This window comes from Pseudomonas sp. CCNWLW23 (genome assembly GCF_037095675.1).
Lineage (GTDB): Bacteria > Pseudomonadota > Gammaproteobacteria > Pseudomonadales > Pseudomonadaceae > Aquipseudomonas > Aquipseudomonas atacamensis.
The window spans coordinates 55,580-113,250 of sequence record NZ_JBAWKM010000021.1 but is presented as its reverse complement, the minus strand read 5'-3'; the positions used below and the strand labels follow the sequence as shown (position 1 = coordinate 113,250).

Below are 57,671 nucleotides of genomic sequence, written 5' to 3'. Positions count from 1 at the left end.
CCGTCAGTGCCTTTTTGTAGTCTTCCCGTTCTTCCTGGCTGACAGCGAACTCGTCTTCCTTTTCCGGCACCACCGGCACGAAGCGCACGCGGAAGTAACGCTCGCGATCGCGTTCACCCATGTACAGCAAGCGGGTGCCCTGCATGCCCTCGGCCGGGACGATCAGCCGCGCCGGGCTGGCCATCAGGCCGTTGCGCGAAGCGCCGTCGGCAGCGTTCTCAACCGGGATTTCCTTCGGCGTGCCGTCGGCGTCGTAGACAATCTCCAGAACGTTTACCTTGACGAACGCGGTGGCATCCCCGCTGTTGAACACCCGTTTCAGATAGGTGCTCTTGTCGCCATCCATATAGTCGTACACCGTACCGACATTGATCTGCGGCCCGGCCTGCGCCGTCAGGCAAAACACGCTGAGCACGCCCAGCAAAAAACCACGGTTCATCACTTCAACTCCATGAAAAAAGGAACAAGGCGCCGGCGTGCACGTTCATACGTCGGCTTCCCGGATAGCGCTGATATTGCTGGTGCGCGTGTCGCCCAAATGTGGACTTGGTCATCGGTTCAGCCCGCCTTCTGCGCGGTGACACCGACGTCGGCCACGGTGTCTGGCGTGCAGCGCAGATCGCCTATCATCAGGACGTTGTTTTCACTGCGGTACTGGTTGGCATCGAGGCGGAACTGACACAGCAAGCGATTATCGCGACGGATTTCGAGGGTCGGCGAACCGGCGTTCATCTCCATTGAAAAGAACCCGTCGACCTCGGTGACGCCACGGCTGGCATGGTTGATCACATGATGGCCCTTGAGCGGCTGCCCTGCTTCATCGATCAGGCGACCGAGCACTGTCAGGGTTTTCATCACACGGATCTTGCGGTACTCCACCCCGCCCTTGTTCAGGTGATAGCGAGTGCGCGCCGGCTCGATGGTCGCTGCGGGCACGTTATTGCCCTCGAAGTCGAAGCTCACGGAGCTGTTCTGATAGGCCGTTATCGGGATGAAATTGCGCCCCGGCTTCAAGGCAGCGCTGCTCCCGCTATAGTCGTCCGCGCGCAGGACGATGTCGTCGATGTCCGATTCGACATCGACAATCATTCCGGCGCCGCGCACTTCGCTGTGATTGGTCATGAGCATCTGCTCGCCACCGACCACCAGCGTGCTGTCGAGGTTGAGGCCGCCGGTGAAATTGCCGTTGTAGGACGAGCGTTGAATAAAGCCATCGCCGTTGACCGCATCGGTGCGGAAATTGGCCAGGCTCGACATGCCGAGGCCGTAGGTATCGGTGAGCGCCGTGACCGAGACGCTTTGCAGCACGTGATCCTTGAAATCCTTGCGCCAGCCGAGCGAGGCGTTGTTGTCACGTTTGCCATCACGGGCGGTGCGTGAGCCGATGCTGCCGGTGAGCTGTTGACCGGGCGCGCCGAGCGCCAGATTGATGCTCAGATCGATCCCGCGATTGCGCGCATCGCCGCTGCTGAAACTGCCCGGGCGATCAAAGACCGACAGGCGCCAACTGGCATCACTGCCCAGCAGCACAGTGCGCTGGGTCCAGCCCAGATCCAGGCCTATGCCTTCGACATTGCCTTCGCTGTGCGACACCCGGGCATTGACCGAACTCTTGCTGCTCACCCGATGATTGAGCGCCAGCGATGAATTGCTGGTCTGGCCGACGAACACGTTACGCGGACGAACGCGTGTGCCGTCGGGCAGCGTTTCGTAGGTGTTGGTGGTGTCGAGCCAGCTGCGGTTGTGGCTGATCACCAGACTGCCCGCGCCGTAGTTGTAAAGGCTTTGCAGATCCAGACCGGTGCCGTAATCCTCGGTCTTGTAGACATTGGCATACAGGCTGAGGTGGTTGGCCAGCGTCCAGTCGATGGATGTGCCGTACTGCAGCTTTTCGCGAATCTGCCGCGCCGAGGCGCCGAGAATCACCCGCGGATGCAACAGATAGTTGAGCGATGCACCGGCGGTCGGGCTGCCACTGCTTTGCTTGTCCCAATTACTCAACAGTTTGCTTTCTTCGCCGGCAAATAGGTTGTAGCGCCAGCGCTCATCGAGGTTGCGCCAGTTGCTCGGCTTGTAGACCAGTTCCTGAGTGGTGGAGGTGATCTGGCCGTCCTCGATCAGGCGAACCTCCACTTCGTAAATGCCACCCGGCAGCGGCCGCGTATCGAGCGACTGCAGACCGGCGGGCACCGATTGCGTGTTGATCAGCAAACCATTGCGCCAGATTTCCACCGCCCCCTGACGATTGGCGGTCACGTAGATCGGATACACGCTCGGCATCGGCGTGTTGATCGCCAGGCTGTCGGAGCTGCCATACATGAGGCCTACAGCGGTGTCGGGGCTGGTGCCGAACGTGCGCGGCTGACGCATCAGCCCTTCGGAATTGGGGGTGAAATAGCCCAGGCGAAAGAAACTGCCTTGCAGTTCGCGCTGGGTGTGCAGTTCATGCACGGCGTGATACAGCTTGGTATCAGGACCGCCGAGCCGGGCCATTTGCAGGTTGAGGGTCTGGCTCCAGTTGCCCAGACTGGAACTGGCTTCCAGGCCGAAGCGCCCACCCAGATCCTGATCCTGGCCGCCATTGAGATTGAGTTGATTGCGCACCATCAGGCCACGACTGCCGCCGTCGGGTTGCTCGTAATAACGCTTGGCCTGAACATCGCGCTCGGCATTTTCAGTGAGGATCGAAACCAGCGAACTTTGCAGGTTGTAGTGCACCGCCAGAAACTGATCGGGACACGAACCGCGGCACGCGCCCAGAGGCACACCGGGTTTGAGGTAGCTCGCCCACTTTTCCCGCTCGGCCGGGCCAAAGCGGTTTTCGCTGGTATCGGTGAATTCGAGAAGCGTGATGCGGTCATCTCGCGACAGCACCACCATGGCTTCGCCCAGCGGCTGCTGATCGACTTCGACCCGCACCGCCAGCGGTACATCGAAAAAATGCTCCTCGAAATCCGCCGGCAAGCCTTTGGCCTGCGCCAGCAAACTGCGTGGCGTGGTACCGGTGGCGTCGGAAGCCATGACTGCGCTGGCACAGAACAACAGCGCAAGCGCAGCCGCGATGGGTGTCATCGGGAACATGAACTCGTACTCTGATTTTCAGACAATGAAAGTCCGTCGGGGCAAACACGGATGTTTGCCCCGCCGGTCAAACCCACGGTGAAGGTGGGCGTCTAGCAGGCGATCATGCGATCAGCGCGAACCGACCGGAGGTACCGCATCGAAAACCATTGCAATAGTTCCGGTGTAATCACCCGGCGCGTATGTGGAGCTGGCACGCGGAGCGATTTTCAGCAATGCGCGGTAGCTACTGTCGGATTCATCTTCACCCACAACCATTTGTGGCACTTGGGTAAGAATCTTGCCGTTGAATTCAACGTCCAGGGCAATCTGATCGACACCCGATTGCAGCATAGGGATGCCATTGAGGCTGGCGTGAACGGAGCCGTCAGTGTTACGTACGTCGAAGTAACCTTTGACCTCGGTCATCTTGCCAGTGGCAGGGTTGTAGCTCATGTCCTGGTCCTTGTTGACCAGATCAGGGTCGACCGGCACCACAAAGAAGCTGGTGGTTGGCACTGTGGCGACAAGACTGATGGAGTGCGACGCCTCGCCCGCAGCGAAGGCAGTGGAGGACATTGCCAGAAGAGCCAGTGGAGCAGCGATTGCGAATTTCTTGAACATCGTTCAGTACCTGTTTGCTTTATATAAGGGGGTGTCATTGAAAGTTCATAACCTTTTGCTCGTCGACCGCTGAAGCAACTTGAACTTTCAATGCCGGGCATCATCGACTGTTGCCTCTGGAATGTAAGCAGGCAACTTCCGACAAACTCGTAGTTAAACAACCCCACACCCCGCCAGAAAAAAGAACAAAAAACAGATACTTGCAACATTCGCTGTAAGTTGCGCCCTACACACAGTTACAGGCAAAAAACCATACAGCAACTTAACCGCTTTAACGCGGCAACTTGCGAGAAATTAGAATATATACTCAAGCACAACTAGAGCGATAACTTTAACTTTAAGGTCACCCCTTTTTATTTTTTGATCGGGAAGAGTTTTGTGGCTTTTTTCACGCCGACCGCTCGTCCGTCGAGCGGCGCCAGAGGCTAAAAACGTCTTGCACAGCGCTTAAGATATATCTTAAGTTGTATCTAAATACGACGAGAGAGAAGCGAAATGAGAGACCATCATTCCCCCCACCGCGAGCATGGCGATGGCCGCGACGGCTTCGAGAAGCGCCCCGGTCGCGAACGCGGCGGCCGCGGCCCGCGAGTCTTTGCCCCCGGCGACTTGAAATTGCTGTTGCTGGCGCTGATCGCCGAGCAGCCCTGCCACGGTTACGACCTGATCCGCCAGATCGAAGGCATGTTCGACGGCGCCTACAGCCCCAGCCCCGGGGTGATCTACCCGACCCTGACCTTTCTGGAAGAAAGCGACCTGATCGCCGGTGATGCCGAGGCCGGCAAAAAGCGTTACAGCGTCACCGACGCCGGTCGTTTGTCTTTAAGTGAACAAGCGGTGGCGCTCGACGGCGTCCGCATGCGCATCGACGTCAGCAAGCGCTCGCTGCGCGGCCATGATCGCCCGCCGGAAATCCACGAAGCGGTGCACAACCTGCGTCATGCCCTGCAACTGCACCACGGGCGCTGGAGCGCCGAGGAAATCCTGCGCGTGCGCGACCTGCTCAACGACACCGCCAAAGCCATCGTCGACGGCCCTGCCGTTCAACCTGCCACGGAGAAAGCCGAATGACTGCAGTCGATACTCAAACCATTCACCGCGTGATGCACGAAATCAAACGGCGCAAGCTTGAAGTGCTGCGCGTCACCGACCTGACCCCGCGCATGCGCCGCATCACCCTCGGCGGGCCGGAACTGGCCGGGTTCATCAGCCTGGGCACGGACGATCACGTCAAACTGCTGTTCCCGCAGAACGCCGAACAGGCCGCCGCGCTGGAAACCCTGCAACTCGGCGCCGGCAAGGACAACGGGCCGATGCCCGAGATGCGCGACTACACGCCGCGTCGTTACGATCTGGAAAAAATGGAGCTGGACATCGATTTCGTCCTGCACGGCGACGGCCCTGCCTCGACCTGGGCCGAGCAGGCGCAACCGGGGCAGTTCCTGCATATCGGCGGGCCACGCGGTTCGATGATCGTGCCGGACATCTTTGACAGCTACCTGCTGATCGGCGACGAAACCGCCCTCCCCGCCATCGCCCGCCGCCTCGAAGGTCTGGCGGCAAATCGCCGGGCACTCGTGGTGATCGAAGTGGAAAACGGTGCCGAGCAGCAAGTGCTGGAAAGCGCGGCGCAGTTCAATGTGATCTGGGTGCTGCGTGAAGGTGGCAAGGACAACCTGCTGGCTACCGTCAAGCAATTACAGGTGCCCAAGGGCAATCTGTACGCGTGGGTGGCGACCGAGACCAAGGTCTCACGGCAGATCCGCCGGGTGCTGATCGATGAGCATGGGCTCGATGAACAGTTCATCAAGGCTGTCGGCTACTGGCGCGCGGAAGGCTCTGACGAGGAGTGATTTTCCTCTGACCACAATTCCCCTGTGGGAACGAGCTTGCTCGCGAAAGCGGTGTGTCAGTCAACATCCATGCAAACTGATACACCGCATTCGCGAGCAAGCTCGCTCCCACACTGGATATCAACTTCGTGCGGACAATCTGCGGTCGAGACCGATAATCAGCAGACCCACCAACACAAACCCCACCAATATCCCCCCGGCATTCGCCAGCACCTGTGGATATCCCAACACCGCCACATCAATGAACGGATACGCATAGGCGCCAAGCAGATGCCCGCGCAGCAAGGCGTAGATGAAATACACCAGCGGATAGATCAGCCACAGCGGCAAGTGCCACAAGCGCAACGTGCCTTTGGGGACGCAGCACCACCAATAGCCAAGAAACAGCAATGGCATGACGTCGTGGAGCAACTCATCGGCAACAAACTGCCAGCCTTCGGGGTGCCACAAGTGCCGCAGCAGGATGCTGTAGGCCAGACCGACGACGGCGATGCTCACCGCGATCCCGCTGCTGACCCACGGTTGCAGAAACCAGCGCCGCGCGGCGGATTCGCGCTCGGCGACCGCGCAGGTCAGCACCGTCGCCACCAGGGTGTTGGTCAATATGGTGAAGTAGCTGAAGAAACTCACCAGCCCGCCCAGCAGGCTGGCGCCGATGCTCAATCGTGCGAAGAAGATCAGGTACAGCTGAATCGTCAATCCGGCCCAGCCCAGCACGGCCAGGCCGGTGATCAGGCGTCGGCGCCTCGCGCTGTCCATCTTAGAGCGGTCGCTTGGTGCGCATCAGCTTCACGTACAGGCGCTCGACCTTTTCCCGCGCCCACGGGGTTTTACGCAGGAAGGTCAGGCTCGATTTGATGCTCGGATCGCTTTTGAAGCAACGGATATCGATACGCTCGGCCAGACCCGACCACTCGTAGTGAGTCACCAGTGCGTTGAGGATCTGTTCGAGGGTCACGCCGTGCAGCGGATCGGGGGATTGTTCGTTCATGCCGGGCCTTTGGGCGAAGTGATATGCAGAAGCCGCGCACCTTAGCCGAGGGGCAGAGCGGGTGGAAGGCCTGTCTTCAAATGTAGGCCAACCCGGGAAGATCGCAGGCTGTGGCCCGACTCACAATGCGCCCGTTTGCCGCACTGTTACCGAATCCGAAACGCTGCATGTCTGCAAAAGCGCTTTCTCAATTTGTTACAGATCATTATCCTGCCGCCCTTCCGCTGAAACGCTTCACTGCCTGCGACAATCTGAAGCGCTCGGCCTGCACTCGAAAAACATCAAAAAAAGACTTCTTCATGCCTGACTTTTCCTTCTCCCGAGACAGCGCTATCTCTGTCCTGCGCACCCTTGGCGGCTGCACCGCCCTTGGCTTGGCGACCTGTGCCCACGCGGCGCCGGCCTTCGACAGTGAATCACCGTACATGCTCGGTGACTGGAACGGCACGCGCACAGAACTTGCGGAAAAAGGCTACGACTTCAAACTCGATTACACCGGCGAAATGGGCAGCAACCTGCACGGCGGTTACGACCACGACCGCACTGCCCGCTACAGCGACCAGTTCGGCCTCGGCACCCATCTGGATCTGCAGAAGATCCTCGGTTGGAACGACGCCGAATTTCAACTGACCATCACCAAACGCAGCGGCAACAACATCAGCAACGACCGCATCAACGATCCACGCGTTGGCGGCTTCACTTCCGCCCAGGAAGTCTGGGGCCGTGGCCAGACCACGCGCCTGACGCAGATGTGGTACCAGCAGAAATTCTTCGATCAGAAACTCGACATCAAGGTCGGCCGCTTCGGCGAAGGCGAAGACTTCAACAGCTTCCCTTGTGACTTCCAGAACCTCGCTTTCTGCGGCTCGCAGGTCGGCAACTGGGTCGGCGGCATCTGGTACAACTGGCCGGTCAGCCAGTGGGCGCTGCGGGTCAAATATCACCTGACGCCCGAGCTGTATGCGCAGATCGGCGCCTACGAGCAGAACCCGTCGAACCTCGATCGCGGCAACGGTTTCAAACTCAGCGGCAGCGGCACCCAGGGCGCGATCCTGCCGGTCGAACTGGTGTGGACGCCGAAGCTCAACGGCCTGCCGGGCGAATACCGCGCCGGTTACTACTACAGCAATGCCAAGGCTTCTGACGTATATAAAGACCGCAATGACCAACCGGCAGCGCTGAGCGGCGAAGCCTACCGCAGCGCGTCGAGCAAGCACGGCGTATGGCTGGGCGTGCAGCAGCAGGTCACCAGCATCGCCAGCGACCACTCGCGCGGTTTGAGCCTGTTCGCCAACGCGACGATGCATGACAAGAAAACCAACGCCATCGACAACTACGTGCAGGCCGGCCTGACCTACAAAGGTCCGTTCGATGCCCGCGCCAAGGACGACATCGGTTTTGCCCTCGCTCGTGTGCACGTCAACCCGGCCTATCGCAAGAACGCCGAAATGACTAACCGCGCCAATGCTGTCTACGACTACGACAATCCGGCGTTCCTGCCACCGCAGGACACCGAATACAGCGCCGAGCTGTATTACGGCGTGCACGTGACCAACTGGCTGACCGTACGCCCGAACCTGCAATACATCCGCCACCCCGGTGGCGTGAACGACGTCGACGACGCCCTGATCGGCGGGATCAAGATCCAGTCGTCGTTCTAAAGATCACCGCTACCCCCTGTGGGAGCGAGCCTGCTCGCGAAGGCGGCCTGTCAGTCGCTGCAGCGTTGCCTGATACACCGCTTTCGCGAGCAGGCTCGCTCCCACAGGAATGCATTTCGTTAGCCGAACAAGTTTTTATCTGAACCATGCCTGCGCCAAATCGTCATCTAAAGTGACTACAGCGCGGGACTACATAAACGTCACGGAGAATCACACTATGAGCACCGAAAGTGCTTCGAGTCGGGGCCGTCTGCTACCGGGCCTGCTCGGCATCCTGCTTCTACTGATGGGCCTGGCCATGCTGGCCGGGGGAGTCAAGCTGAGCATGCTCGGCGGCTCGCTTTACTATCTGCTGGCCGGTATCGGCATCGCCCTGAGCGGCATTCTGCTGCTGATGCGCCGCCGCGCGGCGCTGGGCCTGTACGCCATCGTGCTGTTTGCCAGCACGGTGTGGGCATTGTGGGAAGTCGGTCTGGACTGGTGGCAACTGGTGCCGCGTCTGGCGCTGTGGTTTGTCCTCGGCTTCGTGATGCTGCTGCCATGGTTCCGTCGTCCGCTGCTGCTCAACGGCCCGGCGAAAATCGGCACTGGCGGCCTGACCGTCGCTGTGATCCTGGCCGGCGTTACCGCTCTGGCCAGCCTCTTCACCCACCCGGGCGAAACCTTCGGCGAACTGGGCCGCGACAGCGCGGACATGACCAGCACCGCACCGGCCATGCCGGATGGCGACTGGCAAGCGTACGGTCGCACCGAGTTCGGTGACCGCTACTCGCCGCTCAAGCAGATCACCCCGGAAAACGTCGGTAAGTTGCAGGAAGCCTGGCGCATCCAGACCGGCGACCTGCCAACTGCCGATGACCCGGTCGAGCTGACCAACGAAAACACCCCGCTCAAAGCCAACGGCATGGTCTACGCCTGCACCGCGCACAGCAAAGTGCTGGCGCTGGACCCGGACACCGGCAAGGAAATCTGGCGCTTCGATCCACAGATCAAGAGCCCGGTCGGCTTCAAGGGCTTCGCCCACATGACTTGCCGTGGCGTTTCGTATTACGACGAAGCCGCCTATGCCAAGTCTGAAAACGCCGGTTCCGCTGTCATCTCCGAAGCCGGCCAGGCCGTTGCTCAGGCCTGCCCGCGTCGTCTGTACCTGCCAACCGCTGATGCCCGCCTGATTGCGTTGAACGCCGACACCGGCAAGATCTGCGAAGGCTTCGGCACCAACGGCGTGGTCGACCTGACCCAAGGCATCGGCCCGTTCACCGCTGGTGGCTATTACTCCACCTCGCCAGCGGCGATTACCCGTGATCTGGTGATCATGGGCGGTCACGTTACCGACAACGAATCGACCAATGAGCCATCGGGCGTGATCCGCGCCTTCGACGTGCGCGACGGTCACCTGGTGTGGAACTGGGACAGCGACAAGCCGGACGCCACTGAGCCTCTGGCCCCGGGCGAAACCTACAGCCGCAACTCGGCGAACATGTGGTCGCTGGCCAGCGTCGATGAAAAACTCGGCATGGTCTACCTGCCACTGGGCAACCAGACCCCGGACCAATGGGGCGGCAACCGCACCCCGGGCGCCGAGAAATTCAGCGCCGGCCTCGTTGCCCTGGACCTGGCCACCGGTAAAGTGCGCTGGAACTACCAGTTCACCCACCATGACCTGTGGGATATGGACGTCGGCAGCCAGCCTACCCTGCTCGACATGAAAACCGCCGACGGCGTGAAACCTGCGCTGATCGCCCCGACCAAACAGGGCAGCCTGTACGTCCTCGACCGTCGTGACGGCACGCCGATCATTCCGATCAAGGAAATCCCGGTACCGCAAGGCGCTGTCAAAGGCGACCACACCGCACCGACCCAGGCCCGTTCGGACCTCAACCTGCTGGCCCCGGAACTGACCGAAAAAGCCATGTGGGGCGCCAGCCCGTTCGACCAGATGCTGTGCCGTATCCAATTCAAGGAACTGCGTTACGAAGGCCAATACACCCCGCCATCGGAACAGGGCAGCCTGATCTATCCGGGTAACGTCGGCGTGTTCAACTGGGGCGGCGTCTCGGTCGATCCGGTTCGCCAGCTGCTGTTCACCAGCCCGAACTACATGGCCTTCGTCTCGAAAATGGTCCCACGCGAGCAAGTCGAAGCCGGCAGCAAGCGCGAGAGCGAAACCTCGGGCGTGCAGCCGAACACCGGCGCGCCATACGCGGTGATCATGCACCCGTTCATGTCGCCACTGGGCGTACCGTGCCAGGCCCCGGCCTGGGGCTACGTCGCCGGTATCGACCTGACCACCGGCAAAGTCGTGTGGAAACGCAAGAACGGCACCAGCCGCGACAGCTCGCCAATCCCGATCGGCTTCACCCTCGGCGTACCGAGCATGGGCGGCTCGATGGTTACCGCCGGCGGCGTCGGCTTCCTCAGCGGCACCCTCGACCAGTACCTGCGCGCCTATGACGTGAATACCGGTAAAGAGCTGTGGAAATCGCGCCTGCCAGCAGGCGGCCAAGCGACTCCGATGACCTACACCGGCAAGGACGGCAAGCAATACGTGCTGCTCGTTGTTGGCGGTCACGGCTCGCTGGGCACCAAGATGGGTGACTACATCATTGCGTACAAGCTGCCGGAATAAGCGTTAGCTGGCGGTAATGAAAAGGCGATGTTCCGTGAGGGACATCGCCTTTTTTTGTGAGCGCAACCTGGCAGGCAATGAATAAACCTGTGGAAGCGGTTGTGAACAGGTTCGTCCTGCAGGCGCTGATCAATGCGCCGGAGTTTTCCGACAGGCGGGTCGGTAGCGTTCGGAAAATGCGCTGTGCCTGAATAACTATCGCGAACAAGAATAAAAAACTGTCAGGTATTACAGTTCACAGCGTTCACGCTTTTACCCAGACTTGCCTCTTCATTATTCGGATCATACAGAGGCAGCTCTCATGGCAAACCCAAACGTACCCAACGCCGTCTTCGCGTTCGGCTCTATTGAAACTGATGTCAAAGGCACCATCAGCGGTAATTATCTGGACTTGACCAGCTACAGCACTTCAAGCACATCCATTTCCATCAACGCATTAGGGGGATACGACTTTTCTTTTCGCCACAACGACGGCTTGTCGGGCGCGCGAATCATCTCCATCTCGCTTCGCTACCCGCAGGATCCTTCCCCTTTGCGCTATTCAGAAACGATTGTCATAGATCGAGCCGATCCTCGTCCCTATGAATTTGAAACGACAACTTCTTCAATTATCGCGGTAACCCAAATCAGTAACTTGGTGTACCGATACGACCTCAAAGATTACAAATTTTCCGGCAAAGCACAGCACACGAATGACACGCGGGAACTCACCTGCAATGGATTCTTTGTGGTTCAGGGACTGACGTGGCCGATCTGACAACGCTGGTTGTGGGGACCTTCTGTATGAGCCTTTATTCGAAACTGCGTATCGCCCTGCCGGCTGCCATGTTCGCACTCAGTGCCTGGATCCCTGCGCAGGCTGACAATAACGCAGAGCAGGCAAAAGACTGTAGTGCAGCGCTCAATGAATTGAAATCCATGAACATCACGCCTGGCGCATCCAATTGTCAGACAGGCCAAACGCTACAGTGGCGCGTCGAGGCAACTGCCGAGCAATTTGAGCAGGTCATGGATGTTTGCGAAAAATCCAGACTGGCTGCCTTGTATCGATACAACGAGTCAAGGATCGTCAGTTGCCAATACACCTCAGGCACGAGGAACACTCCGAGCGGAGCGTATTGATAGAGGACTGACGTCTGCCACGGGTTGCAATACATCGAGGCTGCAGGATATCTACTACATACGCAGGTCAAAGCTCCCGAGAATGTCTATGTCGCCGGCGACTGGATCATTAACAACCGCATGGAAAGACATCTTGTAATGATCAGCTTGCGTATCAAAATCAATAGTGAAATTACCGTCCCGGGTATGAGCTTTCTCGAATCCGAATCCTGATCGGGCTATATACGACATCAATACAAACGTTGGTCAGAACCTACATTCACTCCAGGAACCTAGTCAAATTCAGGCCGCCTTCGCGAGCAGGCTCGCTCCCACACAAAATCAAAATCAAAAGATCGCAGCCTTCGGCAGCTCCACAATGAGCGCAAGATCGAGTACTGCCCATGCTCTTGATCCATGCGTACCGGCAGGTAAGCGGGGCAGAACTTTCGGAAAGAATTCGGCGGCTGACTACATAAGGCGCTACCACTGATTTTCATTCGCCACGACGGCGAAGGTATTCCGCGAAAAGAGGAACGGTGAAATCAAGGTAACCATGGTCGGTGCTGTAGATCATACCTTTGGAAATGATATTGGCCCGGGCCGGGCCTAACGATGATTGATCACGCTCCATCACCTTGGCGATACCTGCCATAGGATAGGGCCCATCACCAAGGGCGGCCATCGCCATCACAAACTGGATCTCGGCTTTGGTAAGCCGGTCATAACGAACCTTGAAGAAGCCGGCATCGAGTCCGGCGATAGTCTCTGGATAAGCGCGTTCGACATCAGCGAGCGTGATCATGGGGCCGGCAGCAACATCCCATGAAGTGGAACCCCATTCCTGCAGAAAAAACGGATAGCCCCTCGTTCGCGCGACAATCGCTTGGAGGGCAGCGTCTTCGATCGTCTGCTCCTCCTCCTCGACGGGTTTTCGAACAGCAAGTTTTGCTGCTTCTTCGTCCAGCGCGCCTACAGGCGGGTAGAGGAAAAGTCGCTCTGCATAGGACTTCGCCTCACCAGCCAATTTGGCAACCTGTGGTAGTCCTGCCCCAACCAAAACCACAGGCAACCCGCGCTGGGCCATTCGATGCATCGCAACGATAAGTGCCGACAGATCGCCTTCCGAGAGGTACTGAACCTCGTCGATGAGCAGCACCCATCCCTTGCCAGCGGCTTTAGCGCCCTCGCCAATCACACCGAACAGGTCTGGAAGATCATGTTGCAAATCGCCGCTATCAGCGAGCCCAGGTTCTTCACCCTCAACGCCTACCTCAACGCCACCGATGTCGATTTTAAATATCGAGGCAAAATTGCGCAGGGCGCTCATACCCCGGCTGGCAATTTGCTTTGCTCCTTCGAATCCGGAAAGTGAACGCATTACGCGTCGCAGTTCAGGGTAAAGAAGAGTGGGAAGTGTATTTTTCTCCGGAGCTTCGAGCTGGGAAACGAGCATCCCCTCTTGTCTGGCGATATTGCCGATCTCATTCAGGAGTACCGTCTTGCCGACTCCACGAAGGCCAAGGAGCATCAGCGACCGTGCAGGTTTGCCCCTCACTGCTCGGCCGCAGGAAATCCGAGCCATTCCGAGAACAGCATCTCGGCCAGCAAGCTCAGGTGGGGGAAAACCAGCCCCGGGGGCGAACGGATTACGATAGGGATCCATCACAACACATTTAATAGTTAAAGCTAACCAACACTAGCGTTTTTCGCTATTTATGCACAGACATTGTTAGATTCCAATAGGCACCCGTGCCGACCTGAAGGATCTCGCCACCGCCCAAAGCCCGCCAAAGTTAACAAGGTCAAAAACTTTGCAAACCTGAACACAAACGCAGAAACACACCCGCCCCATTGAAACCACCCCACCCCTGCCCCATCTAAGACCCCATACCCCATTGCGCAGGTGCCCCATGACCGACCAGCAAGATCGCCCGGACAATCACGACGATTACGAAACCGACCACATCGAACACACCTCCTCCGGCACCGGCCTGGCACTGCCCGGGCAAAACCTGCCGGACAAGGTCTACATCATCCCGATCCACAACCGTCCGTTCTTCCCGGCTCAGGTCCTGCCGGTCATCGTCAATGAAGAGCCGTGGGCCGAAACCCTCGAACTGGTCAGCAAATCCGAACACCACTCCCTGGCCCTGTTCTTCATGGACACGCCCCAGGAAGACCCGCGCCATTTCGACACCGGCGCTCTCCCCGAATACGGCACGCTGGTCAAGGTTCACCACGCCAGCCGCGAAAACGGCAAACTGCAATTCGTCGCCCAGGGCCTGAGCCGCGTGCGCATCAAGACCTGGCTCAAACACCATCGCCCGCCGTACCTGGTCGAAGTCGAATACCCGCACCAGCCCACCGAGCCGACCGACGAGGTCAAGGCCTACGGCATGGCGCTGATCAATGCGATCAAGGAGCTGCTGCCGCTCAACCCGCTGTACAGCGAAGAGCTGAAGAACTACCTCAACCGCTTCAGCCCCAACGATCCGTCGCCGCTGACCGACTTCGCCGCCGCCCTGACCTCGGCGACCGGTCCCGAGCTGCAAGAAGTGCTCGACTGCGTGCCGATGCTCAAGCGCATGGAGAAAGTCCTGCCGATGCTGCGCAAGGAAGTCGAAGTAGCGCGTCTGCAAAAAGAGATTTCCGCTGAAGTTAACCGCAAGATCGGCGAGCATCAGCGTGAGTTTTTCCTCAAGGAACAGCTCAAGGTCATCCAGCAGGAACTCGGCCTGACCAAGGACGACCGCAGCGCCGACCTCGAACAGTTCCAGCAGCGTCTCGAAGGCAAAACCCTGCCGGCGCAGGTGCAGAAACGCCTCGAAGAAGAAACCCACAAACTGTCGATCCTCGAAACCGGCTCGCCGGAGTACGCGGTCACGCGCAATTATCTGGACTGGGCAACATCGGTGCCGTGGGGCGTGTACGGCGAGGACAAACTCGACCTCAAGCACGCGCGCAAAATCCTCGACAAGCATCACGCCGGTCTGGACGACATCAAGGATCGCATCCTCGAATTCCTCGCCGTTGGTGCCTATAAAGGCGAAATCAGCGGCTCGATCGTGTTGCTGGTCGGCCCGCCAGGCGTGGGTAAGACCAGCGTTGGCAAATCCATCGCCGAATCCCTCGGCCGGCCGTTCTACCGCTTCAGCGTCGGCGGCATGCGCGACGAAGCCGAGATCAAGGGCCACCGCCGCACCTACATCGGCGCGCAGCCGGGCAAACTGGTGCAGGCGTTGAAAGACGTCGAAGTGATGAACCCGGTGATCATGCTCGACGAGATCGACAAGATGGGCCAGAGCTACCAGGGCGACCCGGCCTCGGCGCTGCTGGAAACTCTCGATCCTGAGCAGAACGTCGAATTCCTCGACCACTACCTCGACCTGCGCATGGATCTGTCGAAGGTGCTGTTCGTCTGCACCGCCAACACCCTCGACTCGATCCCCGGCCCGTTGCTGGACCGGATGGAAGTGATTCGCCTGTCCGGCTACATCACCGAAGAAAAAGTTGCCATTGCCAAGCGTCACCTGTGGCCGAAACTGCTGGAAAAGGCCGGCGTATCAAAAGGCAGCCTGAGCATCAGCGACACAGCGCTCAAAGCCTTGATCGACGGCTATGCCCGTGAAGCCGGCGTGCGGCAGCTGGAAAAGCAGATGGGCAAACTGGTGCGCAAAGCGGTGATGAAGCTGATCGACGATCCGAAAGCGGTGATCAAACTCGGCCCGAAAGACCTCGAAGCCTCGCTGGGCCATCCTGTATTCCGCAATGAGCAAGTGCTGTCCGGCACCGGCGTGATTACCGGCCTGGCCTGGACCAGCATGGGCGGCGCGACCTTGCCGATCGAGGCCACGAGAATTCATACACTCAACCGCGGCTTCAAGCTCACTGGGCAACTGGGCGATGTGATGAAGGAATCGGCAGAGATCGCCTACAGCTACGTCAGCTCGCACCTCAAACAGTTTGGCGGTGATGCGAAGTTCTTCGACGAAGCCTTCGTCCACCTGCACGTGCCCGAAGGCGCAACGCCGAAGGACGGCCCGAGCGCCGGCGTAACCATGGCCAGCGCCCTGCTCTCCCTCGCGCGTAATCAGCCACCGAAAAAAGGCGTGGCGATGACCGGCGAACTGACCCTGACCGGGCATGTACTGCCAATCGGCGGCGTGCGCGAGAAAGTGATCGCAGCGCGGCGGCAGAAGATTTTCGAATTGATTCTGCCGGAGCCGAACCGGGGTAACTTTGAGGAATTGCCGGATTACCTGAAGGAAGGGATTACCGTGCACTTTGCCAAGCGGTTTGCGGATGTGGCGAAAGTGTTGTTCTAACGCGAGTTTAAGTGCTGCGGGGCGTACCGCAGCGCTTATATGAATCTGCTGTTAAAACCAGTCAGATCCAAGCATAGGAATCTAAAGTACTGTCAACTCTGACAGTACTTTTTTTCATGCGCACTACCCACACTGATTGTTCTATTTGTCGTCTACTCGTGAGTACCTGATGAACAATCACAACGCGCCTCATACCCGCTACATGCATAACCTTTGCGGACGCTTCGAAGCTTCATTCACCAGACCCGGCGATCCAGGCGAAGCACGCTATCCCTATCACTCGCAGACAGTGCACAACCGAATGGCCAGATCCCTTGAGTATCTGAACTTTGATAGCAACTCGGGCACGCAGCCATTACCCACGACAACCAGCGACCATCGAAGCATAGGCATTACGCTTAAATCAGAGATCGCATCGGGCACCTACGTATTTCCGCGGGACGCTTCAGTGGTCCAGGTAACCTATGGAGAATTTCAAAACTCCGACACCAATTTCAACTTCGTGGTTCACAAGGCGACCAAGGCTGAACTTGAGTTGAGCATTACTGAAGACGGGCGCCGTTACTCTGGTGAGCTCCGATTCGAAGTGCTGATCAACGGAGAAATCCTTGAAATCACGTCGCGCTTTGACGTTCTAGTGACCTTCAACAGCAGTCCGACAGTTTCAAGCAGCATGCAGCCTAAAAGAACTCCAGCAAGCACGAGATTGCAAAACCTGACCGGAGAATTCAACGCGACGTTTCCTGTTTCTGCGGAACCGGGCGAAACGTCATTTGCACGAGCTCCATTTCACTCTTCGGGCCTAAACTACACTGATGCATTTTTTCTGGAAGACATTAACTTCAACACCCAAAGCGGAACAGTTTACCAGGACACTTATATAACCAGTGATGCGCGCTCATTTTCAGTTCACTTGAAGAAAGAAATCACTTCTGGAACCTATCACTATCCAAGTGTGGGGAGCCCATTTACGCTGTTGCGATATAGCGAAATGCGCTACGTGGGCGATGGATATATAAATTGGAGCCTGGACATACTTGAAGCAACGCTTGAACTGGAAGTTACCGATGAACGTCGCTACCACGCGAAGACCTTGTTGGTAAAAGCCAAAACACCCAACGGGTTGATTTTGAACATCAACGCAGATTTCGATATTTACCTGGCCAAGGATTGACTGAGGCAACCCATATCTTCATCAGCAGAGACAGGCGATACCGTGCGTTTCGTTAAGAAGCTTGCGGACGTGAAGGTTCTCTTCTGATGATCATTGCTATACCGCCTTCGCGAGCAGGCTCGCTCCCACACGGTGATGCGGTGAATACAAAAAACTGTCGACACCGCTTATCCCTGTGGGAGCGAGCCTGCTCGCGAAGGCGTCAGCTCTTGCAACACCACTCTCCCTGACTGTCACACTTTGTCTCATCTTCAGTTATGCTCGCCGCTCGTCGTAACTGCCGGAGCTGCTGACCTTATGTCCCCCACTCGCCTGTTTCTCCCCCTCGCCCTTTCCTTGCTGGCGGCCTGCGCCACGCAACCGAAACACAACGTGACTGTGGAAAAACAAAGCGAATGCCCCGTGCGGCTCAACGTCGGGCAAAACCTGATCATCAGCCTGCCAAGCAACCCGACCACCGGCTACCGCTGGGCGATTCAGGATTCGGCTGGCGGCGTGTTGCGCGCGCTCAGCCCGGAGGTTTACAGCAATCCGGAAGATGCCGGCGTGGTGGGCGCAGCGGGGGTTTCGACCTGGCGCTTCCAGGCCTTCGCGGCCGGCACCGGGCGCTTGCGCCTGACCTCGCAACAACCGTGGGCTCCGGAAGTGCTGCCGGTGGAAACCTTTGACTGCGCCATTTCGGTGAACTGACTGCGGGAAACCGCGCTGGCCTCTTCGCGAGCAGCCTCGCTCCCACAGGACACCGCGATCCCCTGTGGGAGCGAGCCTGCTCGCGAAAGCCATATCCCTGACGGCGAGAAATTACACCCCTCTCGGTGCTTTATCAGACAACCCAAGCATCCCCGCGCCACTTTGGCTAAAATGCCGGCCTTTTCCACCGACACCGCCGGACGCCGCCGTGAGCAAAGAACCCGATCGCCTATTCGCCCAGCCTTTGGCCCAGGTGCCTGACTTCGCCTTCAATGAAGACGTGGTGCGGGTGTTCCCGGACATGATCAAGCGCTCGGTGCCGGGTTACCCGACCATCGTCGAAAACCTCGGCGTGCTCGCGGCGCAGTTCGCCCAGCCGAACAGCGTGCTCTACGACCTCGGCTCGTCGCTCGGCGCAGTCACGCAAGCCCTGCGCCGTCATGTGCGCACCGACGGTTGCCGGGTGATCGCTGTGGATAACTCGGCGGCGATGGTCGAGCGTTGCCGGGAATACCTCAACGGTCAGGATTCGATGTTTCAGGAATTGCTGCCAGTCGAGGTGATCGAGGGCGATATCCTCGCGCTGGAGTTTCAACCGGCCTCGGTGGTGGCGCTGAACTTCACCCTGCAATTCATCGCCCCGGACCAGCGCACCGCGTTGCTCTCGCGCATTCGCCAATCGTTGTTGCCCGGCGGCGCGCTGATTCTCTCGGAGAAGCTGCGCTTCAACGATGCCGAAGAGCACGCGCTGCTCACCGATCTGCACGTGGCGTTCAAACGCGCCAACGGCTACAGCGAACTGGAAATCGCCCAGAAGCGCAGCGCCATCGAAAACGTCATGAAGCCCGACAGCCTCGAAGAACACCGCGAACGCCTGCTGGCCGCCGGGTTCTCGAAAGTCGTGCCGTGGTTCCAGTGTCTTAACTTTGCCTCGTTGATTGCCTTGCCATGATTGATCTGTCTCCCCTCGCCCGCCGTCTGGCCGGTACTCCGCTGGCCGAATGGGCCAACACCCTGCAAGCGCAACTCGACAAGAAAATGGAGAAAGGCCACGGCGATCTGGAGCGCTGGCAAAGTGCGCTGGACGCCTTGCCGAAGATCCAGCCAAGCGAAATCGACCTGCTCAACGGCCTGAAACTCGACACCGATTGCGACGACGACACCCGCGCACAGATGCGCACCGCGCTGATGGGCCTCTCGCCATGGCGCAAAGGGCCGTTCGATCTGTTCGGTGTGCATGTCGACACCGAATGGCGCTCGGACTGGAAGTGGTCGCGGGTCTCCCCACACCTCGACCTGAAGGGCAAACGCATTCTCGATGTCGGCTGCGGCAACGGCTACTACATGTGGCGCATGCTCGGCGCCGGTGCCGACAGCGTGATCGGGGTCGACCCGAACTGGCTGTTCTTCTGCCAGTTCCAGGCCGTGCAACGTTACCTGTCCGAGCCGAATGCCTGGCACCTGCCGTTCCCGTTCGAAGACCTGCCGCCGAATCTGGAAGGCTTTGACACGGTTTTTTCCATGGGCGTCTTCTATCACCGTCGCTCGCCAATCGAGCATTTGCTGGCGCTGAAGGATTGCCTGGTCAAGGGTGGGGAACTGGTGCTGGAAACCCTGGTGGTCGAAGGCGACAAGCACCAAGTGCTGGTGCCGGAAGATCGCTACGCGCAGATGCGCAACGTGTGGTTTTTGCCGTCGGTGCCGGCGCTGGAATTGTGGCTGCGCAGAGCCGGGTTCAGCGATATTCGTTGTGTGGATGTCAGTACCACGACGGTGGAGGAACAGCGCGGGACGGAGTGGATGAAGTATCAGTCGCTGAGTGATTTTCTGGATCCTGAGGATCACAGCAAAACCGTTGAAGGGCTGCCGGCGCCGATGCGGGCGGTTATCGTCGCCAGGAAGTAAGCGTATTTTCCCATGACCGCGGTGGGCCTACCCCCTCACCAGCCCTCTCCCCAGGGAGAGGGAGCTGATTATTGAGCTTTTCAAAACTTGCGTCCGACTCGGTATTTCAGGTCGGCGGATTTGGTCCATCCAACTCGGTCGGTCCCCTCTCCCTCTGGGAGAGGGTTAGGGTGAGGGGCTTTTGGTGCGTCTGGCGCGGAAAAACTCGGTCAGCACCGCACCACATTCTTCAGCCAGCACCCCGCCCTCATACAACACCCGGTGATTCAAAAAGCCCTGGGTAAAAAACTGTCCCTGACTCTGCACAATCCCGGCCTTGGGTTCCAGCGCGCCATACACCACCCGCGCCACTCGCGAATGCACGATCAGCCCGGCGCACATGCTGCACGGTTCCAGCGTCACATACAGCGTGCTGCCCGGCAGGCGATAGTTATCCACCGCCTGCGCGGCGGCGCGGATCGCGACCATTTCCGCATGGGCACTCGGGTCGCTGGTGCTGATTGGGCAATTGAAGCCGCGACCGATGATCGCGCCATCCTGCACCAGCACCGCGCCCACCGGCACCTCACCGAGGGCGGCGCCCTGTGCGGCGAGGGTCAGGGCTTCGCGCATGAAGTCGCGGTCGCGGCTGCGGTCGATGATCGCCGCCGGGCGGATCTGGCGCATCATTTCACCTCGATCGCGGCCATCAGGCCGGTTTCCATGTGGTCGATGACATGGCAGTGGAACATCCATACCCCCGGGTTATCTGCCACCAGCGCCACTTGCGCACGCTCGTTCTTGCCCAGCAGATAGGTGTCGGTGAAATACGGAATGACTTTGTGCCGGTTCGACGCGATCACCTTGAAGCTCATGCCGTGCAGGTGGATCGGGTGCTGGTACTGGGTCATGTTCTTCAATTCGAAAATATAGCTCTGACCCAGTTTCAGGCTGGCAATCGGTCGGTCAGCACAGGTCTTGTCGGTGATGTCCCAGGCCTTGCCGTTGATCTGCCACAGGCTCGGCGGTTTGCCGTTTTCGGTGTTCACCGAGACCGAGCCGACCCATTCGAAATTGAAGTTGAGTTTCTCCGCATTGGCCAGATCCGGCTCGGCCACCGGGTTGGCCGGCAGGGCTTTCGGCCAGTCCGTCGGCGCGTCGGTGTTGGCGACTGAACGTAGCGTGCCCAGACGCACCGGGCCGTTACGCAGCGACAACTCTTCACCCGCCGCCGGCGCCTTGATCGCCAGGCAAATGCGCATGCCGGGGCCGAGCCAGTATTCCTTGCCCAACGGGCGGGGCTCGACCGGGTTGCCATCGAGTGCGTAGATCTTCGCTTCGACACCGGGGATGTTGATGCGATAGGTCAGGGTGTTGTCGAGGTTAAGCAGACGCACCCGGGTGATCTGCCCGGCCGGCAGATCAATCACCGGCAACGGCACACCATTGATCGTCGACAGGCGCCCGGCGGTACCGCCACGGGCCGCTTCGCGGGGGATGCTGAACTCGACGAACTGGCCTTGCTCGTCAATGTGCCAGTTCTTCAGGCTCAGGGTTTTCTCATACTTGAACCCGGTCGGCTCGCGTTCTTCGATGATCAGCGGCCCGACCAGCCCGCGCCCCAGTTCCTCGCTGCTGCTGACATGCGGGTGATACCAGTAGCTGCCGGCGTCCGGCACGCGGAATTTGTAGTCGAAGTATTCGCCCGGCAATACCGGCAGTTGCGACACATAAGGCACGCCGTCCATTTCCAGCGGCAGGCGGATGCCGTGCCAGTGGATGGTGGTCGCCACCGGCAGGTGATTGATGAAACGCACCCGCAGCCATTCACCCTGGCGTACACGCAACTCGGTGCCCGGCGCCGACGGGCCGAACGCCCAGGCTTCGGTCTTGTGCCCCGGCACCAGCTCGACGTCGAGCGGCGCGGCGATCAGTTCATAGTCGTGGCCGGCCTCGGCGTCGGCCATCTTGCCCAGCCAGTAACGCGACGCGCCTCCCGCGCCCACGCCAACGACAACAAGACCGGCCAGGCCACCGAGGATTTGGCGACGGGTAAAGGACATGAACTCAACTACCTCACGTATCAGCGACGGACCCCGAGGGATCCGCAAAAAGGCGAATACGATACACCCGCAGTTGAGAAACAGTAAGGGCGACCTGCGGCCGCACGTCTTGTCGGCCTTATGCGCGCAGCCCGGTAATCAGGTGCAGCACACCGCCCTCAAGGCACATGATGCCCGACACGCCGGCGATATTCAGGGCCTGACGGTCGACACGGGCCTCGTCATGCAACGTCACGCGCACCCGGGTCAGCGCCAGCGGTTGCTGCGACTTGAGGTTATCCACACCGCCCAGCGCCGCAACAATCTCGGCGCTCAGGCCGGCAATCGGTTCGGCGACGGCTTTCACCTCATCCGGTACCAGATCCGGCGTCAGTGCTTTCCAGAATGCCTGCTGCAATTTGTAGAACATGTTCAATTCTCCATAGCCGGCGAGGCATCGACTTTCGCCCCATGAAACTGCTGCAAGGCTTCTCGGACATCAGTGGCGCTTTCCAGGTTCGATACCTGTTCGGCGATGATTCGACAGTCGGCCAGGTTCACTTCGCGCACCGCCGACTTGATCGCCGGAATCAACGGCACGCTCACCGACAGCTCATCCACACCCAGCCCCAGCAGCAACGGCACCGCAAGGCGTTCAGACGCCATCGCACCGCAGACGCCGACCCATTTGCCGTGGGCATGCGCAGCCTTCACCGTCATCGCGATCAGGCGCAGCACCGAAGGGTGAAAGCTGTCCGCCTGACTGGCCAGACGCGGATGATCGCGGTCCATGGCCAGGGTGTATTGAGTGAGGTCGTTGGTGCCGATGGAGAAAAAGTCCACGTGCGGCGCCAGCACATCGGCCATCAGCGCAGCGGCAGGCACTTCGATCATGATTCCCAGCTTTGGCAGATGCGCCAGGCCCAGCACGCGCGCTTCTTGCTCGAGAATCTGCCGCGCCAGACGCAGTTCGGCCAAATTCGTGACCATCGGCAACATGATGTGCAAACGCGTCAGCTCACAGCAGGCGAGGATTGCGCGGAACTGCTCACGCAACAGTTGCGGTCGCTCAAGGCACAGGCGAATGCCGCGCAAACCAAGGAAGGGATTGGTTTCGCTGTCCATCGGCACGTAGGCCAGCGGTTTGTCGCCACCGACATCGAGGGTGCGCACCACCAGATTGTGTGCCGGCCCGATGGTGCGCGCGATGGCGCTATAAGTGGCCACCTGTTCGTCATGGCTCGGCGCTTGCTGGCGGCCGAGGTAGAGAAACTCCGAACGCAGCAGCCCCACACCATTGGCGCCCAGCTCCATGGCCTGGGCGGTTTCTTCCTGCGAGGCAACGTTGGCGGTGACTTCGATGTGCTGACCGTCACGGGTACAAGCCGCCTCGCTGGCCTGCGCCAGTTCCTGCTGATGACGCTGGCGCTGACGCTCATGCCGCGTGCGCAATTGATCGATGGACTCGGCGTCCGGGTGCAACTGCAATTCGCCTTTGTCGGCATCGAGCAGCACCCGCGTGCCGTTGCCGAGCCCGAGCATTTGCAATGGCATACCGCAGATCGCTGGCAAGCCACAGGCCCGCGCGAGGATCGCAACATGGCTGGTGGCGCCACCGCCGACGGTGGCAAACCCGAGCACTTTGCGCGTATCGAGCCCGGCGGTCTGGGACGGGGTCAGCTGATCGGCGATCAGAATGGTGTCGTCCGGCAACTCCAGCGCTTGCTCCTGAACACCAAGGATCAGCTTCAGCACGCGCTGGCCGACATCATCCAGATCCGCCGCGCGCTCAGCCAGCAAGGCATTGCCCAGCGAGCGAAACATCGCCGCCGTTGCGTCGGTGCTGGTCTTCCAGGCAAACGCCGCGCTGTTGCCCGCGTCGATCAGCGCCCTGGCCTGATCCAGCAGGCTCGGATCGGCCAGCAGTTCCTGATGCGCCTTGAAAATCTCCGCCTGCGCCTGGCCGCTGGCGGTGTCGCGCAGATGTTGCAGGGCCATGTCGGCTTCGATCAGGGCTTGGCTCAACGCCTCCAGTTCGATTGGCGGCTCGGCGCCGAACTCGTTGACCATGAGCGACGCTTCGACGATCTGCATGACTTGTCCCAACGCCGAACCGGGCGAGGCGCAGACACCGCGCAGGATGTTCGGCATTTCTGCTGCATCGGCTTCGACCGGCGCGGGCGCTGTGACCGCTTCGCCGCAGCCTTCGCTCAGCAAGCGTGTCAGCGCATCGACGGCGGCTACGGCATCTTCACCTTCGGCGCTGACCTGCACGCTGTCGCCATGGGCCGTCTGCAACGCCATGATTGCCACCAGGGATTTGCCGTTGGCTTGCGCTTGCAACTTGTGCAGATGAATAGTCGCTGAAAATGCTTTGGCCGCTTGGGCAAATACTGCCGCCGGCCGCGCGTGCAGGCCATTGGGATTGGGCAGGTTGATCGGCTGCGAGAACACCGCGTCGCCCGGCACCGGCGCTGGGTGTTCGCCGACGGCTGCCCCGACGACGACGTCCAGCACTGGCTGGCCCACCTCGACCAACCCGGTTGAGCCAACGAGTGAAGCGAACGGCTCGCCGCTCACCACCAGCATCAAGGTCAACAAACTGCGCGCGTGCAGGGCAATGTAGTCAGCATCGAAGTCGATCAGCGCCTGCCCTGCTTCGACCCGCTGCCCCGCTTCAACGCGGCGGGTGAATCCTTCGCCGGCGAGATTCACCGTGTCCAGGCCGATGTGCATCAACACCTGCACACCCGCATCACTGGTGACGGTGAGCGCGTGCCCGCTGGTTTGCACATCGCTGACCACACCGGCCAACGGTGCGCAGAGCGTTGACGAAGTCGGGTCGATGCACAAACCGTCGCCGATGATCCGCCCGGCAAACACCGGGTCGGGCACCTGGTCCAGCGCCATCAGCACGCCGGATAAAGGAGCCAGCAGCTGCAATTGTTGGGGTGTGGCCATGACATCACCTGAGCTTGTATTGATTGAATGAGCGGTCGCAGCCGCTTTGCTTATTTCCACCAGTATTCAACCTGCAAGCCGACATTGGCGCCGTGCCGTGCGTTGCCGAAGGCGCCCGTGTCGGACAGCGCCGAACCTTTGGCCAACAGGTTGGCGGCACGCTTGGCTGCCTGGTTCCAGCTGGCATAGGTGTAATACAGACGTACTTCGGGCCGCGCCCAGAATTCCGGGCCTTTCGGTGACCAGGTCGGCGCGAAGGTGAACTTGCTCAGCTTGCGCGTGCCGTCCGCCGCCTCGACCTGATCGTGCCCCAGTTCGGTCACCAGTTTGAACTGCTCGCTCAGTGCATAGGCCGGGCGCACACCGAGGGACAGCCAGTTCTGGTCGGCGCCGCCCTGACGAATATCATTCTGATACACCGCCTGGAATTGTCCGCCAAAACGCGGCGTCAGTTGCCAGTCGAAGAACTCGACGATGCGATAGCTCTTGTTGCGGTCATCGAGCCTGACGTTACCGGTATAGCCCAATCCAGTGCCCGGCCCTTCGCCGTATTGCAGCGCCAGTTTGTTCTTGCCACCGAAAAAGTCTTGCTGCACATGCTGGGTGGTGATCGCCCAGCCACGGTGGGCATCGCGGCTGTCGGGCTTGTCGATGTAACTCAGGCCGAACTCCAGTTCACCGCCCGGGTTACTGTTGAAACCGCCGACGTTGAAGTCATGGCGGTTGATGTAATCCTTTTGGTAAAGGTTGTCCTTGCGCGAAAAGGCGTAGCTGTATTTCAGGCCGCCGAGCAACACGTCTTCAATGCCTGCCCCGGTGGCGCTCTGGTTCCAGTAATAGAAATCGGAAATATGGATGTCGTTACGTTTGTAGTAACGCCGCCCTGCCCACAGCGAGCCGCCGTTGAGCGCGGGCATCGCCGACCATTGCGCGTAAGCCTGAGGCAAACGAATCGAGCCGTTGTCTTCCTTGAACGTCAGGCTGCGGTCGTAGCGGTTATACAGCGAGGCCATGCCGTCGACGCTCAGCACCGAGCCGTCGTCGAGGGTGTACAGATCCTGGCGCAGCTCGAGCTCACCGTACTGCTCGCACTCGTTACCGAGGCGATATTTGGTCTGCGCGCCGGGCAACTGGAAACACGACTGGCTGCTGCTGTTGACCGATGTACCAACCCCGCTGCGCAGATAGCCGCCGAACTCCAGCGCATGTGATGACGTAGGCATCGCCAGACAAATCCCCGCGATTGCCAGACTGTAATTTATGGTTGCTCTCATATATGCCACCCGTTGTTTTTATTGTGTGGTTGCAGGAATTCAGCGCGCACAAATCCCCCGCGCAGCGTTCTGCGTGTTTTTTTCAAAGGTTGTTATTCAGTTAAAAAATCAGGGGTCGGTCAGGTGCAGCACGAAGGATTCGTAAGGTCGCAACTGCAGCAAACTCGTGCGCTGCGGGCAGTCCGGGTAATTGCTGATCAACAAGCGCTGCTCCTGGGCTTCGTCGATCAGTGCCGGTAGCTCGACCTCACAGGCGGTGCCATAGAAATTGTTCACCACTAACAAGCGCTCTCCCTTCCCCTCGCGCAGGTACGCCCAGACCTGTGGATGCTCCGGCAACAACTGCCGATAGATGCCATCGGAGATCAACGCTTCAGTGCGGCGCAAGTTGATCAGGCGCCGATAGTGATGCAGCACCGATTCCGGGTCGTGCAGTTGATGCGCGACATTGATCTGTGCAGCATTGGCCGGCACACCGATCCATGGTTCGCTGCGCGTGAAGCCGGCGTTGTGCCCGGCGTGCCAGTGCATCGGCGTGCGCCCGTTGTCGCGGGACTTCTGCATGATCGCCGCCATGTTGTCGAGGTCGCTGGTGCCGGCTTCACGCTTGAGGCGAAAGATATTCAGGGTTTCGACGTCACGGTATTGCTCGATGCTCTCGAACCCCGGATTGGTCATTCCCAATTCTTCGCCCTGATAAACGAAGGGCGTGCCCTGCAGAAAGTGCAGCGCGGTAGCAAGCATCTTCGCCGACAGCTCGCGGTATTCGCCGTCATTGCCGAACCGCGAGACCACGCGTGGCTGATCGTGGTTACACCAGAACAGCGCATTCCAGCCGCCACCCGCCTGCATGCCGGTCTGCCAGTTGGAGAGAATCTGCTTGAGCTGGAGGAAGTCGAAATCGGCGCGGACCCACTTCTGCAAGTTCGGGTAATCGACCTTCAAGTGATGAAAGTTGAAGGTCATCGACAATTCTTTCGACTGCGGATTGGAGTAGCGGATGCAGTGTTCGAGGCGGGTCGAAGACATCTCGCCGACGTTGATCAGCTCATGCCCTTCGAAGACCTCACGGTGCATTTCCTGCAAGTACGTATGCACGTTCGGCCCATCGGTGTAGAAGCGCCGACCATCGCTGTCGTCCTCGGGGAAGTCCGCCGGTTTCGAGATCAGATTGATCACGTCCAGACGAAAGCCACCGACACCCTTGTCGCGCCAGAAGCGCATCATTTTGAATACTTCGTCGCGGACCTTGGGGTTGTCCCAATTGAGGTCGGCCTGAGTGTGGTCGAACAGGTGCAGGTAATACTGGCCGGTCTGCGCTTCGTATTCCCAGGCCGAACCGCCGAACTTGGATTCCCAGTTGTTCGGCTGGTCGCGCCAGATGTAGAAGTCACGGTAAGGATTGTCGAGGCTGCTGCGGGCCTGCTGGAACCAGACGTGCTCGATCGAGGTGTGGTTGACCACGATGTCGAGCATCAGCTTGATCCCGCGTTTGCCCGCTTCGGCGATCAGCAGTTCACAGTCGGCCATGCTGCCGTAACTCGGATCGACCGCGTAGTAGTCGCTGATGTCGTAGCCGTTATCGCGCTGCGGCGAGCGCAGGAACGGCGTGATCCACAGGTAATCGACCCCCAGCCATTGCAGATAATCGAGCTTGGCGACGATGCCGAGCAGATCGCCAGTGGCGTTGCCGGCATGGCTGTGAAAGCTCTTCGGGTAGATCTGGTAGATCACCGAACGTTGCCAGTCTTGCATGGCGGATTTCCTCTTGAATTTTGGAGCCGTGTAGTAGCTGCCGAAGGCGGCGATCTTTTGATTTTGAAAGGCAAGATCAAAAGATCGCAGCCTCCGGCAGCTCCTACAGTTTGATTTCAGGCAACCCGGTAACCCGGACGGACGATCTTCATGCTCAGCACGCAGGTCAGGGCAAACGGCACGAGCATGGCGATCAGCATCCCGATGACGAACATCGGGATGAACTGCGGAACGATCGAGATGAAGCCGGGCAGGCCACCGACGCCGATGGCCGAGGCCTGGATCTTGTTCAGCGAGAGGAACATGCAGCCCAGCGCCGAACCGGCCAGCGCGGCGTAAAACGGAAACTTGTAGCGCAGGTTGACGCCGAACATCGCCGGCTCGGTGATGCCGAAATACGCAGAAATCGCCGAGGTCGAGGCCATGCTCTTGTCCCGCGCATTGCGCGTCATCCAGAACACCGCCAGGGCCGCACTGCCCTGCGCCAGATTGGACATGACAATCATCGGCCAGATGAAGGTGCCGCCCTGGCTCGAAATCAATTGCAGGTCCACGGCGAGGAACATGTGGTGCATGCCGGTGATCACCAGCGGCGCATACAACAGGCCGAAAATCAGACCGCCCACCAGCGGCGCCAGATCGAACAGCATCACCAGCCCTTCGGTGATGTAGATGCCGATATGCCGGGTCACCGGGCCGATGATCGCCAACGCCAGCACGCCAGTGACAACGATGGTGGTGATCGGCACCACCAGCAACTGCACCGCGTTGGGCACGCGTGCGCGCAACCATTTTTCGATCACGCTCATTACGTACGCCGCCAGCAGGATCGGCAGGATCTGCCCTTGGTAACCGACCTTTTCCACCTGGAACAGGCCGAGGATGTCGAAGTACGGCAGTTGCTGCCCGTCCAGCCCGGCCACGGCCTTGCCGTAATTCCAGGCGTTGAGCAGATCCGGGTGCACCAGCATCAGACCGAGGACGATGCCGAGGATTTCGCTGCCGCCGAAACGCTTGGCTGCCGACCAGCCCACCAGCGCCGGAAGGAACACGAACGAGGTGTTGGCCATCAGATTGATCAGGCTCCACAACCCGTCGAGGTTGGGATAGGCATCGAGCAGGGTCTGGCCCTCGATGAACATGCCCTTGGCGCCGAGCAGGTTGTTGATGCCCATCAACAGGCCGGCAATGATCAGCGCCGGCAGGATCGGCATGAACACATCGGAAAACACCCGCACCAGCCGCTGCATGGCGTTGATCTTCTCGGCGCTTTTCTGTTTAACGTCGGCGATGGTCGACGCCGCAAGGCCTGTCTGCTGGCGCAGTTCGGCATAAACCTTTTCAACATCACCCGGGCCGATGACCACTTGATACAACCCGCCGGTGAAGAACGAACCCTTGACCAGATCGACGCCATTGAGCGCGGCCACATTCACCAGCGCGGGGTTCTTCAGCGCCAGGCGCAAACGCGTGACGCAATGCGCCGCCTGCTCGATGTTGTCACGGCCACCGAGGCTTTCCAGCAGCTCCTTGGCGATGTTCGGATAGTCATGGCTCATGCTTGTTCTTCCGTCGTGGATTGTTGTTATTGGCAGCACGCCGAAACGAAAAATACTCGTCTGTACGAGTTAATGCAACAACTCGTCTGTACGAGTTTGCATCCGTGGATGAACGTCAGAAAAACGCGGATTCTTCCTACTCTGACCTAAGATGTTTTCCTTCGTCCGCATGGACAAACCCCTACCCTGCCCTTAAGGTTCGGGGTTTTGAGCACCGTCGGCACAGAGTCCAGCCATGAGCAAATACAACCAGATCTACAGCGATTTGCTTGCCAGTATCACCACCCAGCGCCTGGAGCGCGGCGCCCGGCTGCCTTCCGAAACCGAACTGATGGACACCTATCAGGCCAGCCGTGGCACGGTGCGCAAGGCCATCGACCAGTTGCAGGAGCGCGGTTTCGCTCAGAAGATTCACGGCAAAGGCGCGTTCGTGCTGTCGACCAACCCGATCGAATTCCAGCTCGGCGGCATCGTCAGCTTCCAGGAGACCCACCCGCGACTGGGCAACGACGTCAGCACCGAAGTGGTCGAGATGTGTCAGGTGCCGCTTGAAGGTGCATTGCTTGAACATATCAATGCCGAACCCGGCAGCCCGATCACCCGGATCAAACGGGTGCGGCGCATCGACGGCAAACGCGTCATCCTCGACATCAACCACTTCGTCAGCGAGGTGATTCCCGACCTGTCCGCTGACATTGCCGAACATTCGATCTACGCCCATATCGAACAGACCCTGCAACTGCAGATCGCCTACGCCCAGCGCACCATCGAAGCCGTACCGTCCAGCAAGGACGACCAACAACACCTGGACCTCGACGGCCAGAGCCATGTCATCGTGGTCAGCAACCAGACCTTCCTGCAGGACGGCCGCCAGTTCGAGTACACCGAATCGCGGCATACGCTGGACAAGTTCTATTTTTCGGATGTGGCGCGGCGCTGAGGCGATATCTTTCGATACGCAACACGCAATAGCCGAGTAACACCCTCCCCTTGAGCACATCGGTCATCTTCCGCCTTTGTGTCTCAAGGATGAACACCCGCATGACCGCTCCCGAACGTCGTCTGCTGCCAAACGCAGCGGACAAAACCGCCCTCAAAGCCATCGCCACGACCATTGTGCAGAACTGCCCAAGTCTGCTCGATGCGGCCCGGCAAGTTGCGATCGAACTGCTGACCGACAAAGGGCTATCCGGCCTCGATCCCGACCAGGTTTATTTCCATCGATTCAAAACGGCGCAAAGCAGCGCGCTGACCTTTACCGGTTGGGAACACTTGCTGGAAAAGCCTTATGAAACGCTCACCCTCACGCAGTTGGTGATCCATCGCTTTCGTGCGACCGATCAAGACAACGCAGATTTGCTGGGCCTTTACTGTGGCTTCTACTCGGATGGCCCGGACGCGGAGAATTTCAATCAGGACAACGAAGTGCGACTGCTTGGCAGCGATGTGCTGAAGGCATTCTGGGCCGTTGATTTCAGCACGCGTTACAGCGATCAATTGGCCAAATTCTGGCAAACCTCGTCGGAAGATTTCCGCGCCATGGCCAAGTGCAGTTTCCTCAGTCAGGCGGTGCAGGCGCTGCAACAGGGGGACGTTGACGGCAATGATTTTCAACGCATCGTCAGCTCGCTGATCGGCCCCGTTACCTGGCCGGTAACCCTGCAAATGCTCCGATCGACGTACCCGGTCGGCGCGCAGGTGCGCACGCTGGATCTGGACGGTCACGTCGCCACCAACGTGCTGCGTCTGGTCGAAGACAGTGGCCGGCAGACCCTTTACCTGCCGGGACAAGCCCAGGCCTTTCGGCTGATGGACACTGCGGCGGATCTGCACTGGTGGTTGCTCGAACAGATGAATTCAGAGCAGAAACGCCCTTTGTTTCTCAAGCACTTCTCGCTGGCTGACAGCAATCACATCACTGAGAACCTCACTGATCTGATGAACCGTTTGGTGAGCACCTGGGGCCACAGCGATCACCGGATGATCAACCGCAGCAACATTGCGATCAGCGGTGACGCCTTCACGTGGTTAAGCGATTCGACTCGCGCGGGCATGGCTGCCGAGGCCCATCTGGTGCTCACGTCCAACAGTGACCTGCGCAAGAAACTCTGGACCGGGTATCTGAGCGCCGGGCTGAAAGTGTTCGGCCCGATGGCGGCCGTGGGCTGGCCGGTGGCTTTGCCCTTGATCGGCGCCGGCGTCGCGAACATGGGGCTGAACATCGATCAGGCGATCAACGGCATTACGGCGACCGAACGTAGAGCCGGGGTGATCGGTGCGGTGCTCAGCGCGATCGAAACCGTATTCAATGTGCCGTTCCTGATCGGCACCGGCGCGCAACTGGAAGTTCGACCACAGGTCGAGTATGCCGAGGCTGAAGAGATGCGCGGTCTGGTCGAACTTGCCTCGGCTGACACGCGATTATTGCCCCCTGTGTATCCGCCACCCGTCACAGCCGCTGAAGAAGCAAGCAGCGAGTTGGCAAACGAGATACCCAGCGGGGCGACATTCGTCGACGTCACTGAGCCCTTGAATACGCCTGCTACACGGCAAGGTTCGACATTTCCACAAGTACCTGCCAGCTATCGATGCAACGAGTTACTGGCGCAACATTCCGTAGAGGCGACGCCGGGGAAATACGAAGGCATTTACCGCCTCGACAACGAGCCCGGTCATGCCATCGAAATGGATGGCGATGCCTATTACGTGCGCTACTTCGCCGACTCGCAGGACAGCGGCAACTGGGCAATCATCGATCCCGAGCGCCCCAACCAGTTCGCTTATTCGTTGCCGGTCCGCCTGGGAAGCGCTGGCAAGTGGGAGCGCATGCCTGCGCTGCGGCTGCGCGGAGGCGGCCAATGCGTGGGCAAGGCGTGTGCGCCGGAGACAGATTTGAGCCCTTCTGAGGCAACACCATCGGTGGATCTGCCACGCGTCGAACCGCTTCCAGGCGTTCCGTGCCCGCTGCGCCTGGTTACGGCGCTCAAAGATATTTCAGAGATGGAAAAACCCGGAATGAGGAGATGGGCAATGAACTTGCCCAACGCTTCTGCCGAGTCAACAAGCGCTGGACGCCGTTATTTACTGGCTACCGATCGTTACCAGGCGCATTTCAGCGAACAACGAACAGCACTGCTGAACAACGCCGGAGAATTCTTTCGAGAGCTGAAATGGACAAATCTGCCGGGACGGCCGCTCATTCCGCAAATCGATCCCTTGATGCAAACCGAAGAGCTGATAGAGCTGATGTTTGCCAATACCGATGGACTGGCGGTCGGAGAAACCCTCGATCGCATCGCCAGCATGCGCTTCATGATCGAGAACATGCCAACGTTCGCGCGGCATATCAGAACGCTCTACGTGCGTGGATTGCTGAGTGATTTCGCCCAAGAGGACCTCAACCATTTCTACCTCTCTGGAGACATGTCAGAGGACCTCACTACCTATTTGTCCAGCCTGGGTACCGACCCTGAGAACCGGTTCAACATGCTCGAATTGATCACGTCTGCCCAAGCCAATGGCGTCCGCGTCCATGGACTGGACGCGGCACAAACCTGCACGCTGAAAGTCCCACTCACTTCGATCGAAGAGCAGATGATCAAGACCCGCCTGGCAACGCAGATCATGGAGCGTGACAAGCTCCTCAACAGACCCGGCAAGTGGGTGGCTCTGGTCGATGCCACGAACGCCAATACCTTCAGGGACCTGCCAGGCATAAGCGAACTCAGGGGCGGTATCGGTTTGCGCATCGAAGAAGTCTGGCCCGACGAGGCAGCCGACGTCAGGATTGACCCGGGCGTGGAAGTCGCTCGCGGTCCGTTTCACAACGGGGCGACGACAAGCAACGCCTTCGACCCTCTGTTCGCTGACCTGCGATTGCAGGTCAAGGCCCCCGTGCCGCCATGGAATGACGCTACGCTGGAAAAGCTTCTGCATCGCAATGGCATGTTCGTGATACGAAAAACAGAACCCGGCACATACACACTCGTGCGGCGCAACAGCGCCAGCAACATCGTGCAAACAAGGGTGCATTGCACCGCAGATGGCCGGTTTTATATCTGGGACCAGTCGATGCGCCGCATCACCGGCATGATATTCCGCGACATCGCCGCAGTAGCCGAGCGCCTGATTGAGCTCGGTATGACCCTGCAAAGTCGTTTACCCGCCTGACCTGTTTGCAGGGGCCTGAAACGAAAAAACCCTTGGCTTCACGCCAAGGGTTTTTCGTTATTCGAACCGCAGCGGGATCACTCCCACTCAATCGTCGCCGGCGGCTTGCTCGACACGTCGTAAGTAACGCGGGAGATGCCTTCGATTTCGTTGATGATGCGGCCGGAAACGGTTTCCAGCAGTTCGTAAGGCAGGTGCGCCCAACGTGCGGTCATGAAGTCGATGGTTTCCACGGCACGCAGGGCCACGACCCAGGCGTAACGGCGGCCATCACCGACCACGCCGACCGATTTGACTGGCTGGAATACTACGAACGCCTGGCTGACCTTGTGGTACCAGTCGGCCTTGCGCAGTTCTTCGATGAAGATGTGGTCGGCGCGACGCAGCAGGTCGGCGTATTCCTTTTTCACTTCACCGAGGATGCGCACGCCCAGGCCCGGACCCGGGAACGGGTGACGGTAGACCATGTCGTACGGCAGGCCGAGTTCCAGGCCCAGACGACGGACTTCGTCCTTGAACAGTTCGCGCAGGGGCTCGACCAGTTTCAGGTTCATCTCTTCCGGCAGGCCGCCCACGTTGTGGTGCGACTTGATCACGTGGGCCTTGCCGCTTTTCGCGCCAGCCGACTCGATCACGTCCGGGTAGATGGTGCCCTGAGCGAGGTACTTGATGTTGTCCAGCTTGCAGGATTCGGCATCGAACACGTCAATGAAAGTGCGGCCGATGATCTTGCGCTTCTTCTCCGGGTCGGCTTCGCCGGCCAGGTTGTTGAGGAACTGCTCCTCAGCGTTGGCGCGGATTACCTTGACGCCCATGTTCTCGGCGAACATGGCCATCACTTGCTCGCCTTCGTGCAGACGCAGCAGGCCGTTGTCGACGAAAACGCAGGTCAGCTGATCGCCGATGGCCTTGTGCAGCAGCGCGGCAACCACCGAGGAGTCAACGCCACCGGACAGACCCAGCAGCACGTTGTCGGTGCCGACCTGGGCGCGGATGTTGGCGATGGCGTCTTCAGCGATCTTCGACGGCGTCCACAGGGCTTCACAGCCGCAGATGTCGAGCACGAAGCGCGACAGGATGCGACCGCCCTGTTTGGTGTGGGTCACTTCCGGGTGGAACTGCACGCCGTAGTAAGCGCGGTCGTCGTTGAACATACCGGCGATCGGGCAGCTCGGGGTGCTGGCGAGGATGTGGAAGTCTTCCGGCATCTTCGTGACTTTGTCACCGTGGCTCATCCACACGTCGAGGCCGAACAGGCCGTCGGCGTCGATGTGGTCTTCGATGCCGTCGAGCAGGCGGCTCTTGCCGACCACGTCAACGCGGGCGTAACCGAACTCACGCAGTTCGGAACCTTCAACCTTGCCGCCCAGTTGCTCGGCCATGGTCTGCATGCCGTAGCAGATGCCGAATACCGGAACGCCCAGGTCGAACACCGCCTGCGGGCAGCGCGGGCTGTTGGCTTCGTGCACGGACTCGGGGCCGCCGGCGAGGATGACGCCTTTAGGAGCGAATTCGCGGATCGCATCTTCGTCCATGTCGAACGGGTGCAGTTCGCAGTACACGCCGATCTCGCGCACGCGGCGGGCAATCAGCTGGGTGTATTGCGAACCGAAGTCGAGGATCAGGATGCGGTGAGCGTGAATGTCGAGGGCCATGACTCATTCTCATGTAGTGAATCAGAAACAACTCGGGGCTGAATGAACAGCCCCGGTGATTTAACGTTTTGCTGGAAGCCTCAACCTACGCGGTAGTTCGGCGCTTCCTTGGTGATCTGCACGTCGTGAACGTGGGACTCGGCCATGCCGGCACCGGTGATCCGCACGAACTCGGGCTTGGTGCGCATTTCTTCGATGTTGGCGCTGCCGGTGTAACCCATCGAGGAACGCAGGCCGCCCATCAACTGGTGAATGATCGCGCTCAGGGTGCCTTTGTACGGCACGCGGCCTTCGATGCCTTCCGGTACCAACTTCTCGGCACCGGCCGAGGAATCCTGGAAGTAACGGTCGGACGAGCCTTGAGCCTGGGACATGGCGCCCAGCGAACCCATGCCGCGATAAGCCTTGTACGAACGACCCTGGAACAGTTCGATCTCGCCCGGGGCCTCTTCGGTACCGGCGAACATCGAGCCCATCATCACGCAGGACGCACCGGCCACGATGGCCTTGGACAGGTCACCGGAGAAACGGATACCACCGTCGGCGATCAACGGCACGCCGGTGCCTTCAAGGGCGGCGGCGACGTTGGCGATGGCGCTGATTTGCGGCACGCCGACACCGGCGACGATACGGGTGGTGCAGATCGAGCCAGGGCCGATACCGACCTTGACTGCGTCGGCCCCCGCTTCGGCCAAGGCCTTGGCGGCAGCGCCGGTGGCGATGTTGCCGCCGATCACCTGCACTTCAGGGAAGTTCTCTTTGACCCAGCGTACGCGGTCGATCACGCCTTTGGAGTGACCGTGTGCGGTGTCGACCACCACCACGTCCACGCCGGCATTGACCAGTGCGGTCACGCGATCGCCGGTGTCTTTACCGGTGCCGACCGCGGCGCCAACGCGCAGACGACCTTGATCGTCCTTGCTGGCCAGCGGATAGGCTTTTGCTTTTTCGATGTCGTTGACGGTCATCATGCCTTTGAGGGCGAATTTGTCGTCGACGATCAGCACGCGCTCGATGCGGTGCTTGTGCAGCAGTTCACGGACGTCGTTCTTGTCGGCACCTTCCTTGACCGTGACCAGACGCTCTTTAGGCGTCATCACTTCGCGGACAGTGGCTTCCAGACGGTTTTCGAAACGTACGTCGCGGGAGGTGACGATGCCGACCAGGTCGCCATCGTGCAGGACCGGAACGCCGGAAATGTTGTGCAGACGGGTCAGTTCGAACAGATCACGCACCGTGGCATCGGCCTCGATGGTGATGGGATCCTTGACCACACCGGCTTCGAACTTCTTGACCTTGCGCACTTCGGCAGCTTGCTGCTCGATGGTCATGTTCTTGTGGATAATGCCGATGCCACCTTCCTGAGCCATGGCGATTGCCAGACGGGCTTCAGTAACGGTGTCCATGGCGGCAGAAACCAGAGGAATATTCAGTTCGATGCCACGGGTAAGACGGGTCTTGAGACTGACTTCGTTGGGAAGCACCTCGGAATAACCGGGCACTAGGAGAATGTCGTCGAATGTCAGAGCTTCTTGGCTGATACGCAGCATCGCGGGGGCTCCCGAGCGGGAAAATGGAAGCGCGCCATTATAGTCAGACACCCCCTGCTGTTCAATGTAAAACTCAGCCTAATTGATAGATGGAAAAGCCCGGCCCTACAGCTCCACCTTGACCCAAGAGACAGGTTGATCGAGCCAATCGGCGAACTCGTCGATAAAGCTCTGCTTGAACCCCGCCTCCAGCCAATTATTGAAAATGAAACCGAGGTTGGAAAACGCGCACTCCTGCAAAAACAGGAAGCCGTTGATGTCGTCCTCATGCCCGCATTCGGGGCAGGTGAAATTGTCGGTGCGACCTGGAAACCAGTCTTCAAGACTTTCGAACAGCGCCTCACCCACTTCGCGGCGGCACTCGGCGCAACCAGCCTCCTCGAGAAAACCTTTGGCCGGGGTGTAGATGCAGCGCTTGGTGACGATCTCCAGGCCGTTGATCGGTTCGCCGAACGGCAGCGCTTCGGGGTACAGCACCACAGCGCGAGCACCGTCGGCGATGGCGTGGGCCATGCGGTTGCCGGTGCGGCCGCAGGTCGTCAGCTGTTCTTCGATGATGTTCTTGCGCACCAGCCAGCGCACGATCGCCCGCGCCCGGGGCTCGTGCACCGGCAGGGTGGAGATTTTCGGGACGATGATGCTTTGCGAGTTCATGGGAAATCCTGCGGTGTGACTTCTGACGCCTTCGCGAGCAAGCTCGCTCCCACAGAGATTGCATGCCAATGTGGGAGCGAGCTTGCTCGCGAAGAGGCCCTGAAGGCCGGCAGCTTAATCCCTGACGAAATCCGGTCAAGTGCTGAAATAGCGCACGATCAACGCGATGCCGCTGGCCAGCACCAGCCACGTCACCAGCCGCACAAACGCCTCGCGCGACAACCTCATGGTCAGCCGCCGGCCGATCCACAAGCCCAGCGCCATCGCCGGCAACAGACACAGCGCCAGCATCAACAAGGGTAGTTCGGCATACACACCGGCGATGACAAACAGACTCAAGCGCACCACGGTGCTGCAACTGATCAAGGCACTTTGCGTGGCCCGCGCCGCGTCCTTGGGCAGGCGGCTGTTCAGATAGATCGCGTAAAGAAAGCCGCCACTGCCAAACAACGCGCCGAACAACCCGCCCACTGTGCCCATCGGCACCGCCCACGCTGCCGACAACTGTGCCGGCCGCGCTTTCACCCACAGGCTGTAAACCGCATAGGCGCTGATAAACAGCCCCATCAAAAGTAGTAACAGATCGGATTTCAGATTCAGCAGGAAGATCACCCCCAACGTGCAGCCGATCGCCATGCACGGCAGCAGCCTGAGCAATTCCGGCTTGGCGACGTCGCGCCGCGAGGGCAGCAGATTGCCGAATGCCGCGACGAAATCGAGCAGCACCAGCAGCGGCACGATTTTCGACAGTGGCATGAACAGGATCAGCATCGGCCCTGCGACCAGCGCCGTGCCGAAACCGGCGATGCCGAATACGATGTAGGCCAAGGCGATGGCCACCCCGATGACCGCCCAACCGCCCGCGCCCCACGACCACGCCCCCAACAGCTCCATCATGCTCATCGTCCGCATCCTTTATAAGACGCGCTGACTGTAGCCAGTAGCGGGCAGCACGACCAGATATCAAATTGATCCCATGTGGGAGCGAGCCTGCTCGCGAAGGCGGAGTGTCATTCCCCCGTTGTTGTCCGCTGACACAATGCTTTCGCGAGCAGGCTCGCTCCCACAGGGTTTTGTGCGGTGTCATGGTGATTGGCGGGCAAATGCCTTTAAACTGCGCCCCATGATTAAAGATCCCTTTGCAAGACTTGGCCTGGACCGTGAAGTCCTGACCGTCAGCCAGCTCAACGGCCGCGCGCGGGTGTTGCTTGAAGACGTGTTCAGCAACATCTGGGTCGAAGGCGAAATCTCCAACCTCGCGCGCCCGGCGTCCGGCCACGTCTACTTCACCCTCAAGGACAGCGGCGCGCAGGTGCGTTGCGCGCTGTTCCGGCAGAACGCCGCGCGGGTGCGCCAGGCATTGAAGGACGGTCTGGCGGTCAAGGTGCGCGGCAAGGTTTCGCTGTTCGAAGGCCGTGGCGACTATCAGCTGATCCTCGACACCGTGGAGCCGGCCGGTGACGGCGCGCTGCGTCTGGCCTTCGATGCACTGAAGGAAAAGCTCAGCGCCGAAGGCCTGTTCAGTGCCGAACGCAAAGTGCCGCTGCCCGCGCATCCGCAGCGCATCGGCATCATCAGCTCGCCGACCGGCGCGGTGATCCGCGACATCATCAGCGTGTTCCGCCGCCGTGCGCCGCAGGTGCAACTGACCCTGATTCCGACCGCCGTGCAGGGCCGCGAGGCCACCGCGCAAATCGTCCGCGCGCTGAAAATGGCCGATGCCCGTGGCTTTGACGCGCTGATCCTCGCCCGTGGCGGCGGCTCGCTGGAGGACCTCTGGTGCTTCAACGAGGAAGCGGTGGCGCGCGCGGTCGATGCCTGTGTCACACCGATCGTCAGCGCCGTCGGCCATGAAACCGATGTTTCGATCAGCGATTTTGTCGCCGACGTCCGCGCCCCCACGCCCTCGGCCGCCGCCGAACTGCTCGCCCCGGATTCCAGCCATCTGATTCGTCAGGTCGAGAGCCTGCACCGGCGTCTGGTGATGCGCATGCGTGATCGCTTGATGCGTGATCGCCTGCGTCTGGAAGGCATGGCGCGACGATTGCGCCATCCCGGCGAACGTCTGCGCCAGCAGGCGCAACGTCTGGACGATCTGGACATGCGCATGCGCCGCGCATTCGAACGCAGCCACAATACCCGCCGCGAACGCCTGATCCGTCTGGAAACCCGCCTCGCCGGGCAACATCCGGGGCGCCAACTGGCGATGCTTCGCCAGCGCCTCGACAGCCTCGCCGAGCGTCTGCCCCGGGCCATGCGCGATGCTCTGAAACAGCGTCGGCAGCAATTGCACAGTCAGATGCAGACCCTGCACGTGGTCAGCCCGTTGGCGACTCTCGGTCGTGGTTACAGCATTCTGCTCGACGAGCGTGGCCACGCGATTCGCAATGCTGCGCAGACCCACACCGGCCAGCGTCTGAAAGCCAAGCTCGGCGAAGGCGAACTGCAAGTGCGCGTCGAGGACAATCACCTGACGCCCGTCACCCTCTCTTTACTGGACTGATCCATGCCGCGTTTTCTCGCTCCGCTGCTGTTGCTCTGCCTGACCTTCAACGCCCACGCCGACAGTTACATCACCCGGCTGTTGAACAAACCGGTGCCGGGCGGCGTCGCCGTGGTGAATCTGGGCACTGCCGCGCAGGCGCCGAAAGCTACTTATCAGGGCAAACCGGTGCTGGTGGTCAAGGAGCAGAACAACTGGCTGGCAATCGTTGGCGTGCCGCTGACGGTCAAGCCCGGCGCGCAGCAGATCAGCAGTGGCGGGCGCAATCTGCCCTTCACCGTGGGCAGCAAGAAATATCCGGAACAGCACATCACCCTGAAGAACAAACAGCAGGTCAATCCGAACGCCGACAACCTCAAGCGCATCGAGGGTGAACTGGCGGAACAGATCGCGGCTTACCGCAGTTTCAGCCCGAACACGCCGAGCAATCTGCTGCTGGACAAACCGGTCAACGGGCCGCTGTCGAGCAAGTTTGGCGTGCGTCGTTTCTTCAATGGCGAAGAACGTAATCCTCATGCCGGTCTCGATTTCGCAGTGCCCGCGGGCACGCCGATCAAGACCCCGGCGGCGGGCAAGGTGATTCTGATCGGCAATTACTTCTTCAACGGCAACACGGTGTTTGTTGACCACGGCCAAGGCTTTATCAGCATGTTCTGCCACATGTCGAAGATCGACGTGAAGATCGGCCAGCAACTGGCGCGCGGCGCGGTGGTCGGCAAAGTCGGCGCGACCGGCCGGGCAACCGGGCCGCATATGCACTGGAACGTCAGCCTGAATGATGCGCGGGTGGATCCGGCGATTTTCATTGGTGCCTTCCAACCTTGAGTATGTGTTGAGGCGACCGGCCTCTTCGCGAGCAGGCTCGCTCCCACACTGGATCTTATTCACAACAAAGATCCCCTGTGGGAGCGAGCCTGCTCGCGAAGGCGGCCTATAAAACACCGCCATACTCAATGAATCTCCAAAAACTCAATTGCGCCCCAATCTAGGCTTACGCAAGCATCAACAACTTCCACCGCCTAAAGCGCAATAAATTCCTGCAAAATCCCGCTTTCCGGGTATTCCTCTCAATTTTTTCCGACTGCTTGCCATCCTTTCCCCTCGCGGTTAGGGTTGAAGCCATGAAAACCTCTCACACCCTCATTCAGCTTCGCCAGCACCGCAGCCTGTGCCTCGTCAGTGCACGACTGCCAGGCTGAATCGCTGCGCCTCGTCCCACGCTTTTCCAAGAACATTCGTTCAACCGGCAGGCCGCCTCTTTTCGGCCCAGACAACAAGGAATTTCCCGATGAGCATGCTCAAAGACCCGTCTTCGAAATACCGCGCGTTTCCCGTCATCAACCTGCCTGATCGCACCTGGCCGTCGAAGACCATCGACGCCGCGCCGATCTGGTGCAGCTCCGACCTGCGTGACGGCAATCAGTCGCTGATCGAGCCAATGGACGCGGCGAAGAAGCTGCGCTTCTGGAAAACCCTGGTGCAGGTCGGCGTGAAGGAGATCGAAGCGTCGTTCCCCGCCGCGTCGCAAACCGACTTCGACTTCGTGCGTACCCTGATCGAAGAAGGCCACATCCCGGACGACACCACCATTCAGGTACTGACCCAGGGCCGTGAAGACCTGATCGAGCGCACCTTCGAATCCCTGCGCGGGGCGAAGAAAGCCATCGTTCACCTGTACAACGCCACCTCGCCTTCTTTCCGTCGCATCGTCTTCAACCAGGACAAGGACGGCATCAAGGCCATCGCGGTCAACGCTGCCAAGCTGTTCGTCAAATACGCAGCCATGCAGCCGGAAACCGAGTGGACCTTCGAATACTCGCCGGAAACCTTCAGCGCTACCGAGCTGGAATTCGCCAAGGAAGTCTGCGACGCCGTGATCGAGGTGTGGAACCCGACGCCTGAGCACAAGATGATCCTCAACCTGCCGGCCACGGTTGAATGCGCGACGCCGAACGTTTACGCCGACCAGATCGAGTGGTTCGGCCGCAACATCAACCGCCGTGACAGCGTGATCATCAGCCTGCACACCCACAACGACCGTGGCACCGGCGTCGCGGCCACCGAGCTGGGCCTGATGGCCGGCGCCGATCGCGTCGAAGGCTGCCTGTTCGGCAACGGCGAACGCACCGGTAACGTCGACCTCGTCACCGTCGCGCTGAACATGTACACCCAGGGCGTCGACCCTGAGCTGGACTTCTCCGACATCGACGGCGTGCGCAAAGTTGTCGAAGAGTGCAACCAGATCCAGGTGCACCCGCGTCATCCGTACGTTGGCGACCTGGTGCACACCGCATTCTCCGGCTCGCACCAGGATGCAATCCGCAAGGGCTTCGCCCAGCAGAAACCGGACACCTTGTGGGAGGTGCCGTACCTGCCGATCGACCCGGCCGACATCGGTCGCAGCTACGAGGCGGTGATCCGCGTCAACAGCCAGTCGGGCAAGGGCGGCATCGCTTACTTGCTGGAGCAGGAATACGGCATCAGCCTGCCACGCCGCATGCAGATCGAGTTCAGCCAGGTCGTACAGCGTGAGACCGACCGCCTGGGCCTGGAGATGACCGCCAAGCAGATTCACTCGCTGTTGATCAGCGAATACCTGCAGGCCAACACTCCGTATGCGCTGGTCAGCCATCGTTTGCAGGAAGAGAACGGCAACAGCGCCGTCGAAGTCGAAGTGGCCAGCAAAGGTCAGGGCGAAACCAACCTGCACTGGCGCGGCAAGGGCAACGGCGCGCTGGAAGCCCTGGTCGCCGGCCTGCCGATTCCGGTGGAAATCATGGACTACAACGAACACGCGATCGGCGCGGGCACCAATGCCAAAGCAGCGGCCTATATCGAACTGCGAGTGAACGGTGAACGTGCGGTGCACGGCGTGGGTATCGATGAAAACATCACCACCGCAAGCTTCAAGGCATTGTTCAGCGCGCTGAACCGCTCGCTGAGCCAGCCAGAGGCAAAAGCAGCGTAATCGACCGCTGAAATGCGAAAGGCCCCGGAGTGCAAGCTTCGGGGCCTTTTTTTGTAGATCAAAGGATGCGATCGTTCCCATGCTCCGCGTGGGAATGCCTCAAGGGACGCTCCGCGTCCAGTGACGCGGAGCGTCACGGGCTGCATTCCCACGCAGAGCGTGGGAACGATCGGCTGCCTCAGGTGAACTCGAAAGTGTCGGCATCCAGGTTCGCCGGAAAGCGCTCGCGATACGCCGCCAACGGCGCCGCTTCCAGAACCACCTTGAACACACCATCCGCCTCCCCCGCCGCCAGCAACGTCTCGCCCTGGAAATCCAGCACCTGACTGTCGCCGGTATAGGCGAAGCCTTTGCCATCGCTGCCCACCCGATTTACCGCTGCCACGTAGCAGAGATTTTCAATCGCTCGTGCCGGCAGCAGGCGGTTCCAGTGCAGACGCCGTGCGCCCGGCCAGTTGGCGGTGTACAGCAGCAGATCGGTGTCCTGCGCGTCGCGGCTCCACACCGGGAAGCGAAGGTCGTAGCAGATCAGCGGACGAATCCGCCAACCCTTGAGCTCGAACTGCACCTGCCGCTCGCCGGGCGTGTAATGGTTGTGCTCGCCGGCCATGCGGAACAGGTGACGCTTGTCGTAATGCAGCACTTCGCCGTCCGGCCGCGCCCAGAGCAAGCGGTTGCGATGGCTGCCGTCAGCCGCCTGAATGATCACGCTGCCAGTGATGACCGCATCGAACTTGGCCGCCTGCGCCCGCAGCCATTTGCTGGTCGGGCCGTTTTCGGCTTCAGCGAGGGTTTCCGATTCCATTGAGAATCCGGTGGTGAACATCTCCGGCAGGATGATCAGATCGGCGCCCCGGGCCTGCTCCAGCAGCAGCTCGAAATGCTCGAGGTTGGCCTGGCGATCGTGCCAGGCCAGGCTGGTCTGGATCAGCGCCAGGGTCAGGTCTGGCAATGCACTCAGATCACGCATAGTTTCGCCGCCGCTTCACGCAGCGTCTCCTCGCGTTTGGCAAAGCACAGGCGTATCAGGCGCTGGCCCTGCGGTGGATTCTGGTAGAACACCGACACCGGAATGCTCGCGACACCGTGCTCGCGAGTCATCCACATGGCCATCTCAACATCGTTCAGATCCGGACGGATCTGCGAATAATCGACCAATTGGAAATAGGTGCCGGTGACTCGGGTAAAACTGAAGCGCGACGGCGCGAGCAGATCGCAGAACAGATCGCGCTTGGCCTGATAGAAACCCGGCAGCTCTTCAACGTGCTCCGGGTGCTCGGCCATGTAATCGGCCAGCGCGTATTGCAGCGGCGTGACGCCACAGAAACTGACGTACTGATGCACCTTGCGCAATTCGGCTGTCAGCGCTGGCGGGGCGACGACGTAGCCGGTTTTCCAGCCGGTGACGTGGTACGTCTTGCCGAACGAACTGACCACGAACGCGCGCTGATACAGCTCTTCATGGGCCAGCACGCTGACATGCGGCACGCCGTCGAAAACCAAGTGCTCGTAGACTTCGTCGCTGATCAGATAGATGTCGCGATCACGGATCAACGCCGCCAGTTGATCGAGCTCGGCGCGGCTGATCAATGCGCCGCTGGGGTTGTGCGGGGTGTTGATGACGATCATTTTCGTCCGCGGGCTCAGGGCCGCGGCGAGCTGGTCGAAATCGATGGAGAAATCGACCGGATTCAGCTGCACATGCACGCAACGACCACCCGCCAGCTCCGTTGCCGGTGCGTAACTGTCGTAGCACGGATCGAAGACGATGACTTCATCGCCGCTGTGGATAACGGCCTGAATCGCGCAGAAGATCGCCTGGGTCGCGCCGGGTGTTACCGTCACTTCATGATCGGCATCGACAGTCACGCCGTAGCTGCGGGCGATCTTGGCCGCGATCTGCTGACGCAATGCCGGCAAACCGGTCATCGGCGAGTACTGGTTATGGCCACTGGCGATATGCCGCCCGACCGCATCACGCAACGACTGCGGGCCGTCGAAATCCGGGAAACCCTGGGACAGGTTTATCGCGCCGGTCTGCGCCGCGAGCTGAGACATCTGCGTGAAAATAGTGATGCCGACATTCGGCAGCTTGCTGGTGATCATCGGGGGTTCTCTGCTCAACACCCGGCTCTGACGACGGCGCGGGAGAGCCCGAGGATAGCCCATCCGGCGCCCATAAAAAAAGGGCGCCAAACGGCGCCCTTCTCTCATTGAATAAACCCAATCCTGTGGCGAGGGGATTTATCCCCGTTCCGGCTGCGAAGCAGTCGCAAACCCGTTGAATGCGGTTTGACTGATACACCGCGGACACAGGTTTTGGGGCTGCTGCGCAGCCCATCGGGGATAAATCCCCTCGCCACAAAAGCCCCACACAAAATTGTACAGGGCCTCGGATCACTTCTTGTCGCGGCGCTTCTTGCTGGCTTTCTTGTTGTGCGACATCAAGCGACGCTTCTTGTTGACCTGGCGGTCGGTCAGCGTGTTCTTGTTGCCTTCGTACGGGTTCTCGCCGCCCTTGAACTCGATGCGGATCGGCGTACCGACCAGCTTGAGCACACGGCGGTAAGTGTTTTCCAGATAGCGCACATACGACTTCGGCACTTTCTCGATCTGGTTACCGTGGATCACGATGATCGGCGGGTTCGCACCACCCAAGTGAGCGTAACGCAGCTTGATCCGGCGGTTGTTGACCATCGGCGGCGCGTGCTCGCCCACCGCATCTTCCAGAATCTGGGTGAGTCGGTTGGTCGGCCAGCGGGTAACCGCGGACTTGAACGAGTTCTGCACCGAGGCGTAGAGGTTGCCCACGCCCGTGCCGTGCAACGCCGAGATGAAGTGAATGTCGGCGTAGTCGACGAAGAACAGCCGACGTTGCAGCTCGACTTTGACGAAGTCGCGCTCGCTCGGCGTCATGCCGTCCCACTTGTTGATCGCGATGACCAGCGCACGACCGGATTCGATCGCGAAGCCCAGCAGGTTCAAGTCGTGATCGACCACACCCTCGCGGGCGTCCATCACGAAGATCACCACGTTGGCGTCTTTGATCGCCTGCAGGGTTTTGACCACGGAGAATTTTTCGACTTCTTCGTGGATCTTGCCGCGCTTGCGCACACCGGCGGTGTCGATCAGCGTGTACTTCTCTTCATTGCGCTCGAACGGAATGTAGATGCTGTCGCGAGTGGTGCCCGGCTGGTCATACACGATGACCCGGTCTTCACCGAGCATGCGGTTGACCAGAGTCGACTTGCCGACGTTCGGACGACCGATGATGGCAATCTTGATCCCGTCTTTCTCGCTCGGGCCAGGAATGCGCTTGGCTTCCTCGCCTTCGGCAACGACTTCTTCCTCTTCGCCTTCAGCCGGCTCGTCATCATCACGCGGGAATTCGCTCAGAGCGGCTTCCAGCAATTGCGTGATGCCACGGCCGTGGGCGCCGGCGATCGGGATCGCGTGGCCCATGCCCAGCGGGGCGAATTCGGCGCGGGCCATTTCCGGGTCGATGTTGTCAACCTTGTTGGCAACCACGTGGGAACGCTTGTTACGTTTGCGCAAATGCTCGGCGATCATCTGGTCGGCAGCGGTAAAACCGGCCTTGGCATCTACCAGAAACAGCACCACATCGGCTTCTTCGATGGCCAGCAGCGACTGCTCGGCCATTTTTTCGTCCATACCATGTTCGTCACCGGAGATACCGCCGGTGTCGATCAGAATGTAGGAACGCCCTTGCCACTTGGCCTCACCGTACTGGCGATCACGGGTCAGACCGGACAGGTCGCCGACGATGGCGTCACGCGTCCTGGTCAGGCGGTTGAACAAGGTGGACTTGCCGACGTTCGGTCGGCCCACCAGGGCGATTACGGGAACCATGCGGCTCTCCACTTCGTTATTTCAGAAAATACAAAAGCCGCTGCGAGGCAGCGGCTGGTGCTCGGGGCAACACCCGGAGGCGCTGCAAACCCTGCTGATGCAGGGCCGCTTGGGGATGAACCCCAAGCATAGTTGTTACTTGATGGTCAGGGCTTCCAGTTTGCCGCTGTTGCCATACACATAAATCGTGTCGCCCACCACCAGCGGACGGGCACGCAGGCCGTCGCTGTCGATGCGCTCACGGCCGACGAAACGACCGTCGACCTGACTCAGCAGATGCAGATAACCTTCCAGGTCACCCACAGCTACGTAGCTGGAGAACACTTCCGGTGCCGACAGTTGACGGCGAGCCAGCGAGTCGTTGCTCCACAGTGCGGTGGTGGAACGCTCGTCGACGCCTTCAACGGTGCCCGAGGACAGGCTCACGTAGACGCTGCCGAAACCCTGAGCGATACCGGCATAGCTCGACGCATCGCGCTGCCACAGTTGACGACCGCTTTCCAGATCCAGTGCCGCAACGCGACCTTGATAACTGGCCACATACAGCGTGCCGCCGGACAGCAGCAGACCGCCGTCGATGTCGACCACGCGCTCCAGTTCCGAACGACCCTGTGGAATGGCGATGCGTTGTTCCCACACCGGCACGCCGTTGGAGATGTCCAGCGCGACCACTTTACCGGTCGACAGGCCAGCTACCGCCAGACGGTTGGTCACCAGCGGAGCACTGGTGCCACGCAGGGTCAGGACCGCCGGGGTGCTGTCATACACCCAGCGCTGGTTGCCGGTGGCAGCGTCCAGACCGATCAGACGATCGTCCTGGGTCTGCACAACGACCACGTCGCCATTGTTGGCCGGCGGCGCGAGGACTTCACTATTGACGCGGGCACGCCACTTCTCTTCACCGTTGCTGGTGTCCAGAGCGACGACTTCGCCACGCAGGGTACCAATCAGTACCAGACCGTAACCCACGCCAACGGCGCCGGAGACAGGCAGTTCCAGATCCTGGTCCCACTTCACGTCGCCATTGCTGCGATCCATGGCCATTACGACACCGGTAACATCGGCGGCGTAGATGGTGTCACCGTCGATCGCCGGCACCAGCATGTTGTAGGTTTCGCCCTGACCGTCACCGATCGAGCGGCTCCACTGCTTCTGCAGAACCACTTCTTCTTTGAAGTCGGTCAGTTCGGCCGGTGGCAATTCTTTCTTGCTGTTGCTGCTGCAACCCGCGGCCAGAAGGGCCAGAGCCAGCAATGCTGCATGCTTCCAACGGATCACGTCACGCATCCCCTTTGGCCAGGTCGTCGAGCTTGATTTGAAGGCCACCGACCGCCGCTTCATCCGACAGTGCCGCCTTGGCTTTTTGATACGCCTTGTTCGCGTCATCGGTACGGCCCAAGCGCACCAGCAGGTCGCCCTTGAGTTCTTCGCGAGTGGCCAGGAACGCTTTGTCGGCATCGCCGTCGAGCAGTTTCAGGGCGTCTTCGGCCTTGTCCTGCGCGCCCAGTACCTGCGCCAGACGCTGACGGGCGATTTCGCCCAGCGCCGGGTTGGCCGGCTTGTCGACGATGGCTTTGAGTTCGGTTGCCGCGTCGTCCAGCTTGCCGCTGTCGACCGCTACTTTGGCGACGAACAGGCTGCCGTACTGCGCGTAGGCCGAACCGCCGTATTCGCTGTTGAGCTTGCCGGCCAGATCCGCAACGCGGGCGGCATCAGGCTTGCCGTCGGGCGTCAGCGTGGTTTCCAGCAGTTGCTGATAGAGCACCGAGGCGCCTTGCGACTGGTTGCTCTGGTATTTGTGATAAGCCTGCCAGCCGAACACGATGACCAGCGCCAACAGGCCGCCGGTGACCAGAGGTTTGCCGTTGCGTGTCCACCAGTCCTTCAAATCCGCCAACTGTTCGTCTTCGGTACTCGACACCCCAATACTCCTTAATCGCTAAATCGGCTGTTAAGACAGCTTCAACCCTGCACGACGCAGGTGGCCAGGTGAGCGGCGAGCGCATCCCAGGCAATGCTTTGTTGTTCGCCCTGGCCACGCAGGGGTTTGAAACCTACCACTTGCTGGGCCATTTCGTCGTCACCGAGGATCAATGCGTACAGCGCACCGCTCTTGTCGGCCTTCTTGAACTGGCTTTTGAAACTGCCGGCGCCGGCATTGACTTGCAGGCGCAGGTTTGGAAGTTCATCGCGAACCCGTTCAGCCAGGGCCAGACCGGCCAGCTCGGCTTCTTCACCGAAGGCGCAGAGGTAGACGTCGACCTGACGGGCAATTTCCTGCGGAATCTGCTCGAGGGTTTCGAGCATCAATACCAGACGCTCGATGCCCATGGCGAAACCGACGCCCGGGGTTGGCTTGCCGCCCATCTGCTCGACCAGACCGTCGTAACGGCCGCCCGCGCACACGGTGCCCTGGGCGCCGAGCTTGTCGGTGACCCATTCGAAAACGGTTTTGCTGTAGTAATCGAGGCCACGCACCAGTTTCGGATTGAGCACGTAAGGAATGCCAACGGCATCCAGACGCGCCTTCAGGCCTTCGAAGTGAGCGCGGGACTCGTCGTCGAGGTAGTCGGCCATTTTCGGCGCATCGACCAGCACGGCCTGGGTGTCGGCATTTTTCGTGTCGAGCACGCGCAGCGGGTTGGTTTTCAGGCGACGCTGGCTGTCTTCATCGAGCTTGTCGTGGTGCGCCGAGAGGTACTCGACCAGCGCTTCACGATAGCGACCACGGGATTCGCTGGTGCCGAGGCTGTTGAGTTCGAGCTTGACCGCATCACGGATGCCCAGCTCGCCCCACAGGCGCCAGGTCATGATGATCAGCTCGGCGTCGATGTCCGGACCGTCGAGGTTGAACACTTCGAGACCGATCTGGTGGAACTGGCGATAACGGCCTTTTTGCGGACGCTCGTGGCGGAACATCGGGCCGATGTACCAGAGTTTCTGCACCTGACCGCCGCCGGTGATGCCGTGCTCGAGCACTGCACGTACGCAGGCTGCGGTGCCTTCCGGACGCAGGGTCAGGGAATCACCGTTGCGGTCTTCGAAGGTGTACATCTCTTTTTCGACGATATCGGTGACTTCGCCGATCGAGCGCTTGAACAGCTCGGTGAACTCGACGATGGGCATGCGGATCTGCTTGTAACCGTAGTTATCCAGCAGACGCGCCACGGTGCCTTCGAAATAACGCCACAACGGGGTCTGTTCGGGCAGGATGTCGTTCATGCCACGAATGGCTTGCAGAGACTTGCTCACAAAATTTCCTTAATTCGTTCGATCAGCCGCGCGCGATAACGGCAGCGTCAGCTTCGACCTTTTCGGCCGCTTTCTGGCGGATCAGCTTTTCCAGCTCGTCCACCAGATTGTCATTCGTCAGCTTCTGCGACGGCTTGCCGTCGATGTAAATCAGGTTGGGCGTGCCGCCGGTCAAGCCGATATGGGCTTCCTTGGCTTCGCCGGGGCCGTTGACCACGCAACCGATGACCGCGACATCCAGCGGCACCAGCAGGTCTTCAAGGCGCCCTTCCAGCTCGTTCATGGTCTTGACCACATCGAAGTTCTGCCGCGAGCAGCTCGGGCAGGCGATGAAGTTGATGCCACGGGAACGCAGGTGCAAAGACTTGAGAATGTCGTAACCGACCTTCACTTCCTCGACCGGGTCGGCCGCCAGCGAGATGCGGATAGTATCGCCAATCCCTTCGGCGAGCAGCATACCTAGGCCCACGGCGGATTTCACCGTGCCCGAACGCAAACCGCCAGCTTCAGTGATGCCGAGGTGCAGCGGCTGGACGATTTCTTTCGCCAGCAAACGGTACGCTTCGACGGCCATGAACACGTCGGAGGCCTTAACGCTGACCTTGAAGTCCTGGAAATTCAAGCGCTCAAGGTGTTCAACGTGGCGCAAAGCGGACTCGACCAGCGCCGCCGGGGTCGGCTCGCCGTATTTCTTTTGCAGGTCTTTTTCCAGGGAACCGGCATTGACGCCGATGCGGATCGGAATGCCGCGATCACGCGCCGCATCGACCACGGCACGCACACGGTCTTCACGACCGATGTTGCCCGGATTGATACGCAGGCAATCCACACCCAGTTCGGCCACGCGCAAGGCGATTTTGTAGTCGAAGTGGATGTCAGCCACCAACGGCACTTTGACCAGTTGCTTGATCTTGCCGAACGCCTCGGCGGCGTCCATGTCCGGCACCGAGACGCGAACGATGTCGACGCCGGCGGCTTCCAGACGATTGATCTGCGCCACGGTCGCGGCGACATCATTGGTATCGCTGTTGGTCATGCTCTGCACAGCGATCGGCGCGTCGCCGCCCACCGGTACGTTGCCGACCCAGATCTTGCGCGATTCGCGACGTTTGATTGGAGATTCGCCGTGCATGACTTATTGACCCAACTTCAGGCGAGCAGTCTCGCCACTGGTGAACGGAGCGATATCGACCGGTTGGCCGTTGTAGCTGACCTGTGCTGCGCGGGCAACGCCCAGACGCACATTGAGCGGCGGTTTGCCGGAAACGCTCACGCTGTCGCCTTTATGCTTCAGACCACTGAAAATCACTTTGCCACGGCCATCGGTCACCTGTGCCCAGCAATCGCCGGTGAACTGCAATTGCACCTGGCCTTCGCCGGCAACCGGAGCAGCTGCTTCAGCGCTCGGCGCTTGAGCAACCGGCGCGGTCGGGGCAGGTGTCGCTGGGACATTCGGCGCTGGAGTGGCCGGAGCTGCCACCACTGGCGCAGGCGTCTGTGCCGGTGCGCTTGGCGCAACTGCCGGGGCAACTGGCTCGGGCGCTGGAGCCGCGGATTCGGCGCCGGTGGATTCAGCACTGGTTTCCGACTGCGGCAAGGCCAGCGATGTCGAATTGTCAGCCTGATTTTCGGCGACAGCCTGGTCTTCCGGCTCGTCGATCGGGTGGATCTGCGTGGTGCCGTCAGCGCCTTCGACTTCGACGTGTTCCGGTGCGAGGCTGGTCAGATCGCGGGTGCGCTGCGAGGTTTGATCCTGCCACCAGACGAATCCGCCGCCGATGACCGCGATCAGCAGCAACAGGCTGACGATACGCAAAATGGTGTGGGAAACCCGCACCGGCTCTTCGATACGACCGAGGGCGTGAACGTTGCTGCCCTGGGAGTCGGTGCCAGTGGACTGGTCGAATTGCTGAACCAGAACGGTCTGGTCCATGCCGAGCAATTTGGCATAGGCGCGAATGTAACCGCGAGCGAAGGTATGCCCCGGCAGCTTGTCGAAAGCGCCGGCTTCAAGATTGCTCAGGGATGTCACGGTGAGGTTGAGCTTGAGGGCCACTTCGGCCAGCGACCAGCCATTGCTTTCGCGGGCCTGGCGCAGGGTCTCACCGGGATTTACGCGATTCGCTGCTACAACTTCGGGATGCGCCGCTTTCATCATTGCTCCGACAGGTATTGCTGATATTCCGGCGTACCGGGATAGAGTCGTTTTAATTGCAGACCGTAACTGGCTGCCTTGTCGCGATCTTCAAACACTTTTGCCAGCCGAACGCCGAGCAATAGACTACGTGCATTTTGTTCGGTGAGCTGGCTGAAACGGTCGTAATAGTCACGCGCGGGCACATAATGCCTGTCTTCGAAGGACAACTCAGCCATTTCCAGCAATGCGCGTGGTTGTTGGCGATTCAGGCGCAGGGCTTTTTCCAGCTGTTGCTGGGCCAGATCACGCTGGCCAAGCTTGGCGGCGGTCATGCCGAGATTTTCGAAGACCCGCGAGCGCTCAGGATACAGGGTATCGGCGGCCGCTTGTTCAAAACGCTCGTAGGCTTCCTTGTAGCGCTGTTCTTCGTAGAGGAAACTGCCGTAGTTGTTGAGGATGCGCGCATCGGCGGGACGTGAGGACAGGGCCTTGCGAAAGTGCTCGTCGGCCAGTGCCGGCTCCATTTCCGCCTGGAACACCAGACCGAGGGCCGCATTGGCGTCGGGGTCGGAACCGTCCAGCTCCAGCGCTTTCTTCAATGGCACCTTGGCGCGCTCGGTCATGCCTTGCTGCAGATAGCCCAGCCCCAGCTGCACGTAGGCAGCCCGCGCTTCATCGCGGCCCTTGCTGGTCTTCATCGGGTTGTAGTCACCCGACAGGACACAACCAGCACACAGGCTGGCCAACAGCAACAGCAGCGCAAAGCGCAGGGACATAGAGATCCTCTCTTAGTTAGTGTTCGCGGCGTTCTGTGCCAGATCGCTGTCGGCGCTCAACTCGCGCACGGCGATGTAACGTTCGCTGCGACGGGTGCGATCCAGCACCTGCCCTACCAATTGACCACATGCGGCATCGATGTCTTCACCACGGGTGGTGCGCACGGTGACGTTGAAACCGGCCTGATGCAACTGATCCTGGAAGCGGCGGATGGCATTGTTGCTCGGCCGCTCGTACCCGGAGTGCGGGAACGGGTTGAACGGGATCAGGTTGATCTTGCACGGGATATCTTTAAGCAACTCGATCATTTCCACCGCGTGCTCAAGCTTGTCGTTGACGTCCTTGAGCAAGGTGTACTCGATGGTCAGCACACGTTTCTCGCCAAGGGCGGACATGTAGCGCTGGCACGACTCGAGCAGCATCTTAAGCGGATATTTCTTGTTGATCGGCACCAATTGGTTACGCAATGCGTCGTTCGGTGCGTGCAGGGACAACGCCAGGGACACGTCGATGTGCTTGGCCAGCTCATCAATCATCGGCACCACACCCGAGGTGGACAGGGTCACGCGGCGCTTGGAGATCCCGTAGCCGAGGTCATCCATCATCAGATGCATGGCGGCGACGACGTTGTCGAAGTTCAGCAACGGCTCGCCCATGCCCATCATCACCACGTTGGTGATGGCGCGGTCGACGGTGGCCGGGACGCTGCCGAAAGATTTGTTGGCAATCCACACCTGACCGATGACTTCGGCGGCGGTGAGGTTGCTGTTGAAGCCTTGCTTGCCGGTGGAGCAGAAACTGCAATCCAGGGCGCAGCCTGCCTGGGACGAAACGCACAAAGTGCCGCGCTTGCCCTGGGGAATGTACACGGTCTCGACGCAGCTGCCGGACGCCACGCGCACCACCCATTTACGGGTGCCGTCGCTGGAGATGTCCTCGCTGACCACTTCCGGACCACGCACTTCAGCAATGGCCTTGAGCTTGTCGCGCAAGGCTTTGCTGACGTTCGTCATGGCGTCGAAATCATCGACGCCAAAGTGGTGAATCCATTTCATTACCTGACCGGCACGGAAACGCTTCTCCCCGATTGAGTCGAAGAATTTTTCCATTTCCGGCTGGGTCAGACCCAGCAGGTTTGTTTTAACAGTCGATGTAGTCATGGATTCACCTTCACTCTGCAAGCAATGCTTAGCGAGTGGTTACTTCAGTAGCTGCGAAGAAGTAAGCGATTTCGCGAGCGGCAGCAGCTTCGGAGTCCGAACCGTGAACGGCGTTGGCGTCGATCGATTCAGCGAAGTCAGCACGGATGGTGCCTGGAGCAGCTTCTTTAGGGTTGGTAGCGCCCATCAGCTCACGGTTGCGAGCGATAGCGTTTTCACCTTCCAGAACCTGAACGACAACCGGGCCGGAAGTCATGAAAGCAACCAGGTCACCGAAGAAACCGCGCTCGCTGTGCTCAGCGTAGAAGCCTTCGGCTTCGGCTTTGGACAGTTGCTTCAGTTTCGAAGCTACAACGCGCAGGCCAGCGTCTTCGAAGCGAGTGGTGATCTTGCCGATCACGTTTTTAGCAACGGCGTCAGGCTTGATGATGGAGAAAGTACGTTGAACAGCCATGGTGTAACTCCAGAAACGGTAATTTGCGAAAAATTAAACCCGCGAATTATACGCGGGTTCTTGGGTATTGCCTAACCTGCGAGACGATCAGTCCAATTCTGCGGCCCAGAGCTCCTGAACCGCTTCGAGCACCTTCTCGCCGACCCGGCCGGAAGTAGCATCGAAGTCAGGCAGTTCAAGAATCATCTGCTGCAAACGGACAAAACCTACAGAGTACGGGTCGAGTCCCTCGTGGGCCTCGGCCAGCTCTTCTGCAATGCGTTGAACATCATTCCAACCGTAGCTCATGACAGTCTTACCAGTCAGTGCGGCGCTTCGGCCGCATGGTTAAGCGAATATTTCGGAATCTCGACGGTGAGGTCTTCCTCACCGACGATGGCCTGGCAAGCCAGACGCGATTGCGCCTCAAGGCCCCAGGCACGGTCGAGGAAGTCTTCTTCCAGCTCGTCGGCCTCTTCCAGCGAGTCGAAACCTTCGCGGATGATGCAGTGGCACGTGGTGCAGGCGCAGACGCCGCCGCACGCGCTTTCCATCTCGATATGGTGTTCGTGGGCCAGTTCGAGAATCGATGTGCCGGGCGCAGCCTCGACCACCATGCCTTCAGGGCAGAACTTCTCGTGTGGCAGAAAAATGACCTGCGGCATCAGATATCCTCGATTTCATTCAGGTTGCGCCCCGACAGAGCGGCTTTCACCGTCAGATCCATGCGGCGGGCAGCAAAAGCATCGGTCACTTGCGACAGACGTTTGGTCTGCTGCTCGATGGCGTAACCATCGGTACCTTTCATCAGTTCGGCCAGTTCCTGCATTTGCAGTTCGATGACCATGCGCTCTTCGGCGTCGAGCAGACGCTCGCCATCGGCCTCCAGAGCGCCCTGCACCGCTTCGAGCAGGCGTTGGGCATCGACTTGCTGCTCACGCAGAACGCGGGCGACCTTGTCGTCATTGGCATGCTGGAACGAATCCTTGAGCATCTTGGCGATTTCGCCATCGGTCAGACCATAGGAAGGTTTGACCTGAATGCTCGCTTCAACGCCCGAGCCCAATTCACGGGCAGACACGCTGAGCAGACCGTCGGCGTCGACCTGGAAGGTCACGCGAATTTTCGCGGCACCGGCCACCATCGCCGGAATGCCGCGCAATTCGAAGCGCGCCAGAGAGCGGCAATCGCTGATCAGCTCGCGCTCACCCTGCAACACGTGGATCGCCATGGCCGACTGGCCGTCTTTATAGGTGGTGAAGTCCTGGGCGCGGGCGACGGGGATGGTGGTGTTGCGCGGAATCACCTTCTCCATCAGACCGCCCATGGTTTCAAGCCCCAGGGACAGCGGAATCACATCGAGCAGCAGCAGTTCGCCGCCATCGCGCTTGTTGCCAGCCAGGGTGTCAGCCTGGATCGCGGCCCCGATGGCCACCACTTGATCCGGGTCGATTTCCGTCAAAGGCTGACGACCGAAGGCTTCGGCAACGGCTTCACGCACACGTGGCACTCGGGTCGAACCGCCGACCATGACCACGGCGTGGACGTCTTCCAGCTCAATACCGGAATCGCGAACGGCGCGGCGGCAGGCCTTCAGGCTGCGTGCGACCATTGGCTCGATCAGCGCATCGAAGGCTTCGCGGGTCAACTGGGCTTTCCAGTCGCCGTAAGCCACTTCAACGCTGGCGGCGTCGGTCAAAGCTTCTTTGGCCGCACAGGCAGTTTGCAGCAGATTGCGCTGTGCGCCCGGGTCGAGATCGGCGGACAGGCCAGCGCTCTCAATGATCCAGCCGGCAATCGCGTGATCGAAGTCATCGCCGCCCAGCGCGCTGTCGCCGCCAGTGGCCAGAACTTCAAAGACGCCGCCAGTCAGACGCAGAATGGAAATATCGAAAGTACCGCCGCCCAGGTCATATATCGCCACCAGACCTTCAGCGTGCTGATCCAGACCGTAAGCCACCGCAGCCGCAGTCGGCTCGTTGAGCAGACGCAACACGTTCAGACCGGCGAGTTTGGCCGCATCTTTGGTGGCTTGGCGCTGCGCATCATCGAAGTAAGCAGGAACCGTGATCACCGCGCCAACCAGCTCGCCACCCAAGGTCGCCTCAGCGCGCTGACGCAGGACCTTGAGGATATCGGCGGAGACTTCAACCGGGCTTTTCGGGCCTTGTACGGTGTCGATGAACGGCATGTGCGATTCACCGCCGACAAAGCGATACGGCAACTGCTCGCCCAATTGCTTGACGTCGGACAGACCACGACCCATCAAGCGCTTGACCGAGAGCACGGTGTTCAGGGGATCGGAGGCTGCTGCCAGCTTGGCGGACTCACCGACTTCGACGCGGTCGGCGTGATAACGCACGGCGGACGGCAGGATGACCTGCCCGTTGGCGTCGGCCAGCGGTTCGGAAAGACCGCTGCGCAGCGCAGCGACCAGCGAATTGGTAGTACCCAAGTCGATGCCCACAGCCAGACGACGCTGGTGCGGTTGAGGACTTTGGCCGGGTTCGGCGATCTGCAGTAGAGCCATGGTGATCAGGTCTTGTCTGTCTGTCAGCGTGCAATCAGGGCAGCACTGGGTTAATCGTCGAGGCGCTCTTCCAGCTGGCGCACTTCGTAGGTGAGCTTGTCGAGGAACTGCATGCGCCGCATCAGGCGTTCGGCCTGCTCGCGTTGCGCTGCATCATCCCAACAGGCTGCGAAGCTTTCGTTGAGCTGTTCCTGAGCCGCCTTCAAGCGACGCTTGAATACCGCGACACCGTCGAGGTCGGCACTGTCCTGCAGATCTTCGAGCTCTTCGCGCCATTGCATCTGCTGCAGAAGAAACTCGGGATCGTGGACGGTGACTTCCATCGGCACTTCATGCCCGCTGATTCTCAGCAGGTAGCGTGCGCGCTGGGCCGGGCTCTTGAGCGTCTGGTAGGCGTCGTTGAGCCGCGCCGATTGCTCGAGCGCC

General features: G+C 59.9%; 48 protein-coding genes (2 of these 48 running past the window's edge). 16 read left to right on the top strand and 32 right to left on the bottom strand.

What is annotated here, in order from left to right; genetic code table 11:
• From V8J63_RS22995 to V8J63_RS22985, 3 genes are all read right to left on the bottom strand, one after another.
• Nucleotides 1-439, bottom strand: the 5' portion of a protein-coding gene (locus V8J63_RS22995; protein WP_122611907.1) for a molecular chaperone. 305 nt of this gene lie to the left of the window's left edge; the window shows 439 of its 744 coding nt (coding positions 1-439); its start codon is at nucleotides 437-439; its stop codon lies beyond the left edge, outside the window.
• Nucleotides 440-558: 119 nt separating this feature from the next.
• The gene (locus V8J63_RS22990) at nucleotides 559-3,081 is read right to left on the bottom strand and encodes a CS1-pili formation C-terminal domain-containing protein (RefSeq protein WP_336464665.1); all 2,523 of its coding nucleotides are present in this window, start codon (nucleotides 3,079-3,081) and stop codon (nucleotides 559-561) included.
• A 111-nt stretch (nucleotides 3,082-3,192) separates the two neighbouring features.
• Nucleotides 3,193-3,684: a CS1 type fimbrial major subunit gene (locus tag V8J63_RS22985; protein WP_125925662.1), complete on the bottom strand. Its 492-nt coding sequence runs from the start codon at nucleotides 3,682-3,684 to the stop codon at nucleotides 3,193-3,195.
• Between the two features lie 495 nt (nucleotides 3,685-4,179).
• On the opposite strand from V8J63_RS22985, the gene V8J63_RS22980 reads away from it, so the two are divergent.
• The gene (locus V8J63_RS22980) at nucleotides 4,180-4,755 is read left to right on the top strand and encodes a PadR family transcriptional regulator (protein ID WP_016773362.1); all 576 of its coding nucleotides are present in this window, start codon (nucleotides 4,180-4,182) and stop codon (nucleotides 4,753-4,755) included.
• The gene (locus V8J63_RS22975) at nucleotides 4,752-5,537 is read left to right on the top strand and encodes a siderophore-interacting protein (protein ID WP_130927017.1); all 786 of its coding nucleotides are present in this window, start codon (nucleotides 4,752-4,754) and stop codon (nucleotides 5,535-5,537) included. Before V8J63_RS22980 ends, V8J63_RS22975 begins: the two co-directional genes overlap by 4 nt.
• Nucleotides 5,538-5,657: 120 nt before the next feature.
• Here V8J63_RS22975 and V8J63_RS22970 read toward each other — a convergent pair whose 3' ends face one another.
• Entirely contained in the window at nucleotides 5,658-6,296 is a 639-nt protein-coding gene (locus tag V8J63_RS22970) for a Pr6Pr family membrane protein (RefSeq protein ID WP_130927016.1), read from the bottom strand.
• 1 nt (nucleotide 6,297) lies between these two features.
• Complete coding sequence (locus V8J63_RS22965) at nucleotides 6,298-6,528, bottom strand: VF530 family DNA-binding protein (RefSeq protein WP_016773359.1); 231 nt, start codon at nucleotides 6,526-6,528, stop codon at nucleotides 6,298-6,300.
• Between the two features lie 299 nt (nucleotides 6,529-6,827).
• On the opposite strand from V8J63_RS22965, the gene V8J63_RS22960 reads away from it, so the two are divergent.
• From V8J63_RS22960 to V8J63_RS22945, 4 genes are all read left to right on the top strand, one after another.
• Entirely contained in the window at nucleotides 6,828-8,189 is a 1,362-nt protein-coding gene (locus V8J63_RS22960) for a carbohydrate porin (RefSeq protein WP_130927015.1), read from the top strand.
• A gap of 217 nt (nucleotides 8,190-8,406) precedes the next feature.
• Complete coding sequence (locus V8J63_RS22955; RefSeq protein ID WP_073473247.1) at nucleotides 8,407-10,818, top strand: glucose/quinate/shikimate family membrane-bound PQQ-dependent dehydrogenase; 2,412 nt, start codon at nucleotides 8,407-8,409, stop codon at nucleotides 10,816-10,818.
• A gap of 301 nt (nucleotides 10,819-11,119) precedes the next feature.
• Entirely contained in the window at nucleotides 11,120-11,575 is a 456-nt protein-coding gene (locus V8J63_RS22950; protein ID WP_125925667.1) for a hypothetical protein, read from the top strand.
• A complete protein-coding gene (locus tag V8J63_RS22945; RefSeq protein WP_125925668.1) occupies nucleotides 11,563-11,940 on the top strand; it encodes a hypothetical protein in 378 nt (125 codons plus the stop codon). Before V8J63_RS22950 ends, V8J63_RS22945 begins: the two co-directional genes overlap by 13 nt.
• 475 nt (nucleotides 11,941-12,415) lie before the next feature.
• Here the strand turns inward: V8J63_RS22945 and V8J63_RS22940 are convergent, their stop codons facing one another.
• Nucleotides 12,416-13,585: an ATP-binding protein gene (locus V8J63_RS22940; RefSeq protein ID WP_130927014.1), complete on the bottom strand. Its 1,170-nt coding sequence runs from the start codon at nucleotides 13,583-13,585 to the stop codon at nucleotides 12,416-12,418.
• Between the two features lie 247 nt (nucleotides 13,586-13,832).
• Here V8J63_RS22940 and lon point away from each other — a divergent pair, with 247 nt between their 5' ends.
• The 5 genes from lon (at nucleotide 13,833) to cmoB (ending at nucleotide 20,016) form a co-directional block, all read left to right on the top strand.
• Nucleotides 13,833-16,247: an endopeptidase La gene (gene lon / locus V8J63_RS22935; RefSeq protein ID WP_024014191.1), complete on the top strand. Its 2,415-nt coding sequence runs from the start codon at nucleotides 13,833-13,835 to the stop codon at nucleotides 16,245-16,247.
• A gap of 169 nt (nucleotides 16,248-16,416) precedes the next feature.
• The gene (locus tag V8J63_RS22930) at nucleotides 16,417-17,421 is read left to right on the top strand and encodes a hypothetical protein (protein WP_336464664.1); all 1,005 of its coding nucleotides are present in this window, start codon (nucleotides 16,417-16,419) and stop codon (nucleotides 17,419-17,421) included.
• 297 nt (nucleotides 17,422-17,718) lie between these two features.
• On the top strand, nucleotides 17,719-18,111 hold the full coding sequence (locus tag V8J63_RS22925) for a protease inhibitor I42 family protein (protein WP_024014192.1): 393 nt from the start codon (nucleotides 17,719-17,721) through the stop codon (nucleotides 18,109-18,111).
• A 208-nt stretch (nucleotides 18,112-18,319) separates the two neighbouring features.
• Nucleotides 18,320-19,063, top strand: a complete 744-nt coding sequence (gene cmoA, locus V8J63_RS22920) for a carboxy-S-adenosyl-L-methionine synthase CmoA (protein WP_016773355.1) — start codon at nucleotides 18,320-18,322, stop codon at nucleotides 19,061-19,063.
• The gene (gene cmoB, locus V8J63_RS22915) at nucleotides 19,060-20,016 is read left to right on the top strand and encodes a tRNA 5-methoxyuridine(34)/uridine 5-oxyacetic acid(34) synthase CmoB (protein ID WP_336464663.1); all 957 of its coding nucleotides are present in this window, start codon (nucleotides 19,060-19,062) and stop codon (nucleotides 20,014-20,016) included. Before cmoA ends, cmoB begins: the two co-directional genes overlap by 4 nt.
• 165 nt (nucleotides 20,017-20,181) lie before the next feature.
• Here the strand turns inward: cmoB and tadA are convergent, their stop codons facing one another.
• The 7 genes from tadA to treP all read right to left on the bottom strand — a co-directional run bounded on the left by tadA (nucleotide 20,182) and on the right by treP (nucleotide 29,586).
• Nucleotides 20,182-20,682: a tRNA adenosine(34) deaminase TadA gene (gene tadA / locus V8J63_RS22910; protein ID WP_016773353.1), complete on the bottom strand. Its 501-nt coding sequence runs from the start codon at nucleotides 20,680-20,682 to the stop codon at nucleotides 20,182-20,184.
• A complete protein-coding gene (locus tag V8J63_RS22905) occupies nucleotides 20,682-22,058 on the bottom strand; it encodes a multicopper oxidase family protein (protein WP_024014196.1) in 1,377 nt (458 codons plus the stop codon). The genes tadA and V8J63_RS22905 overlap by 1 nt, the downstream gene beginning before the upstream one ends.
• 118 nt (nucleotides 22,059-22,176) lie before the next feature.
• Nucleotides 22,177-22,467, bottom strand: coding sequence for a PTS transporter subunit EIIB (locus tag V8J63_RS22900; protein WP_336464662.1), 291 nt, complete (start codon nucleotides 22,465-22,467; stop codon nucleotides 22,177-22,179).
• A gap of 2 nt (nucleotides 22,468-22,469) precedes the next feature.
• The gene (gene ptsP / locus V8J63_RS22895) at nucleotides 22,470-24,998 is read right to left on the bottom strand and encodes a phosphoenolpyruvate--protein phosphotransferase (protein WP_336464661.1); all 2,529 of its coding nucleotides are present in this window, start codon (nucleotides 24,996-24,998) and stop codon (nucleotides 22,470-22,472) included.
• Between the two features lie 50 nt (nucleotides 24,999-25,048).
• Complete coding sequence (locus V8J63_RS22890; protein ID WP_336464660.1) at nucleotides 25,049-26,272, bottom strand: maltoporin; 1,224 nt, start codon at nucleotides 26,270-26,272, stop codon at nucleotides 25,049-25,051.
• A gap of 108 nt (nucleotides 26,273-26,380) precedes the next feature.
• Nucleotides 26,381-28,027, bottom strand: a complete 1,647-nt coding sequence (gene treC / locus V8J63_RS22885) for an alpha,alpha-phosphotrehalase (protein WP_336464659.1) — start codon at nucleotides 28,025-28,027, stop codon at nucleotides 26,381-26,383.
• 116 nt (nucleotides 28,028-28,143) lie between these two features.
• Nucleotides 28,144-29,586: a PTS system trehalose-specific EIIBC component gene (gene treP, locus V8J63_RS22880; protein WP_024014201.1), complete on the bottom strand. Its 1,443-nt coding sequence runs from the start codon at nucleotides 29,584-29,586 to the stop codon at nucleotides 28,144-28,146.
• Nucleotides 29,587-29,821: 235 nt separating this feature from the next.
• Between treP and treR the strand changes: the two genes are divergently transcribed.
• Both treR and V8J63_RS22870 read left to right on the top strand, forming a co-directional pair.
• Nucleotides 29,822-30,526, top strand: coding sequence for a trehalose operon repressor (gene treR / locus V8J63_RS22875; RefSeq protein ID WP_130888242.1), 705 nt, complete (start codon nucleotides 29,822-29,824; stop codon nucleotides 30,524-30,526).
• A 101-nt stretch (nucleotides 30,527-30,627) separates the two neighbouring features.
• Nucleotides 30,628-33,756 (top strand): membrane-targeted effector domain-containing toxin, encoded by a 3,129-nt coding sequence (locus tag V8J63_RS22870; RefSeq protein WP_336464658.1) that lies wholly within the window; start codon nucleotides 30,628-30,630, stop codon nucleotides 33,754-33,756.
• Between the two features lie 77 nt (nucleotides 33,757-33,833).
• Here the strand turns inward: V8J63_RS22870 and guaA are convergent, their stop codons facing one another.
• From guaA to V8J63_RS22850, 4 genes are all read right to left on the bottom strand, one after another.
• Nucleotides 33,834-35,411 carry a glutamine-hydrolyzing GMP synthase gene (gene guaA, locus V8J63_RS22865; protein WP_016773344.1) on the bottom strand — a complete coding sequence of 526 codons (1,578 nt, stop codon included), beginning with the start codon at nucleotides 35,409-35,411 and terminating at the stop codon, nucleotides 33,834-33,836.
• An 80-nt stretch (nucleotides 35,412-35,491) separates the two neighbouring features.
• Nucleotides 35,492-36,961 (bottom strand): IMP dehydrogenase, encoded by a 1,470-nt coding sequence (gene guaB / locus V8J63_RS22860; protein ID WP_016773343.1) that lies wholly within the window; start codon nucleotides 36,959-36,961, stop codon nucleotides 35,492-35,494.
• A gap of 105 nt (nucleotides 36,962-37,066) precedes the next feature.
• Complete coding sequence (locus tag V8J63_RS22855; protein ID WP_016773342.1) at nucleotides 37,067-37,615, bottom strand: hypothetical protein; 549 nt, start codon at nucleotides 37,613-37,615, stop codon at nucleotides 37,067-37,069.
• Between the two features lie 135 nt (nucleotides 37,616-37,750).
• The gene (locus V8J63_RS22850; RefSeq protein WP_071173484.1) at nucleotides 37,751-38,518 is read right to left on the bottom strand and encodes a sulfite exporter TauE/SafE family protein; all 768 of its coding nucleotides are present in this window, start codon (nucleotides 38,516-38,518) and stop codon (nucleotides 37,751-37,753) included.
• 220 nt (nucleotides 38,519-38,738) lie between these two features.
• Between V8J63_RS22850 and xseA the strand changes: the two genes are divergently transcribed.
• From xseA to leuA, 3 genes are all read left to right on the top strand, one after another.
• Nucleotides 38,739-40,118 (top strand): exodeoxyribonuclease VII large subunit, encoded by a 1,380-nt coding sequence (gene xseA, locus V8J63_RS22845; protein ID WP_336464657.1) that lies wholly within the window; start codon nucleotides 38,739-38,741, stop codon nucleotides 40,116-40,118.
• 3 nt (nucleotides 40,119-40,121) lie between these two features.
• Nucleotides 40,122-40,943 carry a peptidoglycan DD-metalloendopeptidase family protein gene (locus V8J63_RS22840; RefSeq protein WP_336464656.1) on the top strand — a complete coding sequence of 274 codons (822 nt, stop codon included), beginning with the start codon at nucleotides 40,122-40,124 and terminating at the stop codon, nucleotides 40,941-40,943.
• 463 nt (nucleotides 40,944-41,406) lie between these two features.
• Nucleotides 41,407-43,086: a 2-isopropylmalate synthase gene (gene leuA, locus V8J63_RS22835; RefSeq protein ID WP_016773339.1), complete on the top strand. Its 1,680-nt coding sequence runs from the start codon at nucleotides 41,407-41,409 to the stop codon at nucleotides 43,084-43,086.
• Between the two features lie 178 nt (nucleotides 43,087-43,264).
• Here leuA and V8J63_RS22830 read toward each other — a convergent pair whose 3' ends face one another.
• The 15 genes from V8J63_RS22830 to hscB all read right to left on the bottom strand — a co-directional run.
• Nucleotides 43,265-44,056 (bottom strand): amidohydrolase, encoded by a 792-nt coding sequence (locus V8J63_RS22830; RefSeq protein ID WP_039761442.1) that lies wholly within the window; start codon nucleotides 44,054-44,056, stop codon nucleotides 43,265-43,267.
• Nucleotides 44,044-45,192, bottom strand: a complete 1,149-nt coding sequence (locus V8J63_RS22825) for a pyridoxal phosphate-dependent aminotransferase (protein ID WP_137214099.1) — start codon at nucleotides 45,190-45,192, stop codon at nucleotides 44,044-44,046. The genes V8J63_RS22830 and V8J63_RS22825 overlap by 13 nt, the downstream gene beginning before the upstream one ends.
• Before the next feature lie 291 nt (nucleotides 45,193-45,483).
• Nucleotides 45,484-46,956, bottom strand: coding sequence for a ribosome biogenesis GTPase Der (gene der / locus V8J63_RS22820; protein ID WP_024014210.1), 1,473 nt, complete (start codon nucleotides 46,954-46,956; stop codon nucleotides 45,484-45,486).
• A gap of 135 nt (nucleotides 46,957-47,091) precedes the next feature.
• The gene (gene bamB, locus V8J63_RS22815; protein ID WP_051600540.1) at nucleotides 47,092-48,243 is read right to left on the bottom strand and encodes an outer membrane protein assembly factor BamB; all 1,152 of its coding nucleotides are present in this window, start codon (nucleotides 48,241-48,243) and stop codon (nucleotides 47,092-47,094) included.
• Nucleotides 48,236-48,877, bottom strand: a complete 642-nt coding sequence (locus V8J63_RS22810) for a tetratricopeptide repeat protein (RefSeq protein ID WP_016773334.1) — start codon at nucleotides 48,875-48,877, stop codon at nucleotides 48,236-48,238. The genes bamB and V8J63_RS22810 overlap by 8 nt, the downstream gene beginning before the upstream one ends.
• A 41-nt stretch (nucleotides 48,878-48,918) precedes the next feature.
• Nucleotides 48,919-50,208, bottom strand: a complete 1,290-nt coding sequence (gene hisS / locus V8J63_RS22805; RefSeq protein ID WP_016773333.1) for a histidine--tRNA ligase — start codon at nucleotides 50,206-50,208, stop codon at nucleotides 48,919-48,921.
• 22 nt (nucleotides 50,209-50,230) lie between these two features.
• Nucleotides 50,231-51,340, bottom strand: coding sequence for a flavodoxin-dependent (E)-4-hydroxy-3-methylbut-2-enyl-diphosphate synthase (gene ispG / locus V8J63_RS22800; protein WP_016773332.1), 1,110 nt, complete (start codon nucleotides 51,338-51,340; stop codon nucleotides 50,231-50,233).
• Nucleotides 51,341-51,343: 3 nt separating this feature from the next.
• Nucleotides 51,344-52,363: a RodZ domain-containing protein gene (locus tag V8J63_RS22795; RefSeq protein ID WP_123444223.1), complete on the bottom strand. Its 1,020-nt coding sequence runs from the start codon at nucleotides 52,361-52,363 to the stop codon at nucleotides 51,344-51,346.
• Nucleotides 52,363-53,121 carry a type IV pilus biogenesis/stability protein PilW gene (gene pilW / locus V8J63_RS22790; protein ID WP_016773330.1) on the bottom strand — a complete coding sequence of 253 codons (759 nt, stop codon included), beginning with the start codon at nucleotides 53,119-53,121 and terminating at the stop codon, nucleotides 52,363-52,365. The genes V8J63_RS22795 and pilW overlap by 1 nt, the downstream gene beginning before the upstream one ends.
• A 12-nt stretch (nucleotides 53,122-53,133) precedes the next feature.
• On the bottom strand, nucleotides 53,134-54,282 hold the full coding sequence (rlmN, locus tag V8J63_RS22785; protein ID WP_024014215.1) for a 23S rRNA (adenine(2503)-C(2))-methyltransferase RlmN: 1,149 nt from the start codon (nucleotides 54,280-54,282) through the stop codon (nucleotides 53,134-53,136).
• Between the two features lie 28 nt (nucleotides 54,283-54,310).
• A complete protein-coding gene (ndk, locus tag V8J63_RS22780; protein ID WP_016773329.1) occupies nucleotides 54,311-54,736 on the bottom strand; it encodes a nucleoside-diphosphate kinase in 426 nt (141 codons plus the stop codon).
• An 87-nt stretch (nucleotides 54,737-54,823) separates the two neighbouring features.
• Nucleotides 54,824-55,024, bottom strand: a complete 201-nt coding sequence (gene iscX / locus V8J63_RS22775) for a Fe-S cluster assembly protein IscX (protein ID WP_016773328.1) — start codon at nucleotides 55,022-55,024, stop codon at nucleotides 54,824-54,826.
• 14 nt (nucleotides 55,025-55,038) lie between these two features.
• A complete protein-coding gene (gene fdx, locus V8J63_RS22770) occupies nucleotides 55,039-55,380 on the bottom strand; it encodes an ISC system 2Fe-2S type ferredoxin (RefSeq protein ID WP_016773327.1) in 342 nt (113 codons plus the stop codon).
• Entirely contained in the window at nucleotides 55,380-57,245 is a 1,866-nt protein-coding gene (gene hscA, locus V8J63_RS22765; RefSeq protein WP_073473310.1) for a Fe-S protein assembly chaperone HscA, read from the bottom strand. Before hscA ends, fdx begins: the two co-directional genes overlap by 1 nt.
• A gap of 50 nt (nucleotides 57,246-57,295) precedes the next feature.
• Nucleotides 57,296-57,671, bottom strand: the 3' portion of a protein-coding gene (gene hscB, locus V8J63_RS22760; RefSeq protein ID WP_336464654.1) for a co-chaperone HscB. 146 nt of this gene lie beyond the right edge of the window; 376 of the gene's 522 nt are visible here — the last part of the coding sequence; the start codon falls outside the window, past its right edge — the gene reads right to left on this strand; the stop codon is at nucleotides 57,296-57,298.

What these genes read in the sequence shown, in the direction of transcription:
- V8J63_RS22990 (WP_336464665.1), bottom strand. Translation starts at nt 3,081, where the DNA reads ATGTTCCCGATGACACCCATCGCGGCTGCGCTTGCGCTGTTGTTCTGT.
- V8J63_RS22985 (WP_125925662.1), bottom strand. Translation starts at nt 3,684, where the DNA reads ATGTTCAAGAAATTCGCAATCGCTGCTCCACTGGCTCTTCTGGCAATG.
- V8J63_RS22980 (WP_016773362.1), top strand. Translation starts at nt 4,180, where the DNA reads ATGAGAGACCATCATTCCCCCCACCGCGAGCATGGCGATGGCCGCGAC.
- V8J63_RS22975 (WP_130927017.1), top strand. Translation starts at nt 4,752, where the DNA reads ATGACTGCAGTCGATACTCAAACCATTCACCGCGTGATGCACGAAATC.
- V8J63_RS22970 (WP_130927016.1), bottom strand. Translation starts at nt 6,296, where the DNA reads ATGGACAGCGCGAGGCGCCGACGCCTGATCACCGGCCTGGCCGTGCTG.
- V8J63_RS22965 (WP_016773359.1), bottom strand. Translation starts at nt 6,528, where the DNA reads ATGAACGAACAATCCCCCGATCCGCTGCACGGCGTGACCCTCGAACAG.
- V8J63_RS22960 (WP_130927015.1), top strand. Translation starts at nt 6,828, where the DNA reads ATGCCTGACTTTTCCTTCTCCCGAGACAGCGCTATCTCTGTCCTGCGC.
- V8J63_RS22955 (WP_073473247.1), top strand. Translation starts at nt 8,407, where the DNA reads ATGAGCACCGAAAGTGCTTCGAGTCGGGGCCGTCTGCTACCGGGCCTG.
- V8J63_RS22950 (WP_125925667.1), top strand. Translation starts at nt 11,120, where the DNA reads ATGGCAAACCCAAACGTACCCAACGCCGTCTTCGCGTTCGGCTCTATT.
- V8J63_RS22940 (WP_130927014.1), bottom strand. Translation starts at nt 13,585, where the DNA reads ATGGATCCCTATCGTAATCCGTTCGCCCCCGGGGCTGGTTTTCCCCCA.
- lon (WP_024014191.1), top strand. Translation starts at nt 13,833, where the DNA reads ATGACCGACCAGCAAGATCGCCCGGACAATCACGACGATTACGAAACC.
- V8J63_RS22930 (WP_336464664.1), top strand. Translation starts at nt 16,417, where the DNA reads ATGAACAATCACAACGCGCCTCATACCCGCTACATGCATAACCTTTGC.
- V8J63_RS22925 (WP_024014192.1), top strand. Translation starts at nt 17,719, where the DNA reads ATGTCCCCCACTCGCCTGTTTCTCCCCCTCGCCCTTTCCTTGCTGGCG.
- cmoB (WP_336464663.1), top strand. Translation starts at nt 19,060, where the DNA reads ATGATTGATCTGTCTCCCCTCGCCCGCCGTCTGGCCGGTACTCCGCTG.
- tadA (WP_016773353.1), bottom strand. Translation starts at nt 20,682, where the DNA reads ATGCGCCAGATCCGCCCGGCGGCGATCATCGACCGCAGCCGCGACCGC.
- V8J63_RS22905 (WP_024014196.1), bottom strand. Translation starts at nt 22,058, where the DNA reads ATGTCCTTTACCCGTCGCCAAATCCTCGGTGGCCTGGCCGGTCTTGTT.
- V8J63_RS22900 (WP_336464662.1), bottom strand. Translation starts at nt 22,467, where the DNA reads ATGTTCTACAAATTGCAGCAGGCATTCTGGAAAGCACTGACGCCGGAT.
- ptsP (WP_336464661.1), bottom strand. Translation starts at nt 24,998, where the DNA reads ATGGCCACACCCCAACAATTGCAGCTGCTGGCTCCTTTATCCGGCGTG.
- V8J63_RS22890 (WP_336464660.1), bottom strand. Translation starts at nt 26,272, where the DNA reads ATGAGAGCAACCATAAATTACAGTCTGGCAATCGCGGGGATTTGTCTG.
- treC (WP_336464659.1), bottom strand. Translation starts at nt 28,027, where the DNA reads ATGCAAGACTGGCAACGTTCGGTGATCTACCAGATCTACCCGAAGAGC.
- treP (WP_024014201.1), bottom strand. Translation starts at nt 29,586, where the DNA reads ATGAGCCATGACTATCCGAACATCGCCAAGGAGCTGCTGGAAAGCCTC.
- treR (WP_130888242.1), top strand. Translation starts at nt 29,822, where the DNA reads ATGAGCAAATACAACCAGATCTACAGCGATTTGCTTGCCAGTATCACC.
- V8J63_RS22870 (WP_336464658.1), top strand. Translation starts at nt 30,628, where the DNA reads ATGACCGCTCCCGAACGTCGTCTGCTGCCAAACGCAGCGGACAAAACC.
- guaA (WP_016773344.1), bottom strand. Translation starts at nt 35,411, where the DNA reads ATGGCCCTCGACATTCACGCTCACCGCATCCTGATCCTCGACTTCGGT.
- guaB (WP_016773343.1), bottom strand. Translation starts at nt 36,961, where the DNA reads ATGCTGCGTATCAGCCAAGAAGCTCTGACATTCGACGACATTCTCCTA.
- V8J63_RS22855 (WP_016773342.1), bottom strand. Translation starts at nt 37,615, where the DNA reads ATGAACTCGCAAAGCATCATCGTCCCGAAAATCTCCACCCTGCCGGTG.
- V8J63_RS22850 (WP_071173484.1), bottom strand. Translation starts at nt 38,518, where the DNA reads ATGAGCATGATGGAGCTGTTGGGGGCGTGGTCGTGGGGCGCGGGCGGT.
- xseA (WP_336464657.1), top strand. Translation starts at nt 38,739, where the DNA reads ATGATTAAAGATCCCTTTGCAAGACTTGGCCTGGACCGTGAAGTCCTG.
- V8J63_RS22840 (WP_336464656.1), top strand. Translation starts at nt 40,122, where the DNA reads ATGCCGCGTTTTCTCGCTCCGCTGCTGTTGCTCTGCCTGACCTTCAAC.
- leuA (WP_016773339.1), top strand. Translation starts at nt 41,407, where the DNA reads ATGAGCATGCTCAAAGACCCGTCTTCGAAATACCGCGCGTTTCCCGTC.
- V8J63_RS22830 (WP_039761442.1), bottom strand. Translation starts at nt 44,056, where the DNA reads ATGCGTGATCTGAGTGCATTGCCAGACCTGACCCTGGCGCTGATCCAG.
- V8J63_RS22825 (WP_137214099.1), bottom strand. Translation starts at nt 45,192, where the DNA reads ATGATCACCAGCAAGCTGCCGAATGTCGGCATCACTATTTTCACGCAG.
- der (WP_024014210.1), bottom strand. Translation starts at nt 46,956, where the DNA reads ATGGTTCCCGTAATCGCCCTGGTGGGCCGACCGAACGTCGGCAAGTCC.
- bamB (WP_051600540.1), bottom strand. Translation starts at nt 48,243, where the DNA reads ATGCGTGACGTGATCCGTTGGAAGCATGCAGCATTGCTGGCTCTGGCC.
- ispG (WP_016773332.1), bottom strand. Translation starts at nt 51,340, where the DNA reads ATGCACGGCGAATCTCCAATCAAACGTCGCGAATCGCGCAAGATCTGG.
- V8J63_RS22795 (WP_123444223.1), bottom strand. Translation starts at nt 52,363, where the DNA reads ATGAAAGCGGCGCATCCCGAAGTTGTAGCAGCGAATCGCGTAAATCCC.
- pilW (WP_016773330.1), bottom strand. Translation starts at nt 53,121, where the DNA reads ATGTCCCTGCGCTTTGCGCTGCTGTTGCTGTTGGCCAGCCTGTGTGCT.
- rlmN (WP_024014215.1), bottom strand. Translation starts at nt 54,282, where the DNA reads ATGACTACATCGACTGTTAAAACAAACCTGCTGGGTCTGACCCAGCCG.
- ndk (WP_016773329.1), bottom strand. Translation starts at nt 54,736, where the DNA reads ATGGCTGTTCAACGTACTTTCTCCATCATCAAGCCTGACGCCGTTGCT.
- iscX (WP_016773328.1), bottom strand. Translation starts at nt 55,024, where the DNA reads ATGAGCTACGGTTGGAATGATGTTCAACGCATTGCAGAAGAGCTGGCC.
- fdx (WP_016773327.1), bottom strand. Translation starts at nt 55,380, where the DNA reads ATGCCGCAGGTCATTTTTCTGCCACACGAGAAGTTCTGCCCTGAAGGC.
- hscA (WP_073473310.1), bottom strand. Translation starts at nt 57,245, where the DNA reads ATGGCTCTACTGCAGATCGCCGAACCCGGCCAAAGTCCTCAACCGCAC.